This window comes from Achromobacter arsenitoxydans SY8, assembly GCF_000236785.1.
Taxonomy (GTDB): Bacteria; Pseudomonadota; Gammaproteobacteria; order Burkholderiales; family Burkholderiaceae_B; genus Achromobacter; species Achromobacter arsenitoxydans.
Genome location: NZ_AGUF01000033.1, coordinates 1 through 54,006, shown reverse-complemented (window position 1 = coordinate 54,006; position 54,006 = coordinate 1). Strand labels below are relative to the sequence as shown.

Genomic DNA, 54,006 nt, shown 5'->3' with positions numbered 1-54,006 from the left:
TTTCATCATGGCGAGCTCCTGTGTGACAAACGGCTGGATGCGTATCACGATACGGACAGTAACTTGCCCATGCTGAAACTGGATGTAAGGCTAGCGAGCCGCACAGGGGTATCTGCCCGGGCCGGCCGTGCGTTAAGCTCGGCGTTCTTTGCGCGGCGGCCGCGGCATCGGGCCACGCCCGTGGCGCCAACGGGGAATGCAGGCATGAAAGGCGAACACCACTACACCGTTACCGTGGACTGGACCGGCAATACCGGCACGGGCACCTCCAGCTATGCGGCCTATTCCCGGGATCACCTGATCCAGGCCGCCGGCAAGCCCGATGTGCCGGGCTCGTCGGACCCGGCCTTCCGGGGCGATCCGGCGCGCTGGAATCCCGAGGACATGCTGGTGGCCTCGCTGTCCGCCTGCCATAAGCTCTGGTACTTGCATTTCTGTGCAGTCGAAGGCGTGACGGTCGAGGCCTACCGGGATGAAGCCGTGGGCGTCATGGTCGAAGACCGCGAGCGCGGCGGGGCGTTTGCGCAGGTTACGCTGCGCCCGCAAGTCACCATCCGGGCCGGCGATGATACGGCGCTGGCCCAGGAACTGCACGAACGCGCGCACCATTTCTGCTTCATCGCGAATTCCGTGAATTTTCCGGTGCATTGCGAGCCGCGTATTCTTACTGCGTCGTGAGTCGCGCAACCTTTCCGCGCAAAGAGAGCTATGACGACGATGTTTCCTGACTGGTCTAAAGCGCTTCCGGTCCTGGGCGTGTCCGGCATGCGTCTGCGCGCGCTGCGCGAGGACGACGGGGCGGCGTGGTATGCCTATCTGAGCCAGGAGGCCGTCATCCGGCATACAAGCTGGCGGCTGGATGGTCCTGGCGACCTGGCCGAGTTGATCCGCGCCTACGCGCAGCCTGACCTTTCGCACAGCGTGCGATGGGCAATAGTCGGCCCGGACGACCAACTGGCTGGCACGATAGGGCTGAACGAGATCGCGCCGGCTCACCGCCGCGCAGAAATCGCCTACGACATTGCGCCAGCGTTTTGGCGGCAGGGGCTCGCCTCCAAAGCTTGCGCAGCGGTGAGCGACTGGGCGTTGCTGGTGCAGGGGTTTGCGCGCATCCAGGCTACGGTGCTGGACTCCAACGCCGCGTCGGCGGCTGTGCTGGATCGCTGCCGCTACAGGCGCGAGGGCCTGTTGCACGCGTATCGCATGGTTCGCGGCGAGCCTCGCCACTTCTGGATGTATGCGCGCATCTGGCCGCCTCCCGTCGTGGGCGCAGAATGCGGCTGACGGCGGTTTGGATTGGCCATGCGGCTCGCGTTTGGCGGTAGACTCGCTGCGATCCGCCTTACGGAAACCCCATGACATCCGCCCTTATCGTGATCGACGTCCAGCGCGCGCTGTTCGAAACGTCGCCGCCGCCCTTTGAGGCCACCGAAGTCCTGGCCCGGATCAACGCGCTGGCCGATCGCGCCCGCGCGGCCGGCGCGCTGATCCGGGCGCACCACAACGCCACGCTGCCGGCGATTTCCAGCTTCGGCGTGAAGATCGCCGCCGTGCCCGCCGCCGATCTCTTTGCCGGCGGCGCGCCGCGCTGAATACGATGGATCCTGAACTGTTATCCCTTCTGGTGACGCGCGACATGCCTTTCGGCAAGTACAAGGGGCGGCTGATCGCCGACCTGCCGGGGCCCTATCTGGCGTGGTTCGCGCGCAAGGGCTTTCCGCCCGGGGAGCTAGGGCGCCTGCTGGCCCTGATGCATGAACTTGACCACAACGGCCTGTCTTCGCTGCTGGACCCCTTGCGCAAGAACCGGCGCGCGCCATAAGCCCAGGGCGCGAAACCGCAGGAAACAACTGGCGGGATTCGTGTAGCGTCTTGGCACGACGACGGGCGGCGGCTGGGGCTACGATATGGCGGCGCGCCCCGGGGCAGGCCATCGGCCCCGCTTACGGACGCAGGCTCATCGAACAGAGGTCGCCATGAACAAACGCTACATTTCCGCCATCCTGCTTGCCGCCCTGTGCGGGGCCGGCGCCGCACAGGCCCAGAACGCCGCGCCCGCCACCCAGGAAATCCAGTTCCCTTCCCGCGATGGCAGCCTGTCGCCGCCGTCGACGCTGCGCATGACGGTCACACCGGAATCTCCGCCGGTGGTGGTGCGCGATACGCCGGAAAGCCAGGCCGAATTCGCCCGCTGCCGCCAGGTGTCGGACCGCGCCGCCGTGTCCAATGCGCAGATGCAGGCCGGCCTGGATGCGTGCATGAGACAGCTCGAGCAGCGCCGCCAGCAGCAATAGGCGCGCCATCCCCCCGGGGGAATACGGGGGCGGAGTGGAAGCGGGTACACTTGTGCGCCGTTTTGCTTCCAGCCCCTGAATTCCCATGATTTCCACCGCATGCGGCGTCGACTTCGGCACCTCCAATTCCACCGTCGGCTGGAGCCGTCCCGACCAGCACGCGCTGCTGGCGCTGGAAGACGGCAAGACCACCTTGCCATCGGCCATCTTCTTCCATGACGAAGACGCCGAGGTCAGCTACGGCCGCGCGGCCATCTCCGATTACCTGGCGGGCTACGACGGACGCCTGATGCGCTCCATGAAGAGCCTGTTGGGCAGTTCGCTGATCGACGGTTCGACGGAAGTCCAGGGCCGCTCCATTCCCTTTCGCGTGCTGCTGACGCGCTTCATCGCCGAACTCAAGGCGCGCGCCGAGACCGCGGCGGGGCGCGGCTTCACGCGGGCCGTGCTGGGCCGGCCGGTGTTTTTCGTGGACGACAATAAAGCCGCCGACCAGACCGCCCAGGACACGCTGGAAGAAATCGCGCGCAGCGTAGGGTTCACGGATATCGAGTTCCAGTTTGAGCCGCTGGCCGCCGCGTTCGACTACGAATCGCAGATCGACCGCGAAGAGCTGGTGCTGGTCATCGACATCGGCGGCGGCACCTCGGACTTCTCGCTGATCCGCCTGGGCCCCGGCCGCGCCGGCCGGCCCGACCGCCGGGACGACATCCTCGCCTATGGCGGCGTGCACATCGGCGGGGTGGATTTCGACAAGCAGTTGAGCCTGGCGCACGTTATGCCCCTGCTGGGGCTGGGCAGCCAGTTGCGCAGCGGTAAGGACGTGCCTTCGACCCAGTACGGCAACCTGGCCTGCTGGCACACGATCAACCAGGCCTACACGCGCAAGGCGGCCGAACACTTCGCCTACATCCGCGCCGAGGCCGGCGACCGCGAAAAGATCGACCTGCTGCTCAATCTGGTCAAGGAACGCGCCGGCCACTGGGTGGCGGTGCAGGTCGAAGAGGCCAAGATCGCGCTGTCCGAATCGCCCGCCGCGCGCATCGACCTGTCGCGCGTTGCGCCGGACTTGGGCGTGGACGTGACGCGCCCGTCGTTCGACGCCTGCGTCGGCCGCCTGATCGAAAAGGTCGAGGCCACGGTCGGCCAGTTGCTGCGCGACGCCGGGGTGTCGACGGCGGACGTGGACACGGTGTTCTTCACCGGCGGTTCCAGCCGCGTGCCGCGCCTGCGCGAGACCGTGTCCGCGCTGGCTCCCTCCGCGCGCAGCGTGGAAGGCGACCTGTTCGGCAGCATCGGGGCCGGCCTGGCGCTGGACGCCGCGCGCAAGTTCGGCTGAGCGTATCCCGGCGGGCCGATGGTAAGCTGCCAGGCGTGCCCGGGGCGGTCCGCCGCCCCGCCGTTTTCCCAGATCCAGACGCCCTCATGACCCGCCCAACCGATACTCATCTCGTCGAAACGCTGCTGACCAGCGAAGCGTCGTACGACGGCAGTTTCCTGAAGATTCGCCGCGACACCGTCAGCCTGCCCAACGGCAACACTGGCATCCGCGAGTACGTGGTGCATCCGGGGGCGGTGGTGGTGATCCCGCTGCTGGACGACGGGCGCGTCCTGCTGGAACGCCAGTTCCGCTACCCCATCGGGCGCGTCATGACCGAGTTTCCCGCGGGCAAGCTCGATCCGGGCGAAGACCCGCTGGTTTGCGCCAAGCGCGAACTGCTTGAGGAAACGGGCTACACCGCGGACCAGTGGGCGCATGCCGGCGCCCTGCACCTGGCCATCGCCTATTCCACCGAAATCATCCACATCTACTTTGCGCGCGGCCTGCGCGCAGGGCCGCGCCAGCTCGACCAGGACGAGTTCCTGGATGTCATCAGCGCGCAGCCGGCGGAGCTGATCCAAGCCTGCAGCAAGGGCGAGGTGACCGACGCCAAGACGCTGACCTGCGTGCTGTGGATGCAGAACGTGCTGTCCGGCGCCTGGAAGCTGGATTGGCGCGACAGCGCCGCCTGAGCGGATTGCGCAGCGCATTTCGCCGGCATGGCCGCCCATCCCGTCCTCATCCAGCCGTCCGGCGTGCGCTTTGACGCGCCTGCCGGCACGCCGCTATTGCTGGCGGCGCAGGCGGCCGGCATCAAGCTGCCCAGCTCTTGCCGCAACGGCACCTGCCGCGCCTGCATGTGCCTGATGCTGGACGGCTCGGTGGTTTACGGCATCGAGTGGCCCGGCCTGTCGCGCGACGAAAAGGAAGAGGGCTGGATCCTGCCGTGCGTGGCGCAGGCGGCCTCCGCGCTGGAAATCCAGGCGCCCGGGGCCGCGCCGATCGAGGCCGAGCCGCCTGCGCCCGTGCGCCCGCTTACCGGCGCCAGGCGCTAAGCGCGCCCAAGGGCAGCAACGCGGCGGCCATGCCCGCCGCCATGCCCAGCACCATCCTGCCAAAGGGCGCTCCGCCCAGCGATTGCGCGGTCTCGATGCCAAGGCGCGCGCCCAGCACCATGCCAACCGCCATGAGCGCCGCGCACATCGCGCGCGTCGCCAGCGGCGCGGCCGCCTGCGGCTTGGGCCAGGGCAGCAGCGCCGCCAGGGTCATCGCGCCCGTGCTGGCGGGCATCAGCGCCGCGTGCCGCCACGCCATTTGCGCCAGCGTGCCTGGCGCGCCGCATTCGCTGGCCAGCAGTGCCGCGGGGATGCGCCACGTATCCACCAGCAGGCCGGCGGCCATCGCCGCCATGCAGGCCAGCCACAGGCCCGCCATGCCCCCGCCGGACGGCAGCCGCTTAAGCCTGGGCGTGGCAGGCTTTGCGCGCGGTGTCGCCGTAGCGGTCATGGTGGCGCACCCAGTCGCCCAGGTTGAAGTGCGGGCCGTGCTCGTTGCGGCCCAGCGGGGCGATATCCAGGTAGTTGTAGGCGCCCGCCAGGCGCTCCACGCCGCGCTCGAAGGTCGAATAGGTGTGGAAGATCTCGCCGTCAGGATCGCGGAAGAAGGCGCTGGCGCCCGAGCGCTCCTCGACGTCGCCGTCGGCCTTGGCCACGGACGCGCCCAGGTCGAAATTGAAGTCGCAACCCTCGGACGAGTACCAATCGAAGTCCCAGCCCATTCGCTGCTTGAACGCGGCCAGACGGGCGTAGGGTGCGCGCGATACCGCCACGACGGAGATATCGTGGTGGCGCAGGTGCATCAGGGCGCTGTCCATGTGATCGGCCAGGAACGAGCAGCCCACGCAGCCGTCCTCCCAATCGGGACTGAACATGAAGTGATAGACGATGAGCTGGCTGTTGCCCTGGAACAGGTGGTCCAGGCCATGCGCCCCGCGGGCATCCTGCACCTGGTAGGCCTTGTCCACCTTGACCCAGGGCAGGGCCATGCGGTCGCGGGCCAGGGCGTCCTGGGCGTGGGTCAGCTCTTTTTCGCGCCGCAGCAGCGCATCGCGCGCCAGATTCCATTGCGGACGGGATACGACGGGATGATCGGTTTGCATCGTACGGCTCCTTTGCGTAACGGGCCGGCGGGCCCGGGCAGCGGCGAACGGCGGAACGTCAGGCCGGGCTCGCCAGGTGGTCCGCCAGCCGGTCGAAGGCGCCCGACCAGCCATGCTCATGGCCGTCGCGGGTGGCTTGATCGACAAACGGGGTTTGCAGGAAGGCAAGCTCGGTGCCCGTACCTGCGGCGGTGAATTCAAGGGTGATCAACGAGGTTTCGTCGGGCGTGTCGCGCCATGCCCAGGTGAACACCAGCCGGCGCGGGTGCTCCACTTCCTGGTAATGGCCGCTGGCGTAGTGTTCGAGGCCGTCTTCGGTGACGAAGCCCACCTGGTAGGCGCCGCCCGTGCGCACGTCGGTCTCGGCCAGCAGCACGCGCCGCGTGCCGCCGGGGCCAAACCAGCGCATCAGCGCTTGCGGTTCCGTCCAGGCTCGCCAGACGCGTTCGACGGGGGCGTCGAAGCGCCGCTGGAGCCGGAGCTCGATGGGGGAGAGTCGGGTTGCCATGGGTCGATTTCCTCTTGGTGATAGAGATACCGCGCCAGCGAATCCAGTTGCCCGTTCCAGAATTTTTCGTAGCGGGCCAGCCAGTCGGAGGCGGCGCGCATGGGTTCGGGCGACAGGGTGCAGCTCACGACTCGCCCGTCCTTGGCGCGGGCGATCAGACCGGCGTCTTCCAGCACACGCAGGTGCTTCATGAATGCGGGCAGGGACATCGCATGGGGCTGGGCCAGCGCGCTGACGGACGCCGATCCCTGCTCCAGGTCCGCCAGCACCCGGCGCCGCGTGCTGTCCGCCAGCGCCGAAAAGATGCCATCCAGTATGTCGTCATTAAACTTAACCATGAGGTTAAGTTTTAGGCCTGCCGCAGCGCCATGTCAAGCCGGATCACTCCGGAGTTTCCCTAGGCGGCAGGGGGCGGGGCGCGGCCGGCGAAGAGCTGTCGGGAGGCGCCGAACACGCGGTCGGCGGGCGCCTACTTGCCGCGCGGCTTGATGATGTCGCAGGCCGCGGCGGTGCTGCCGGCCTGCGCGTCTTCGCCCAGCAGCGCGCGCACGCCGCAGATCGACCCGAACATGCGCTTGCTGTCGTGGCCCACGCCGCCCACTTCGAAGCTGGCGTGGCGCAGGGGGACGGATTTGGCGCCGCGGGCGGCGAGGACGTGCTCGTACTGCACGTAGCCCGTGCCGCGCGCCAGGCGGGTGGCGCCCTGGGCTTCCGCGCCGCAGGCCTTGTCCAGCAGGCGATGCTCGGGGTTGTTGTCGGCTCCGCCCAGCAGATAGACCACGTCGCGCGCAGCGTAGCGCACGAAGAGCCGGGAGTCGTCGGTTTCGCGGGCGTAGGCGGGCAGCTTGTCGGTGCCGTACTTGTACTGGTTGTAGGTGGGGCAGATGCCGCGTTCGTACGGCGCGTAGCCCTTGCCGTCGGCGCGGGGGCGCTCGTTGGTCAGGTACAGGTAGGACGACGGGTTGGCGATGACGTAGCGCAGCGTCAGACCGTCGCGGCGCAGCGCGCCGTCCGTGTTGTTCAGTACCGCGTAGCGGTGCACGAGCTGGGCGCCGGCGGAATGTCCCGCCAGCACGATGCCCGCCAGGGACGCCAGGCGCTTGCGGTCGTCCAGGCTGCGCAGAAGGTCGTCGAGCACCTGGAACGAACTGACCGGTGCGGGCCGGCCCGTCGCCTGGATGCTGTCTGCGCCGTCTTCCCAGCTAGCCTTGCGCCACGCCGCCATGCCGCCGAATCCGGAGTCGATCGACCCCGAAAAGCGGGGCGCCAGCACCAGCGTGTCGCGCGCGCGGGCGGGGTTGGCCGCGACGAGTTCGGCGGCGGTCTCGAAGTAGTGGTCGGCGTCGCGCTTGACGCCATGGATGACGACGAGCACGTGCTTGATGCCGCGCAGGTCGTCCTTGGTCAGGTCGCGGTTGGCGTAGACCGGCATCTTGTAGCGGTGGCCGGGCCTGCCCAGTTCGACTGCCTGCCAGCGCAGCGGCACCGCCCGCTTGGGCGCGGGCGTGGCTTCATCGTAATCGTAGGGATCGGGCAGGGGCGTCTGGGCGCGCGCGCCCAGGGGCGCCAACAGGGCGGCGACCAGCGACGCGGCCAAGCCGCGCGCCAGCCAGGTCCGGGACGCAGAGGTTGCAGGCGCGCGACGCATGGCGCGGCGTAGGCTCAGCAGCCTTCGTGGCCCAGCAGTTGCTTGAGTGCCGGCAGGTCCAGGATGCGGACCTCGCGCTGGTTGATCTTGATGAGGCCGTCACGGGCGAAGCGCGAAAACAGCCGGCTGACCGTTTCCAGCGTCAGGCCCAGGTAGTTCCCGATTTCCTCGCGGCTCATGCGCAGCACGAATTCGGTGGACGAGTAACCCAGCGAGGCATAGCGCTGCGACAGGTTCAGCAGGAAGGCCGCCAGGCGCTGCTCGGAGCGCATCGAGCCCAGCGAGGCCAGCATCTGGTGCGAACGCGTGATTTCGCGGCTCATGAGGCGGCGAAATTGCTGCTGCAGCGACGGCAGGTGCGAGGCGACGCGGTCGACTTCGTTCAGGCGGATGACGCAGACCTCGGAGTCTTCGAGCGCCACGGCAGCGGACACGTGCTTGCCATCGAGCATGCCGTCCATGCCGACGATTTCGCCAGGCAGGTGAAAACCGGTGATCTGGATCTGGCCGGTAGCGTCTTCAAGTTGCGTCTTGAGGCTGCCGAAGCGCACGCCATACACGGCGTCCAGCGGGTGGTCCAGCGAGTACAGCGTCTTGCCCTTTTCAAGGCGGACACGCTCTTTCACCAGCTCGTCCAGCTTTTCGACTTCGGCGGCTGCCATGCCCACGGGAACGCAGACGTGGCCCAGCATACACGTGGAGCAGTGGGCGGCATCAGGGGCAATGGGTACCCGTTTTTGCATACGATGACCTTTAGAGGTGCCCGTCGCGCGGCGGACGCCGGAACGGGTGTGAAGCATGAGACTCGCGTCTATTGTAGTCCGTTGTTACTACGGGTGTCTTACGGGCAGTCCGATGTTGTCCGGGAACCCGGATTCCGGGCCATCCGGTAGGCGATCCAGTCGTCTCCGGCGATGTCGACGGCGGCTGCCCGCAAGGCGGGATTTATGGGGTAGTACTGGCAATCCAGCGCGCCGGTTTGGCCCGGCGCCTCCAGCCGCGCGCGGACGGTCCGGCGCACGAAACAGCAGGGCTTGCCGGGCTGGTATTCCTCGATTTCGTCCATCAGCGCGATCAGGGCGGGTTCCACCTGGAAAACGTCGCCCCGCACGCGCCGCCCGTCGTCCACCGGGATCAGCCCGGGCCAGTCGCCGAAGTCCACCAGCATGCCCGGCACGCTGGCCGGCCCGACATGGCGCGCCGGAGGCAGCCCCCGCGCGGCGGCGGCCCGGGCCAGGTCATTGATTTCGCCGGCCCGTAGGGTTCCGTATACAAAAACGTATATGCTCATTGCTCAGTTTGCTGCTGCACGTCGAAGAAGACCATGAGGGCGGCCGGGTGTTGAAATTGTCTCATCCGGCCACATATTCAGGTTATCGAGCCAGCCGGCACGTATCGGTCAGGCTCCCCACAAGCCACTACGACCATTATGCGATTCGACAAACTCACGACCAAGTTCCAACAAGCCCTGGCCGACGCGCAAAGTCTGGCCGCCCGCAACGACCACCCCTACATCGAACCCGTGCACGTGCTGTCCGCGTTGCTGTCCGACGCCGACAGCGGCGCCGGCAGCCTTCTGGCGCGCGCCGGCGTAGCGGTCAACCGCCTGGGGCCGGCCCTGGAAACCGCCATGAAGTCCCTGCCTCAGGTTCAGGGCGAAGACAACGTCCAGGTGGGCCGCGACCTGCAGGGCGTGCTGACCCGCACCGACAAGGAAGCCGCGCGCCGCGGCGACACCTACATCGCCAGTGAACTCTTCCTGCTTGCGCTGGCCGACGACAAGGGTGAAGCCGGCCGCATCCTGCGCGACGCGGGCCTGCAGAAGAAGGCCCTGGAAGCCGCCATCGACGCCGTGCGCGGGGGCGAGAACGTCTCCGGAGCGGAAGGCGAGGCCAACCGCGAAGCCCTGTCCAAGTACACGCTGGATCTGACCGAGCGCGCCCGCCAGGGCAAGCTGGATCCGGTCATCGGCCGCGACGACGAAATCCGCCGCACCATCCAGATCCTGCAGCGCCGCACCAAGAACAACCCCGTGCTGATCGGCGAACCTGGCGTGGGCAAGACCGCCATCGTCGAAGGCCTGGCGCAGCGCATCGTCAACGACGAAGTGCCCGAGACCTTGCGCGGCAAGCGCGTGCTCTCCCTGGACCTGGCGGCCCTGCTGGCCGGCGCCAAGTTCCGCGGCGAATTCGAAGAACGCCTGAAGGCCGTGCTCAAAGAGCTGGGCCAGGACGACGGCCGCAACATCGTGTTCATCGACGAGCTGCACACCATGGTGGGCGCGGGCAAGGCCGAGGGCGCGATGGACGCCGGCAACATGCTCAAGCCGGCGCTGGCGCGCGGCGAACTGCATTGCATCGGCGCGACCACGCTGGATGAATACCGCAAGTACATCGAAAAGGACGCGGCGCTGGAGCGGCGTTTCCAGAAGGTGCTGGTCGACGAACCCGATGTGGAATCCACCATCGCCATCCTGCGCGGCCTGCAGGAACGCTATGAAATCCACCACGGCGTCGAAATCACCGACCCCGCCATTGTGGCCGCGGCGGAACTGTCGCACCGCTACATCACCGACCGCTTCCTGCCCGACAAGGCGATCGACCTCATCGACGAGGCCGGCGCCCGCATCCGCATGGAAATCGACTCCAAGCCGGAAGTGATGGACAAGCTGGACCGCCGCATCATCCAGCTCAAGATCGAGCGCGAGGCCGTCAAGAAGGAAACCGACGACGCGTCCAAGCGCCGCCTGGCCGTCATTGAAGAAGAGCTGGAAAAGCTGCAGCGCGAATACAACGACTACGAGGAAATCTGGAAGGCCGAGAAGGCCGCGGTGCAGGGCACCCAGGCCATCAAGGAAGAGATCGACAGCGTGCGCGCCGAAATGGCGGAACTGCAGCGCAAGGGCCAGTTCGACAAGCTGGCTGAACTGCAATACGGCAAGCTGCCCGATCTGGAAGCGCGCCTGAAGGCCGCCGAAGTGGGCGCCGCCGAGGCCGCGGAAAACGCGGAAGGCGACGAAAGCCGTCCGCGTCTGTTGCGCACCCGCGTGGGCGCCGAGGAAATCGCCGAGGTCGTGTCGCGCGCCACCGGCATTCCGGTGTCCAAGATGATGCAGGGCGAACGCGAAAAGCTGCTCAACATGGAAGAGTTCCTGCACCGCCGCGTGGTGGGGCAGGACGAGGCCGTGCGCCTGGTGTCCGACGCCATCCGCCGCTCCCGCGCTGGCTTGGCGGACCCGTCGCGCCCGTATGGGTCGTTCCTGTTCCTGGGCCCGACCGGCGTGGGCAAGACCGAACTGACGCGCGCGCTGGCCGAGTTCCTGTTCGATTCCGAAGAGCACATGATCCGCATCGACATGAGCGAATTCATGGAGAAGCATTCGGTGGCCCGCCTGATCGGCGCGCCGCCGGGATACGTGGGCTACGAAGAAGGCGGCTACCTGACCGAGGCCGTGCGGCGCAAGCCCTACAGCGTCGTGCTGCTCGATGAAGTGGAAAAGGCGCACCCGGATGTCTTCAACGTGCTGCTGCAGGTGCTGGACGACGGCCGTCTGACCGACGGCCAGGGCCGCACCGTGGACTTCCGCAACACGGTCATCGTCATGACGTCCAACCTGGGGTCGCACCATATCCAGTCGCTTGCCGGCCAGCCGTACGACGTGGTCAAGGAAGTGGTCTGGGACGAGCTCAAGCAGACGCTGCGGCCCGAGTTCCTGAACCGCATCGACGAAGTGGTCGTGTTCCATGGGCTGGAAGCGCAGCACATCGAGTCCATTGCCCGCATCCAGCTTCGCCGCCTGGGCGAGCGCCTGGAACGGCAGGAAATGCGGCTGGAAGTCACGGAACCGGCCCTGGCGGAACTGGCCCGCTCCGGCTTCGATCCGGTGTTCGGTGCGCGCCCCTTGAAGCGCGCGATCCAGCAGCAGATCGAAAACCCGGTGGCGCGCCTGATCCTGGAAGGCAGGTTCGGTCCGCGCGACGTGGTGCCGGTGGACTGGCAGGACGGCCAGTTCGTCTTCACCCGCACGCTGCAGTAAGCGAGAAGGCAGATAGCCCGGCGCAAGCCGGGCTTTTTTTGTGTCGTCGGAATGCGGCGCGCCGGAACCGGCGCGCCGCCGGCGCTTAGTTCGCCACCGTCACGAACACCGGGTTCGAATAGAACCACAGGTCGTTGTAGTTGCGGGCGTTGATCGCGTTAAAGCGCGCCGCATTGTCGGCGAAGTCGACCTTCGCGTCGGGCAGCGGTTCGCCCGCGGCGGTTTCGCCGGCCACATCCACGCCCAGGTTGGTGCCGCGCAGGCGCAGGTACTGGCTCTTGTCGGCGGTGATGGTGGTCTTGATGACGTTGTAGCCTTCGTCGTCCACCGTCCAGTCGGCGCTGGTGTAGCGGGCCAGCACGCGCGTCGTGGGGTTGGTGTCGCTGTCGTACGCCGCGGTGCCGGCGGCGGCGCGTGCGCCCACGTCGCCCACGATCAGGTCCACGTGGTTCACGGTGGGCTTGACGTAGGTGGGGTTGCCGCTTTCGATCGGGTACTCATAGTTGTTGCGCTCGGGGCTGCGGAAGCGGATGGTGACTTCCACCTTTTCGCCCTTGGCCGCCTTGAGCTCGCCGCCCATGTGCACGGCGCCGGCCGCGCCTTGCGCCTGGAAGTCCAGCGCGTCGATCAGATCGCCGAACACGCCGAACACGCGCCCGCTCTTCAGGCCCGCCACCACTGCCGCCATGTCGTCGCCGTCCTTCCAGACGTGCGTCTTGGCGTATTCGCCGGGCGCGTAGCCGCTGCTATACAGGCCCGAGGCGGTGCGGAAGTGGTAGTCCGAATCGGCCACGGTCCAGATGCGGCGTCCTTCTCCCAGCAGCGCGTCCCACGTGCCGCCCAGGTTAGCGACCAGGTAGTCGACGCCGCCGTAGGTGCGGTTGGGCAGGAACGCAGTGGTGTAGGCCGTGGCATAGCCGCCGCGGTCCGGTTCCATCTGGTTGCCCACCATGCCTTCGATGGCGAAGAAGACGCCCGGCGCCAGGTCGTGCATCTCGCGCAGCTGCGCGGCCGTGTACTTGGCGGCGTAGCGCGACGGGTGGTTCAGCAGCATGTAGCTGTCGGGGTGCTTGTCGCGCAGCCACTGCAGCGCAGCCAGCGAATCGGCGTGCGTGGTGTAGGCGCGCGTTTCGCCCGACAGGCGCGACACCAGCAGCGGGTCGAACAGGTTGGGGTCGCGGTTGGTGAACAGGTATTCGAACTCGGCCACGGCCTCCATCGACTTGGCCGACAGCGGATCGTCCACGCCGATGCCGATGTTGACGTGGTCATGCGTGGGCATGTCCCATTCGAACGACGAGAAGATGATCTTGCCGGGGTAGCGGCCCGCGGCCTGCTGCTGCTTGATGAAGGGCACTTCGTACTGCGCTATGCCCTGCGAGAACGGGATCGAGCCGCCCGCCAGCGTCGCGCCGGTGTGGTCGCGCGCCGACAGCCGCAGGTGGTTCGAAATCGCGGCCCAGTCCAGCTTGTAGCGGTCGAAGGCCTGATCCAGGGCGCTTTCCAGGCTGACCTGGGCGTCGTCCGACTGGTAGGTGTGCACGTGCAGGTCGCCCGTGGTCCACGCGCCGGTCTCGACCGGCTTGGGCTGCTCGGCAGGCGGCGTGGGGTCGGTCACGACCGGCGGCGTGGGCTGCGGGGCGGTTTCGTCATCGTCGTCGCTGCCGCAGGCGGCGAGGAGGGTGACGCAAGCCAGCGACAGGGGCATGATGGCCCGCCGCAGGCGGGATACTTCGAACTGCATTGAAAAGCACTCCAACGTCATGACGGCATGCGGAAGGCATTGCCGCGGAGCGCCGAACTATGCGGGCCGGGAATGACGTGGGGATGACACCTGCGCGTCAGCCGCTGCGGATGGCTTATTTTTTCTCTGACGCGGCCTCGGCCATCGCTTGATTGATGATGGCGTTGGCTGTCCAGCGCACCACGCCGGTGATTTCGTTCAGGTCCAGTTTCCAGATGTCCTTGAGCACCAGGAACACCTCGGTGCCGTAGACCAGCGACAGGGCCTGCGCTACGCGGTCCTGTTGCGCCGGCGTCAGGTCCGCCGCCAGCGGCGCGATGGCTCGCTTCAGGATGTCGACCCGGTGTCCGCGCACCAGCCGGGGTTCAGCGCCGGCCTTGCCGGCGCTGGCTTCGGCGTGTTGCTGCAGGGACACCTGGATGGCGGCGCGCAGCGGGGCTTCATGGGCTTCCAGCCGGGGATAGGCGAATCGCAGTAGTTCGTCGACGCGCTGGGCGGCGTCCGGCGCGGCGGAGTCCCAGGCCAGGATGGGGCCGAGGCTTTCGTCCACCACGGCGGCGATCAGCGCGCTCTGGCTGGGGAAGTACCGATAGGCCGTCGCCCGCGACACCTGCGCGTGTTCGGCCAGTTCCGCGACCGATGGCGTGACGCCTTGCGCCATCAGGCGCTGGGCGGCTTCCAGCAGCGTTTTGCGCATGCGGGCGCGTGGCCCGTGCGGCGGCTCGCCGCTGGCTGCCGCCTGGCGGCTGGCGGGGGCGATCAGGCGGGTTCCGGCGGCCGGGGAGGCCGCCTTTTTTGCGGAGGGCGGGGTTTGACGTGAGACAGGTGTCTCAGTATGATTCTTTCGTCTCATTTCTAGATTCTACAGGCCTTTGGCCTCACATATCGAGGCGCGCACGGAGTGTAGCCGCCCGCGGAGGAGTCATGACGCATACGAAGCAGCGGGTCTTTGTCGCCGCCACCTACGACACCAAGGGCCACGAGGCCGAATACGTGGCGGACCTGCTCAGGCGCGACGGGCTGGACGTGGTGTCGGTGGACGTGTCGACCTCGGGCGCGCCCAGCGCCGCCCAGGTGTCGGCGCAGGAGATCGCCCGCAGCCACCCCGAGGGCGCCGGCGCGGTCTTCACCGGGGACCGCGGCACCGCTATCGCGGCCATGGCCCTGGCGTTTGAACGCTATGCCGCCGGCAATGCTGAAATCGGCGCGCTGCTGGGCCTGGGCGGGTCGGGCGGCACCGCCCTCATCACGCCGGCCATGCGCGCGCTGCCGATCGGCACGCCCAAGGTGATGGTGTCGACGATGGCCTCGGGCAACGTTGCTCCTTATGTGGGCCCGTCGGACATCGCCATGATGTACTCCGTGACGGACGTGGCGGGCCTGAACCGCATCTCGCGCCGCGTGCTGGCCAATGCGGCCGGCGCCATCGGCGGGGCGTTCCGCCAGGCCGCCAGCGCCACCGCCGACGACGGCCAGCCCGCCGTGGGCATCACCATGTTCGGCGTCACCACGCCCTGCGTGCAGCAGGTCGTTCCGCTGCTCGAATCCCGCTACGACTGCCTGGTGTTCCACGCCACGGGCACGGGCGGGCAGTCCATGGAAAAGCTGCTCGACAGCCGCCTCTTGGCGGGCGTGCTGGACCTGACCACGACCGAGGTCTGCGATCTGCTCTTCGGCGGCGTGCTGGCGTGCACCGAAGACCGCTTCGGCGCCGTGGCGCGCAGCGGCGCGCCCTATGTAGGTTCGTGCGGCGCGCTGGATATGGTGAATTTCGGCGCCATGGACACCGTCCCCGAACGCTACCGCGGCCGCAAGTTCTATCCGCACAATCCGCAGGTGACGCTGATGCGCACCACGGCCGAAGAAAACACCCGGCAGGGCGAATGGATCGCCAGCCGCCTGAATCTGTGCAACGGCCCGGTGCGCTTTCTGATTCCCGAAGGCGGCGTGTCGGCGCTGGACGCGCCGGGCCAGGCGTTCTGGGATCCCGAGGCCGACGCAGCGCTGTTCGCCGCGCTGGAAACCAACCTGCACCAGACTGCGGACCGCCGCCTGGTGCGCGTTTCCTGCCATATCAACGATCCGCTGTTCGCCAAGACGGCGGTGGAACACTTTCTTGAAATTGCCGCACACTGAGGATTGCCGCCATGCCGCGTTTTGACCGTAACGAACTGCTGGACAAGTTTCGCGCCATGGTGCGCGCCCGTACGCCTATCGTGGGCGGCGGCGCGGGCACCGGGCTGTCCGCCAAGTGCGAGGAAGCGGGCGGCATCGACCTGATCGTGATCTACAACTCGGGCCGCTACCGCATGGCGGGCCGCGGATCGCTCGCTGGCCTGCTGGCCTACGGCAACGCGAACGAGATTGTCGTGGACATGGGCCGCGAAGTCCTGCCTGTGGTCAAGAAGACGCCGGTGCTGGCCGGCGTGAACGGCACCGATCCGTTCTGCGACTTCGACGTGTTCCTGGACGACCTGAAGCGTCAGGGTTTTGCCGGCGTGCAGAACTTCCCCACCGTTGGGCTGATCGACGGCAACTTCCGCGCCAATCTGGAAGAAACCGGCATGGGCTACGCGCTTGAAGTGGACATGGTCCGCCTGGCGCACAAGAAGGGCATGCTGACGACGCCGTACGTCTTCAACGAGGACGACGCCGTGGCCATGACCCGCGCGGGCGCGGATATCATCGTTGCGCACATGGGGCTGACCACCGGCGGGTCCATCGGCGCGGAAACCGCGCTGACGCTGGACGACTGCGTGGCCGCCATCGACCGCATCGCCGAGGCGGCGCTGGCGGTGCGCTCCGACGTCATCGTGCTGTGCCACGGCGGCCCGATCGCCACGCCCGAAGACGCTGCCCACGTGTTGCGCGCGTGCAAGCACTGCCATGGCTTCTACGGCGCCAGCTCGATGGAGCGCCTGCCCACTGAACAGGCCCTCACGGCCGCCACGCGCGAGTTCAAGAACCTGACTTTTTGAGCCGCCTTTCCCGCAACTGCCGCTAGCAGTTTTCCTTGATCCGACGCGTCCCGCGTCCGCCGGAGCCCGCAATGCCGCATACCGTACACATCACTGCCGTCGTCAACGCCCCGCTGGACAAGGTCTGGCCCATGTTCCGCGATTTCAACGGCCTGGGCGGCTGGCATCCGGGCGTTGCGCAGAGCAGGCTGGAAGAGGGCGGGCGTCATGACGCGGTGGGTTCCGTGCGGCATCTGACGCTCAAGCCGTCGGGCTTCGTGCGCGAGCAACTGTTGATGCTGGATGATCCCAACAAGGCGCTGCGCTATTCCATCATCGAAACCGACCTGCCCATGCGCGACTACGTCGCGGGCGTGTCGCTGCATCCCATTACGGAAGGCGGCGGAACCCTGGTGCAGTGGTGGGCCGATTTCCGCGTCGAAGGCGCGGAGCTGGGCGATGTGGCGGCGGCAGTTGGCCAGGGCGTTTTCGCGGCCGGGTTGGCCGCGCTGGACGCGAAGCTGCGCGCGGGCTGAGTTCCGGCGCCTCAGATCTTCGGCCTTGCGCGCTTTGGCACGCGCCGGCAGCCCGCCGGCAGTTCCGCCGTCCGCAGGTATTCGTGAATGGCGCCGATCAGCGCCAGCGCGGCGGGGCTCAGGGGATATTCCTTGTGGCGGATGATGCACACCGTGCGCACGACCGTCGGCCGCGCCAGCAGGGCAAAGGCCAGGCCGGGCTCCAGCACCCGCTGCGCGGCCAGCGCGGGCAACAGCGCTACTCCCATGCCCGCCTTGACCAGCGCGGCCTGCGAGGTGGTGCTGGACGCTTCATAAAACGGCGCGGCGGCCTCGATCGGCAGGTCGGCGCGGGCGCGCAGCAGCGCCATGATGCCGGTCTCGTCCACCACCCCCACCAGCTTGCGCCCGGACAGCTCGGTCCAGCGCAGCGCGCCGTCGAGCCCTGGGCGCAAGCTGGCGTCGTCCTGGCGGTACAGCACGCCGAAGCGGTCTTCCAGCAGGGCGTCGAACTGCAGGCTGGGGGCGTCGGCCCAACGGCTGGTCAGGCCAAAATCCACTTCCCGCGCGGCCACTTTGCGCTGGATGCGGCCGGAGTTGTCGTCGCTGAGATACAGGCGCACCGCCGGGTACTGCGCCGAGAACGCGGCGGCGGCCGGCGCGATGATCTGCGTGATCGCCGACGGCGCCGCCGCCACGCCCACGCGTCCGCGCTCCAGCGCGCCAAAGCGCACCACGTCCTCGATCACGCCATCGAAATCCGCCAGCAGCCGCATGACCCGCGGCAGGAATTCCTCGCCAGCCGGCGTCAGCAGCACGCGCCGGCTGGTGCGCGCAAAGAGCTGCGTGCCCAGCGCGTCTTCCAGCTGGCGCACCAGGCTGGTCACCGACGATTGCGTCTGGAACAGGCGTTTGGCCGCATGCGTGAAGCTGGATTCCTGGGCCACCGCGACGAAGGCGGTCAGGTGTTTCAGGGTGACGTGCTTGGGCAGGCGATTCATTTCAAAACGAGATTGATGGATCAATAAAAACAATTTTTCCAGATTGATCCGCCGGACGATACTACGGCCTTCAACAAGGCGGAAGCATCATGCGGCAGGGCGATCTGGATCTCATCATCGAAGGCGGCTGGCTCATCGACGGCCTGGGCGGCCCGCGGCGGCGCGCCGACGTGGGCGTGGCGGGCGAGCGCATCGCGGCCATCGGCGACCTATCGGCGGTTCCCGCCCGGCGCCGCGTGGACACCGCCGGCAGGATCGTGGCGCCCGGCTTCATCGACGTGCACGGCCACGATGACCTGATGTTCGTGGAAAAGCCCGATCTGGCCTGGAAGACCAGCCAGGGCATTACCTCGGTCGTGGTTGGAAACTGTGGCGTGAGCGGCGCGCCTGCGCCGCAGGCGGGCAACACCGCGGCGGCGCTGGCGCTGCTGGGCGAGACCCCGCTGTTCGACAGCATGGGCGACTACTTTGACGAGCTGCGCGTGCGCCAGCCTGTCATCAACGTGGCGGCCCTGGTGGGCCACGCCAACCTGCGCCTGGCCGCCATGCGCGATCCGACGGCGCAGCCCACGGCCGAGGAACAATCCCTGATGCAGCGCATGCTGGCGGACGCCCTGGAAGCGGGCGCCGTGGGCTTCAGCACCGGCCTGGCCTACCAGCCGGGCGGCATGGCGCGGCAGGCCGAACTGGAAGGCCTGGCGCACGTCGCGGCGGCGCATGGCGCAATGCACACCAGCCATATCCGCAATGAAGGCGACGAGGTGGAGGCCGCGGTGGACGAAGTGCTGGCTATCGGCCGCAGCACCGGCTGCGCCACGGTGCTGTCGCACCACAAGTGCATGATGCCCCGCAACTGGGGCAAGAGCCGCGCCACGCTGGCCAACATCGACCGCGCGCGCGCCGAAGGCGTGGACGTCGCGCTGGACATCTATCCCTATCCGGGCAGCTCCACCATCCTGATCCCGGAGCGCGCCGAGACCATCGACGACATCCGCATCACGTGGTCCACGCCGCACCCCGAGTGCAGCGGCGAATACCTCAGCGATATCGCGGCGCGCTGGGGCTGCGACAAGACCACGGCGGCCGAGCGCCTGTGCCCGGCCGGCGCGATCTACTTCGCGATGGACGAGGACGAGGTGCGCCGCATCTTCCAGCATGAGTGCTGCATGGTCGGCTCCGACGGGCTGCCGAACGACGCGCACCCGCATCCCCGGTTGTGGGGCAGCTTCACGCGGGTGCTGGGCCGCTATGTGCGCGAGGCGCAGCTTGTGACGCTGGAGGCCGCGGTGGCCAAGATGACGTCCTTGCCCGCCCGCGTCTTCGGCCTGGCGGGGCGGGGCCAGCTCAGCGTGGGCGCGTGGGCGGACATCGTGGTGTTTGATGCCGACACCGTCGTGGACCGCGCCACCTGGGAAGAGCCCACCCTGGCTTCCATCGGCGTGGAGCAGGTCCTGGTCAATGGCCGGCAGGTGTTTCCGGCCGCAGCCGGCATGCCGCGCCCCGGCAAGATCCTGCGCCGCGTCCCGGACGCCGCACAATCCCTTCCATAACAACAGCAGCTTCCCCACAGGAGACAAACCATCATGTTCCGCAAGACTTGCGCCGCACTGGCGCTGGCGGCCGCGCTGCCCGCGGCCCACGCCGCCTTTCCCGACCGTCCCATCACGCTGATCGTGCCGTTCCCGGCCGGCGGGCCCACCGATATCGTCGGCCGGGTGGCCGCGGCCAAGGCGGGCGAGATCCTGGGCCAGCAGATCGTGGTCGAAAACCGGACGGGCGCGTCCGGCACGATCGGCATGACTGCGACGGCGCGCGCCAAGCCGGACGGCTATACGGTGGGTCTGGCCACCGTCAGCACGCACGGCACCGCGCCGCATCTGTTCCCCAACCTGGCCTATGACCCGGTCAAGGATTTCACGCCGGTCAGCAACCTGGTGACCAGCCCCAACATCCTTAGCGTGAATCCGAAGTTCCCGGCCAAGACGCTGGCCGAATTCGTGACGTACGTGCGCGCCAATCCCGGCAAGGACGGCTATGCGAATGCGGGCGCGGGCGGTGTGAACGACCTGGGCATGATCTGGTTCCTGCAGATCATCGGCGGCAAGATGAACAGCATCTCGTACCGCGGCTCCGCGCCCGCGCTGACCGACACCGTGGGCGGCGTGGTGCCGGTGATCTTCGACAACTTCCCGTCATCGCTGCCGTACCTGAAGAGCAATCACCTGCAGGCGCTGGCGATCACCGGCACGGCGCGCAATCCGCGCCTGCCGGACGTGCCGACGTTCGCGGAACAGGGCTACAAGGATTACGACGTGACGGCCTGGTACGGCGTGGTGGGGCCGGCCGGCATGCCGGCCGACGTGCGCGACAAGCTGGCCGACGCCTTTGCCCGCGCGGTTCGCGATCCCGCCACCGCGGCCAAGATGGAAGAGACGGGGGCGTTCCCGCTGGGCAATACGCCCGCGGAATTCGGCGAGCAGATCCGCACCGAGCGCGACCGCTGGAAGACGGTGATCGAGCGCGCGCAGATCAAGTTGCAGTAAGCGTCGCGGCGCGGTCCGCGGATTGCGCCGGAGCCCGGCCCTTGCGGGCCGGGCTTTGCGTTTTCAGTACACGTCGCGCCGGTAGCGGCCGGTGTGCTGCAGGGCCTGCAGGCGCTCCGCGCCCAGGATGTCCTGCAGCGCGGCATCCACGCCGCCGGCCATGCCTTGCAGGCTGCCGCACACATAGATGGCGGCGCCGGCATCCAGCCAGGCGCGCACCTCGTCCGCCTGTTCACGCAGGCGGTGCTGCACGTAGCGGCGTTCGCCCTGGTCGCGGGAGAACACGGCGTCCACGCGTTCCAGCGTGCCGTCTTCCCGCCATCCGTTGATCTCTTCCCGGCAGAACCAGTCGTTTGCGGCATTGCGTTCGCCAAAGACCAGCCAGTTGCGGCGGTGGCCGGCGGCGCGGCGCGACTTGATCAGGGCGCGCAGCCCGGCCAGGCCGGTGCCGTTGCCCACCAGGATCATCGGACGCGCGTCCGCAGGGGCATGGAAATTGCGGTTGGCGCGCACGCGCAGGGCGATCTCGTCGCCGGCCTGGGCAACATGCGTGAGCCAGCCGCTACCCAGCCCCAGCTCGCCGTCCGCGCCGCGCATCTGGCGCACCAGCAGCTGGACCGCGCCATCTTCCGGCAGCGAGGCGATGGAGTATTCCCGATGCGGCTGCAAGGGGCCGCCGCGTTCAAGCCTGGGGCCGATCTCGGCGATGTCGCCGGCCTGCCACGGGCGCGGGCCTTCGGCGGGCGGCGTCAGGGTGAGCAGGTAGCACGGGCCGCCCTGGCTGTGCGGATTGAGCAGCGTCCGGTCCGCCAGGCGCCAGGATTCGTAGACCGGCGCTTCCCAGTCGGGCAGGTCGCTGCGGCCCGCCAGCAGGCCCAGGTGGTGCTGCCAATGCCGCAGCGCGGCCGCGTCGTCGTTGTCGACCTCGACCAGGTCGAACAGCGGCGCCGCGCCCTGGGCGTGCAGCCAGTCGTTCAACCGGTGGCCGAAGCCGCAGAACTGCGCATATTCGCTGTCGCCCAGCGCCAGCACGGCGTACTGCGCGCCCTTCAGCGCGCCGGCGCCGGGGGCCTGCTGCATCTGTCCGGCGAAGGCCGCCGCCGCGTCGGGCGGATCGCCTTCGCCGTAGGTGCTGACCACGAACAGCATGCGGCGGTACGCGGCCAGGCGCGCCAGGTCCAGCTGGTCCATCGAAGCCACGCGCACGTTCAGCCCGCCCGCGCGCAGCGAGTCCGCGGTCTGCGCGGCCAGGGATTCGGCGTAGCCGGTCTGGCTGGCGTAGGCGACCAGCAGGGTGTCTTCCGGGGCGGGGGCGTTCAGGGCCTGCAGCGCCAGCGCCTGCTGCGCCTCGTGCCGCCGGGCGCGGCGCCAGGCCCACAGGCATAGCAGCAGCCAAGCCAGCACCACGCACGCCGCCGCGATCAACCGGGTCTGGGTCATGGAGGTTCAGCGGGACTCGGCCAGGGCCTGGAACGCCGGCGTGGCGGCGACGCGCCAGGCGGCGGGTTCGCGCAGGATGAAGAGGGCCGCAAGATCATGGCGGCGGGCGTAGGCCAGGCCATCGGTCTCGCCCAGCACTGTCAGCACGGTGGCCAGCGCGTCGGCCTGCATGCAGCCGCGATGCAGCACCGTCACCGAAGCCACCTGGTTGCGCACCGGCTGGCCGGTGCGCGGGTCTATCGTGTGGGCATAGCGCGCATCGCCCGCGCCCGCATGACGCCGGTAATCGCCGGACGTGGCGATGCTGTAATCGTTCAAGGGCAGGGCCAGCGCGTGGTCGTCGCTGGCGTCGGGGACTTCGATGGCCACGCGCCAGGCGTGTCCGTCCGGACGTTTTCCGCGCGCACGCAGCTCGCCGCCCACTTCAACCAGGTAATTGGCGACGCCCAGGGCGTCCAGCGCCATCGCGGCGCGATCCACGCCATAGCCCTTGGCGATGGACGACAGGTCCAGATAGACGCCGCCTGGCTGGTGGACCGCTTGCCCGGCTTCGTCCAGCGCTACGCGCTGCCAGCCGCAGCGGGCGCGTGCGGCCTCGATGGCGGCGGGCGAGGGCGGCTCGAAGGCGCGCTGGTGCGGCCCGAAACCCCAGGCGTTCACCAGCGGCCCCACCGTGGGGTCGTACGCGCCGCCGCTATCGTCGGCCAGCAGCAGCGCATGGCGCAGCACATGGAAGAATTCGGCGGGAATGGCCTGCCAGCCCGGGCCGGCCTGGTTATAGCGCGTGATGTCGGAATCGGCTTCCCAGGTGCTCATCTGCGCCACCACCTCGTCCAGCGCGGCCTGGACCGCCTGGCGCGCCGACGCTTCGGCAAGCCCGGCGGGCAGCGCCATGCGCGCGGACCAGGTGGTGCCCATGGTGGCGCCGGCCAGCGCGGCGGGGCGCGCCGGCATGGCGCCATAGGCGACGCGCATGGCCGGGGCCGGCGCGCCGCGCTGGGCGTAGGAAGGGGCGTCCGTCAAGCGCGAGGCCAATGCTTACGGCTGCAGCACTTCGACGGTGCCGGCGTACGACAGGCGGCGCTTCTTGGCCTGCGGCACGCTGACCTTGGCGTCTTCCATGCCGGCTTCGATCCAGTACAGACCGGGCTGCGGCCATTTCACCGAGAACTTGCCGTCCTTGTCGGTCTTGATCTGGATTTCGCCGACCTTGTCGCGATAGCGGCTGCCGCCGGGCACGACATTCACTTCCAGGTCGGCGGCGGGCTTGCCGTCCAGCAGCATCTGGAACGTGGCGGCCTCGTCGGTGAACAGGTCGTTCGGGTGCGTCACGGGGGCCAGCTCCAGGCCGCGGCCCACGGGCTTGACGGCGGACGGCTTGCCAGCGGTCACGAAGGTTTCCACGCGCCCCAGGCTTTGCGAGACTTCAAGCTCGTCGGCCTTGGCGGGCACGGCCTGCGCCAGGCCTTCGGCCTTGCCGAAGTAGCGCTTGTTCTTGCCGTCTTCCTTCCAGCGCGCGAACACGCCGTCGTTGACCACGGCCACGCGATAGGTGCCGCTCTGCTTGAGCTGCAGGTCGAAGGTGCTGCGCAGCTTACCGCGGTTGACGTTCTCGGCCTCGGCGGCGCTGCCGTCCGGCGCGGTGACGGCAAGGCCGTCCAGGCGCAGCGGCGCGTGGTTGAAGTAGAACTTGTCGTTGCCGACGGCGGCGTCCACGGTGACCCAGCTGTCGGTGCCCGACAGCACCGTCGAGGACGGCACGATCCAGACGTCATGCGCCTGGGCGGCAAAGGGCAGGCACAGCGCCAGGGCGGCGGCCAGTTTGGCGGCGGATTTCATCGTTGCGTTCCTTAAGGGCGGTAGGGGTTCAGGGCTTGAGGTCGAGCGCGATGGCGCCCAGTTCGTGTTCGCCGCGCGCGGCAAGCTGCTCGGCCTTCTGCGGCGGCCACTGGAAGGGGATGCGCACCAGCTCGCGGCCGCCGACTTCACGCGCGGCCTCGACCACTACGGCGTACTGGCCGGGCTTGAGCTGGGACAGGGGCTTGCTGGCCGCGTTGAAACTCAGCGCGTGTTTGCCCACGGGCTTGGTCGCGCCGCTGACGCCGTCCACCGGGAACTGCTGGTTGCGGCCGCTGCGGCGCCACCATTGGCGCATGTCCTTGAGCCACTCGGTGCCTTCGTTGTTCTTCTTGGCCACGTCGTACCAGACCGCCAGGTCGGTGGCGACGCTCTGGTCGGGGTTCTCGATCCAGATTGCCACGTAAGGACGGTGGTACTCGGCCACGTCCAGGCGCGGCACCTCGATGGACAGGCCGATGTCGGCCGCTTGGGCCGTTCGGGCGATCATGCCGGCCAACAGGGCCGACAACAGCAACTTGCGCATGGAAATCTCCAGGGCGGATCGGTGGAATCAGTGAATGAACAGCAGGGCCAGCACCAGCGGAATCACCAGGCCCAGCCCGACCATGGGCCAGGTCGCGCTGCGGTTGCCGGCGTGCATCTTGAGCAGGACCAGTCCAGTGAGCGAAAACACCAGACAGGCGACGGCGAAGATGTCCAGGAACCAGCTCCAGGCCAGGCCGGTGTTGCGGCCCTTGTGCAGGTCGTTCAGGTAGGAAATCCAGCCGCGGTCGGTGCGTTCGTATTCCACGTCGCCGCTGGCCCGGTCGATCGACAGCCAGGCGTCGCCGCCGGCGCGCGGCAGCGACAGGTAGACCTCATCGGCCGACCACTCGGCGGGCTTGCCGGCCGTGGACGCGTCCAGCGCGTCGTCCAGCCATTGGGCCACGGGGGCGGGCAGCGGGGCTTTCTTGAGTTCGGGGGAAACGGACAGCTGTTTCAGCACGGCGTCAGGCAGATGCGCCTCGCGGCTGGTCACCACGGCCTTGGATTCGATGTGCGACGCGTTGTTCAGCGTCAGTCCCGTAATTGCGAACAACAGCATTCCCAGCAGGCAGAGCGCAGAGCTGATCCAGTGCCACTGGTGCAGTGTCTTGAGCCAGTAGGCCCGGCGGCGGGGGGAAGGCTGGGTGTCCATGGAATCACGTTCAGGAAGCCGCGGATTCTAACATTTAATGAGAATTACTCTTATAAAAGCGGGGCCTGCGCGCACATGGAAATTTCAGTCGATTTCGGCCCCGGCGTTGCGGTCCAGCCAGGTGCGGCGCAGAAGGCCGCGTGCGCCTGCCGCCCGGCGGGGATAAGATAGGCCACCCTTTGCAAACAACGGAGGTCGTCATGCTGCAACAGCAAGTCGTGGATCAAATCGGCCGTCATTGGGGATGGGTGGCGCTGCGCGGCGTCGTCGCCATCCTGTTCGGTTTCATGGCCATGTTCATGCCGGCCATCACGTTGTCGGCGCTGGTGCTGGTGTGGGGCGCTTTCGCGCTGGTGGACGGCGTGCTGGCGCTCATTGCCGGGTTCCGCATCCGTGACCAAGGCAAGCCGCTTTGGGCCCTGATCATCGTGGGCCTGTTGGGCGTGGCGGCGGGTATCGTGACTTTTCTCTGGCCCGGGCTGACCGCGCTGATCCTGCTCTACATCATCGCGATCTGGGCGGTGGTGGCCGGCGTGTTCCAGATCATCGCCGCCGTGCGCTTCCGCAAGGCCATCCGCAACGAATGGCTGCTGGGCCTGGCAGGGCTGGTGTCGGTCATTTTCGGCGCCATGCTGATCATGCAGCCGGGCGCCGGCGCACTGGCGCTGGTGTGGGTGATCGGCATCTACGCCGTATTTTTCGGCATACTGCTGCTGGTTTTTTCCTTCCGCCTCAAGCAACACGCCGATTCCTGATCTTCATGTCCGCCTATCAAACGCTGGTTCCCCTGAATTTCCTGGCCGTGGGTGTGGGCGCCGTCCTGGGCGCCTGGACCCGCTGGCTGGTCAGCCTGTGGCTGAACGCCGCGTCGTGGCCCTGGGGCACCCTGGCGGTGAATCTGGCCGGCGGCTACTTCGTGGGCCTGGCGCTGGCGCTGGTGTCCGGCCATCCCGAATGGCCGGCGTGGGTGCGGCTGGGGGTCATCACGGGTTTCATGGGCGGCTTGACCACGTTTTCGACGTTCTCGGCGGAGACCGTGGCGATGCTGGAGCGGGGCGCCTACACCAGCGCCCTGAGCTATGCGGGCTTCAGCCTGGCCGGTTCGCTGGCGCTGACCGCAGCCGGCATCGCCACCGTCAGCCTGCTGCGCTAGGCGCAGGCGGCCTTTCGCGCCGGGGCCGGGCAGGTCCGGGCGCGGCGCGCATCAAGCGCAGTCGGGCGGCGCAACGGCCGCCGGCAGCCAGTCCGGCTGGCCGGGCAGGTCGCGCGCCTGCATGTTCATCCGATATTCATACCGGTCGGGCCGGTACAGGGCGTGCAGCCATTCGACGGGGCGGCCCGACTCGTCGCGCACCACGCGATGCAGGCTGAGCAGCGCCGATCCCACCGGTACGTCCAGCAGCTCGGCTACGTCCGGTTCGGCCAGCACGGCGGATATTGATTGCCCGGCATCCGCTACCCGTACGCCCAGGTCGCGGAAGATGGCCAGCAGCGGCTTGGACCCCAGGTCCTTGCGGCGGATGCGGCGGCCGATGTCGTCGGGCACGAACGTGGTCAGGTGCGAGAACGGCTGGCCTTCGTGGCTGCGCACTCGCACCGCGCGCTGCACCGGCGAGCCTTCCGGCAGTTCCAGGCGCGCCGCTACCAGGGGCGTCGCCGGCGCGGTGGCAAGCTCCAGCAGGCGCACCTGGGTATGCATGCCCATGCGGGCCAGATGCGCCATCAAGGCGTCGATGCCGGCCTCGTGCGGCGGGGCCGGCTGCTGCGCGGGCCGGGCGGGGAACGTGCCGCGTCCCTGGCGCCGCTCGATCAGTCCATCGGACTGCAGCGCATCCAGCGAGCGCCTGATGGTCAGGCGCGACACGCCGTATTCGGCCGCCAGGGCGTTTTCGCCGGGCATGGCGGCATCCATGCCGAACCCGCCCGCCAGCAGGCGCTGCTTCAGCAACAGGTAGACCTTGTGATAAAGCGGCAGCGGGCTGGCGGACATGGGCGGGGCTCCTGGGGTAGGACGTTCAGTCGGCCGTGGCGCCGGTGAACCTGACGATTTCGGCGTAGCGTTCGATGTCCTGGCGCACGAAGGCGCCCAGCTCGTCCGGGCTGCTGCTGACGGCGCTGGCGGCCTCGCGTTCGAGCAGTTCGCGGAATTCGGGCGTATCGACCGCCTTGCGCGCCGCGGCGTTCAGAGCCGCCAGTTTGTCGGCCGGCAGTTTGGCGGGGCCGAACAGCGCGAACCAGGCATTGGATTCAAAGCCCTTGATGGTGTCGCCGATGGGCGGCACGCCGGGGAACTGCGGCAGCGCCTGCGGGCTGGTGACGCCCAGCGCCCTGAGCGCGCCGCTCTTGATGTGCGGCAACGCATTGAGCGAACTGGCGAACATCATGTCCACCTGGCCGCCCAGCAGGTCCGTGATGGCGGGCGCCGTGCCCTTGTACGGCACGTTCAGGATGTCCAGGCCAGCCATCATCTTCATGCGCTCGCCGGCCATGTGCAGCGACGATCCGATCGCGCCCAGCGCCATCGTGTGCTTGCCGGGGCTGGCCTTCACCAGCGATACGAACTCCGGCATGGTGCGGGCGGGGAAGTCCTTGCGCACGACCAGCACGCTGGGCACGTTGGCGAGCATGCTGATGGGCGTGAAGTCGGCAACCGGATCGAACGGCAGCTTGCGGTACAGCGTGGCGTTGATGGAGAAGCTGGTGAAGGTGACCAGCAGCGTGTTGCCGTCGGGATTGCTCTTGGCGACGTAGTCCGCGGCGATGTTGCCGCCGGCGCCCGGCTTGTTCTCGACCACGACGGGGCGCTTCAGGTCCAGCGTCATATGTTGCGCGATGCTGCGCGCCACCGTGTCGGTGGTGCCGCCCGGCGGGGCGCCCACCACCAGCCTGATGGCGTCGCCCTGCGCAAGGGCGGGGGCAAGCGGTAAAGCGAGTGCGCCCACCAGCGCGCAACCCGCGGCGAAACGATGCAGTCCCGGCATGATTTGTCTCCTGATATGTTGTATTGAGGACAATACAAGTATAGGGGGAGAGACGGGCGGATGGACGGGTCCGCTCCGCCGTTTCAGTTCGCCCGGGGATTCAGCACGCGCGCCGCCTGCAGGCCGCTGCGCACGGCGCCTTCCAGCACGCCGGGGTAGCCGGTGTCGGTCCAGTCGCCGGCCAGCGCCAGCGTCGGCCAGGGGGTGGAATTGAGCGGCCGGTGCAGGCCGGGGACGGCTGCGAAGGTGGCGCGCTTTTCGATGAACAGCTCCGCCGCCGACACTTCGGGCATGGGCGGCAGCCGCTGCGGATGGCTGGCGGCCTGTTCGGCGACCTGGTCGATCATCGCCTCGATGGCCTGGCGGCGATTGCGTTCGCCGATGCCGTTGGCCGCGCTGGCCACCACGGCCAGCTCTCCCGCCTTGGTGTCGCCGGCCAGCTGGGCGCGGTCGAACAGCCACTGGCCAGCGTGGCCGCGGGCCGCGTCTTCGCGCAGCATCATCATGGGTTCGGGCAGGCGCCAGGGTTCGGCCAGGCGCACGTTGAGCGTGGCGATGGGCAGGTAGTCGAAGGCCTTCAGGGCATCGAGCAGGCCGGTGGCGCCGGCTTCGCGCAGCGGCGCCTCCAGCAGGCGGGCCGCGAACGTGGGCGGCACCGCCAGCACGGCGGCGTCGAAGCGTTCCTGGTTGATGTCGATGCCGTCGTCGGACGGATGCAGCTGGCGCACCGTGCTGCCGTAGCGCATGGTGACCTGGCGCGCGGCGGCGTCCGGCCACAGCGCCGACAGGTCCGTGCAGGGCAGCAGCAGGTCGCTGTCTTCGCGGCTGCCGGCCAAGGCGTCGCGCAGCACGCGCGCGAACAGCGCGGCGCTGGCGGTGGCAATGGGGGTGTTCAGCGCGGCCAGGCAAAGCGGATCCCACACCTGGCGGATCAGCGCGTCGGACTGCGCGTGATAGTGCAGCAGATGCAGCACGGTCCAGTCGCGCGGGGGCGTCCAGGACATGGCTTTCAAGCCGCGCATCAGGCGCAGCGCGGCCAGCCGGTCGGCCCACGAGAGGCCGCGCGCGCGCAGGATGGCCACGGCCATGTGCAGGGGCGCGGGCAGGCGCGGGGCGGACAGGTTGAAGCGGCCGTCCAGGCTGGCCAGCTTCAGGGGGCGGCGCATCAGCAGGGCGTCCGGGTTGCGGCCCACGCGGCGCATCAGCGCCAGGGTCTGCTTGTAGGCGCCGGACAGCAGGTGCTGGCCGTTGTCCAGCGGGGCGTCGAAGTCGCCGTGATAGACGCGCCGTGCGCGTCCGCCCGGGGTGTGGCCTGCCTCGAATACCGTGACCTTGGCGCCGGCTTCGCGCAGGGCGACGCTGGCCGCCAGGCCGGCCCAGCCCGCGCCGATGACCGCGGCCTTCACCGCGCCAACCGGCGGACCAGGCCGCGTCCGCCGCTGACCCAGGTCTTCCAGGCGAGCCAGAGTTTGCGCAGGGGCGTGAGCGATATGCGCTGGTGCAGCACCTGCCAGTTGTCGCGCTCGATCTCGTCCAGCAAGGCGTGATAGATGGCGGCCATCATCAGGCCCGGGCGCTGGGCGCGGCGGTCGGATTCGGGCAGATTGCTCATCGCCTCGCGGTAGAGCTCGCGGGCGCGGTCCGCCTGGAACTTCATCAGTGCGCTGAAGCGGTCGGAATATTCGCCGTTCAGGATGTCCGAAGCCTTGACCTCGAACTTCTGCATGTCGTTGACCGGGATGTAGATGCGGCCGCGGCGGGCGTCGTCGCCGACGTCGCGGATGATGTTGGTCAACTGGAACGCCAGGCCCAGCTTTTCCGCGTACACCAGGGTCTTGGGGTCGGAATAGCCGAATACGCCGGCGGACAGCTCGCCCACCACGCCGGCCGCATGCCAGCAATACTTGCGCAGGCCCGGCCAGTCCAGGTAGCGGGTCTGGTCCAGGTCCATTTCCATGCCGTCCACAACGGCCAGCAGACGGTCGCGGGTGATCGAACAGCTTTGCAGGTGCGGCTGCAGCGCCCGCGTGACGGGGTGGTCGGGTTTGCCGTCGAACATCTGGTCGACTTGCGTGCGCCACCAGGCCAGCTTGATGCGGGCCAGCGACGGGTCGGTGCATTCGTCGACCACGTCGTCGACTTCGCGGCAGTACGCGTACAGGGCCGTAATGGCGCGCCGCCGCTCGGGCGGCAGGAACAGAAAGGAATAGTAGAAGCTGGAACCGCTTTTGGCGGCTTTCTCCTGGCAATACTCGTCAGGGGTCATTAGGCACGGCCTGTTACTTGATGGAGCGCCACAACATGATGGCCCAGTCTTTGGCGCCCAATTCGGGGCGATTCATGAATACATCGTAGCCGCTCGCCTCGATACGCTCCAGAACGCGCAGCCCGCCTTGCACCACCATGCGCAGCTCCAGGCCGATGCGGCCCGGCAGGCGGCGCGCCAGCGGAGCGCCGAAGTGTAGCAGCGCCCGGGTCCGTTCCACTTCGAACGCCATCAACCCGCGCCACTCGGGCGTAAGGCGGCAGGCGGCCAGGTCTTCGTCCGAGACGCCGTGCCGGCGCAGGTCTTCCTGGGGCAGGTAGACCCGGTGCTTGTGCCAGTCCACCCGCACATCCTGCCAGAAGTTCACCTGCTGCAGGCCGGTGCAGATGGCGTCCGATTCGGCGATATTCTGCGGGGTGCTGGCGTCGAACAGGTGCAGCATCAGCCGTCCGACCGGGTTGGCCGACCGGGTGCAGTAGTCCGCCAGCGTGGTGTAGTCCTCGTAGCGCTTGACCGAAATGTCCTGCTCGAACGCGGACAGCAGGTCGTAGAACGGCGTGATGGGCAACTGGTGCCGGGCGATGGTCTGGGCGAGCGGCGCGAAGATGTCGGCCAGCGGCGGCAGGCCCGGGGCCGGCGGCGTGCCGGGTTCGGCGCCGATGCGGTGCAGTTCGGCGCGGAACGCAGCCAGTTGGGCCAGGCGCTCCGGGTCGGTCGCGCTGCCTTCGTCGGCGATGTCGTCCGCGGCGCGCGCAAACCGGTAGATATCGGTCACGGCGCCGCGCAGCCTGCGCGGCAGCAGCAGCGAGGCGACGGGAAAGTTTTCGTAGTGATCGATGGACATGGACGGGGCCCGTTGAACTGCGCGTGATGTACGGATGCGGCGCCGGGCGCCGCGTCGGCCCATTTTAGAGTAGTCGTTTGGCCCCGGTTTGGCGCAATGCCGCGGGCGCGGGGATCAGTTAGACTTGGACGCCACAGGATCTCACATCATGCCGCGCCCCATATCCGCCACCGTTTCCGTTTCCGCCCTTGCGCACAACCTTGCCGCCGTGCGCCGCCACCTCGACCAGACCGCCGCCGCCGCCTCCGGGCTGCCCCCGTCCATCTGGGCGGTCATCAAGGCCAACGCCTACGGCCACGGCATCGAACAGGCCGTGGCGGGTTTCTCGAAGGCGCAGGGCCTGGCCATGCTGGACCTGGACGAGGCCGTGCGCTGCCGCGAGGCCGGCTGGGGCGGGCCAATCCTGCTGCTCGAGGGCTTTTTCAGCCCGGCCGACCTGGACATCATCGACCGCTACCACCTCAGCACCACGGTGCATCACCGGGAACAGCTGGACATGCTGGCCCGCGCCCGCGTCACGCGGCGCGTGGACATCATGCTCAAGCTCAATAGCGGCATGAACCGGCTGGGCTTCAGCCCGGCCGCCTATCCCGCCGCCCATGAACGCGCCATGCTGCTGCAACAGCAGGGCACGCTGGGCTCGGTGGGCAAGATGACCCATTTCGCGTGCGCCGACGGCCCGCAGGGCGTCAACGAACAACTCAGCGTATTCAATTCGGTGACGCATAAGCTGCCGGGCGCCATCAGTGTCTGCAATTCCGCCGCCGCACTGCGCTTCGCCGATATCGCCGTCGGTTCCGAAAGCCAGATGCACTGGGTCCGGCCCGGCATCTGCCTGTACGGCGCTTCGCCCTTCGCGGACGCCGAAGCGTCCGCCTTCGGCCTGAAGCCGGCCATGTCGCTCAGTTCCGAGATCATTGCGGTGCAGGAGATCAAGGCAGGCGATTCGGTCGGCTACGGGGCGATCTTCCGCGCCGAGCGCGCCATGCGCATCGGTATCGTGGCCTGCGGCTACGCCGACGGCTACCCGCGCCACGCCACGACCGGCACGCCGGTGGTGGTGGCCGGCATCCGCACCCAGCTGCTGGGCCGCGTGTCGATGGACATGCTGGTCGTCGACCTGGGGCCCGTGCCCGCCGCGGGCGTCGGGTCGCCCGTGTCGCTCTGGGGCGAAGACGGCCCCTCCGTCGACGAAGTGGCCCGCGCGGCGGGCACCATCGGCTACGAGCTGCTCTGCGCCCTGGCGCCGCGCGTGCCCGTCACCCGGGACGCCTGAGGCGGGGGCGTCCAGAGTGCAATAATTGCTGCGCAATAAACAAGACAGGCGGCGCCGGATGGTGTCTACTGGGGAAACCGGGCGCTCAAGCGCCCGTTTTTGACCAAGATTACAGACTGCGAGGTTTAATCCATGAAGGACAAATGCGTGCTCATTACGGGCGCCACCAAAGGCATAGGCTGGGCGCTTACTCAGCGGTTGTCCGACATGGGCTGTCATGTGGTTGGCATTGCGCGCAACACGACGGACGTCGATTTCCCGGGCTACCTGTACGCCTGTGACCTGGCGGACGCCGGCCGCACCGAAGAGGTCCTGCGCGAAATCCGCGAGAAATTCCCCGTCGACGCCGTGGTCAACAATGTCGGCATCGTATCGCCACAGCCGCTGGGCGAAATCGACCTGGCCACCCTGTACAACGTGCTGGACCTGAACGTGCGCGTGGCGGTGCAGGTTACCCAGGCATTCATCGAATCCATGAAAGTGCGCCGCGCCGGCCGCATCGTCAACGTCGTCAGCCGCGCCATCCATGGCGGGCTCGAACGCACCGCTTATTCGGCCGCCAAGAGCGCGCTGGTAGGCTGCACCCGCACCTGGGCGCTGGAACTGGCCGAATACGGCGTCACGGCCAACGCGGTCGCGCCCGGCCCGATCGAAACCGAAATGTTCCGCGCCACCCGCCCGGCAGGCAGCGAAAACGAAAAGCGCGCCCTGGCGTCGGTGCCCATGAAACGCCTGGGCACCCCGGCCGAAGTGGCCGCGGCCATTGCCTTCCTGTTGTCGGACGACGCCGGCTTCATCACGGGCCAGGTGCTGGGCGTGGACGGCGGCGGAAGCATCGCCGGGCGCTCCTAGACAGAACGCGCCACCCGGCCGCAAACGCACCTTCGGGTGCGTTTTTCATTCCACGCTGTCCTGCAGCGCGCTGGCCTCGCCGCGCAGGGCATCCAGGAAGCGCGCCAGCGCGGGGGCGGGCTCCACGTGCGCGCGCTGCACCACGCCCACGGCCGGCAAACTCCAGTCCGGCTTGAACTTCAGGATGGCCAACACGCCCAGGTCGGCGTAGTGATGGGCGACCGCGCGCGGCATCGCCGCCAGCATGTCGGCCCCGCGCAGCAGGACTTCATTGGCCAGCAGCGACACGGATTCCGCGACCGGCGCCTGCAGGGCCAGGCCCTGCTGTGCGAAATAGGCGTCGATGCGCTGGCGCAGCGGCGCGTCCGGCGGCGGCAGGATCCAGTCCTGGCGGGCGAGGGCGGCGGCGGTGATGCGGGTGGAGCGCGCAAGGGGATGGCCCGTGCGCGCCACTACGCAGATCGGCTCGTCGTACAGCACCTCTGTCCGGAACATGGCCTGGGCCGCGCCCAGCATCAGCCGTCCCAGCACGCAATCCAGTTCGCCGCGGGCCAGGCTGGCCAGCAGGGCGTCGTGCGCGCCTTCCTGCAGCATGACGGTGACGCCGGGATGATCCAGCCGCATGCGCTGAATGGCGCGCGGCACCAGCACCGGCAGCGCCACCGGTTGCACCCCCACGCGGATGCGGCCGCGGGCGCCGGCGGCCAGCGCGGCGATCTCGTTCCTGGCCCCGGCCAGGTCGGCCAGCAACACGTCCGTCTTGCTCGCCAGCGCCTGCCCGAAGGCCGTGGGCGTGATGCCCCGCCGCGAGCGCACGAAGAGGGCCACGCCGAACATGTCTTCGAGCTCCAGCAGCAGCTTGCTGGCGGCGGGCTGCGTCATGCCCAGGCGGGCCGCGGCCTTGTGCACGCTTCCTAGCGTGTGCAGGGCCTGCAGCAAGTCCAGGTGACGCAGGCGCAGGCGTCCGCTGATGTGGCGCAGATCCGGAATGCGGGGGCTGGCGGGCATGGTTTCTGTGATTCCAATAGGTTTTCACAGCATTCTAATAATTGATCATTGGGTTCGCACTGCCTTCCTATACTGGCCTGGTGCTTCAAACCGATAGTCCGTTCCTGACCAAAGAGGGTTGCCGATGAAGATCACCATGCTGGGTACCGGAGCCGCCTTGCCGGATCCCGACCGTGCGCAGTCAGCCATTCTGCTGACGCTGGACGAGGACAGGCACTACCTGTTCGATTGCGGGGAGGGCGCCACGCGGCAGATGGTCCGCGCCAACGTCGACCCCGCCAAGGTGGGCTTCGTGTTCCTGACCCACTTGCACCACGACCACATCTGCGATTACCCCTATTTCGTCATTTCCAGCTGGATCCTCAACAAGGAAGGTTCGCCGCTGGTGCTGGGCCCGAAAGGCACGAAGCACTTCGTCGACCACCTGTTCGAGAACGGGGCCTACCACACCGACTTCCAGGCGCGCGCCGCCTATCCGGTGCGCCAGCGCAACCTGGAGGCGATGCGGCCCGAGGTGCGCGAGGTCAAGCCGGGCGTTGTGTTCGAGGACGACAAGGTTCGCATCTCGGTGGACTGGGTGGAGCACATTCCGCGCGATGTCTGCGAGTGCTTCGGCGTGCGCGTGGAGGCCGAGGGCAAGGTCATCGCCTTCAGCGGCGACACGGCGCCCTGTGAGGCGATGGTGCGGCTGGCCAAGGACGCCGACCTGCTTATCCACGAGTGCACCTTCCCGGAATCGTTCATCGCGCATCGCGCCAAGACCGGCGTGGGCACGTACGCCCACACCAGCCCGACCGACCTGGGCAAGATCGCGCGCGAGGCCAATGTGAAGAGCCTGGTGGCCACGCATTTCGGCCACTTCGATTCCACCAGCCCGGTGCTCAAGCGCGCGGCGGCCAAGCATCTGCCAGTCGACCTGATGGGCCCGCACCTGATGGACGAGATCGTGGCCGATATCCGCAAGAACTATTCGGGGCCGCTCCGCCTGGCGCACGACCTGATGCGCATCGACCTGTAGTTTCCGCGAAGACGCATGGCCGGCCGCCGGGCGCCGAAGCCCGCGCGGCCAGGGAGAATACGATGCCGTACCGATCTAGTGCCGTATCTGTCCTGCTTTTCATGGCCGCCGCCGCGACGGCGCCGGCAGCGTGGGCGCAGTATCCCGAACATCCCATCCGCGTGGTGCTGCCTTATGCGCCCGGCGCGGCAGGCGACATCGCCTTGCGGCAGATCCAGCCGCTGCTGGAAAAGCGCCTGGGGCAACCCGTGGTGGTGGATTACAAGACCGGCGCCGGGGGCAACATCGGCGCGCAGGACGTGGTGCGCGCCAAACCCGACGGCTACACGCTGGTGCTGGGCGCCACCAACAATTTCGTCATCAATCAGTTCCTGTACCGGAAGCTGGGCTTCGATCCGCTGGCCGACCTGGAGCCGGTGGGAAAGCTGGCGGATGTGCCGGCTTTCATCTACATCGGTGCGCAGGTGCCGGCGTCCGATTACGCGCAGTTCGTACGCTACGCGCGCGGCCAGGCCGGCAGGCTGAACTACGGATCGCCCGGCATGGGCACCACCCCGCATCTGTCGGGCTACCGCCTGTCCAAGGCCATGGGCGCAGACATGACGCACATCGCCTACCGGGGTTCGGCGCCCGGCGTGCAGGCCTTGCTCGCCAACGAAATCCAGCTCTATATCGGCGGCTACAGCATCGCGGCGGCCTACATGCCGCAGGGCAAGGTGCGCGCGCTGGCCGTCGCGGCGCCAGAACGGTTCGCCGCCTTGCCCGACGTGCCCACCGCGGCCCAGGCCGGCATGCCGGACGCCGTGCAGGGCAACTGGTGGGGCTTCGCCGCGCCCAAGGGCACGCCGCCTGACCGCATCGCGCGCTTTGCCGCCGTGCTGCACGACGTGCTGGGCCTGCCGGAGGTGCGGCAGGCCTACCTGGCCAACGGCTTTGTGCCGGGGCGGGATACCCCGGCCGAGTTCGGCGCAGCGTGGCAGCGGGAAGCAAGCGAGTGGCAATCCGTGGTGCGCGATTCCGGCGTGATCCTGGACAACTAGGAGGCGGGCCATGGAGTTCACACGGCGCGGATCCGGACGGCCCTTGTTCCTGCTGCACGGCTTCTGTTCTTCGTCGGCCATCTGGTGGAATTTGAGCGCCGCGCTGGCAGACGAGCACGACGTCATCGCACTTGATTGGCCGGGCTTTGGCCGCGGCGCGGCGGCTCCGGCGTTGCAGGGCCTGTCCGCTTACGCGCGGGCGGTACTGGCGCTGGCAGACCGCCTGGGCATCCACCGCTTCGACGTGCTGGGGCATTCGTTCAGCGGGTTCGTGGCGCAGCAACTGCTGTGCGACGCGCCGGCGCGGATCGGGCGCGCGGTGCTGTATGGCGCGGGGGCGCGCCTGGACCCTGCCGCCCGCTTCGAGCCCATCGACGCCACGCTGTCGCGCCTGAATGCGGAAGGGCCGCAGGCCACCGCGCAGCGCGTGCTGGCGACCTGGTTTCGGCAAGGGGAAGGGCACCCGGCGTACGCGGGCTGCCTGCGGGACGGCATGACCATGAGCTCGGCGGGCGCGGAGTCGATGATGACGGCGGTGCGGGACGTGGATTTCACCAAGGCGCTGGCAAGGGTGCGAGCGCCGGCGCTGGTGATCCTGGGCGAATACGAACGCAGCCATCCCTTGCCGTCGGCGCTGGCCTTGCGGTCGGCGTTGCCGCAGGGCAGCCTCTGCGTGCTGCCCGACAGCGGCCACGCCGCACATCTGGAATGTCCGTCCCTGTTCGAAGCCGCCGTACGCGCATTCTTGCGCGAATAGGGGCCTGGAAAGGCGGGCGCCGGCGACCCTTACGGCTTAGTACGGGCCCTTGCCCGCGGCGACCGTGGTCAGTTCCTTGAACTGTCCGGCCAGCGCTTCGGCCGCGCGCGCCAGCAGCACCGCGTCCACGCCTACCGCGACGAATGTCGCTCCCAGCGACAGGTAGTGTTTCGCCTGCGTCACGCCGCTGTGCAGGATGCCGGCCGCCTTGCCCGATCGAACGATGCGCGTGATGGCGTCGTCGATGGTCTTTTCGACCTCGGGGTGTTCCGGCTGGCCCAGGTAGCCCATGCTGGCCGACAGGTCGGCCGGGCCGATAAAGGCGCCGTCCACGCCGTCCACCGCCAGGATCTCGTCCAGCGCCTGGATGCCGCGCGGCGTTTCGATCTGCACCAGCACGCACATTTCGCCGTTGGCGCGTTCCAGATAGTTCGGGATGCGGTTCCAGCGCGACGAACGGGCCAGCGCGCTGCCCACGCCGCGGATGCCTTCGGGCGGATAGCGCACGGCCGCCACCGCGGCGGCGGCTTCCTCTGCCGACTGGACCATGGGCACCAGCAGCGTCTGCGCGCCGGTGTCCAGGATCTGCTTGATCTGGACGGGATCGTTCCAGGCCGGCCGCACCACCGGCGCCACAGGGTAGGCCGCCACAGACTGCAGTTGGGCGAGCGTCGAGTCCAGCGTGTTGGGGGCGTGCTCGCCGTCGATCAGCAGCCAGTCAAAACCGGCGCCCGCAAGGATTTCAGAGGTGTAGGCGCTGGCCAGGCCAGCCCACAGGCCAATCTGGGGCTTGCCGTCGCGCAATGCTTGCTTGAAGGTATTGGTCAGGATGTCCATGGACTCTACGGATCGCTCAGGGGTGGGGAATTCGGGTTCGCCGCCTGGCGCCCGCCGGAGCCGGCCGGGGCCGGACCAGCGCGATGCCGCCTGGGGCCGCGGGGGGGGTCACGGCTTGCCGGAATCGCGCGGTTCGGACGTGTCGCGCCGGATCAGGTCGACCATGGCGTCCACGTCGCGGTACAGGCGGTCCAGCAAGTCCTTGCCGATTTTTTCTTCGATTTCCTGGTACTTGGCATCCACCTGCGGGCGCATGCGGTCGATGAGCTTGTTGCTCTTGGCCGTCAGGGAAATTTCCTGACGGCGCTGGTCGGCGCTGGAGCGTGTGCGTTTGATCAGGCCTTGCTCTTCCATGCCGGCCAGCATGCGGGTCAGGCTGGGGCTGAGGATCTGGCAGCTGCGGGCGATCTGGTTGGGTTCCATCGAGCCCACGTCGCTCAGGGTGCGCAGTACCCGCCATTGCTGTTCCGTGACGCCGGCCGCCTGCAGGATGGGGCGGAAATGCGCCATCAGCGTCTCTCGCGCGTAGAGCAGCAAATGGGGAAGATTGCGGTGATGGAAGCTGGGGCTCATGGCGGCTATGTTAGCAAGAAGCCGCCGCGCCGATGGATGATTCCGGGGCCGCGAAGATGCGCGGGCAGGGCGGCCGGCCCCGGGGGGCCGGCCAGCCGTCAGGCCGGGTTCTGCCGGGACAGTTCCTGCAGATCGTCCGGCAGGGCCAGATCGGGGGCGCCACGCTGCAATTCGCGCAGCGCCTGCACGGCTTCCTCTTCGCGGTCGTTCACGATCAGGTTGCGGATCTGCGCCACGCGGGCCTCGATATCCTGCTCGGTGAACGCCACGACGGTTTGCGCCTGAGCGGCTTCGCCCTGCGCGCTTTCCGGAGCAGCCTCTTGCGTGGCGGCTTCAGGCGCGGCTTCGGTGGAAGCCTGGACGGCTGGCTCCTGGTTGGCCGCGGGCTCGGGTTGCAGCGCGACGACGCGGCGCAGGGTGACGGGTTGCGCATCCGATGCGACCGCTTGCGGCGCGGGGGGCGTGTCAGCGCCAGGCACGACTTCCGGGGGCGGGATCAACTGCGCGCTCAGGTCGGGGAGATCGGCGGCCTCGCGCATGTCGGTCCAGGCGAACAGGCCCGCGACCATCACGGCGCAGGCCAGCGCGCCCCAGCCGGGATGCCAGCTGTGGCCCGGGTGCCATCTGCGGCGCACGGCTGCGTCCAGTTCGGGATTGGCGCCGGGGCCGGGTTTGCGATACAGGGCGCGCAGATCCCGCTCATCGTCTTCGTCAAAAGGGGGGCGATAGGTAATGCTCATGCGCGTACTCCTCGCGCCTACGCCGGGTGGTTCGACGTATCCGCGTTTGACCTCTGCGTGCGCCGCGCCGGTGGTCCGGCGATCTCGTCGTGGCTCGGGTCTAGTTCCGGTTTAGGCGGCCTGGTGAAAGGCCGCGGGGTGATTGCGCCGCGATTCCCCACGTTACGCGCCTGGCCGGCGTTTGGCGTGGAGTATGCCGTCCTGGACTGGGCGGTTCGACAATGCGTTGCACTTCCCGATTATGCGCGATTTGTCCGGATCCAGCAGGAAATTTCTTGTGATTGCATCATGTAACTGGGCGATGTCCCTTTTTATGAAAGCAAAATGAAAGACTCGCGCGCCGGGCCGGCGCGCCAGGGACCGAAAACGAGCGCGGACGCGTACTGCGCTATCGCGTTGCCGGTAAACTTTCGCGCATGGCCAAATCCCGAACCGTATATGTGTGCGCCGACTGCGGCGGCACCACCCCGAAGTGGCAGGGTAAATGCCCGCATTGCAACGCCTGGAACACGCTTGAAGAAACGGTCGAGTCCTCGGCGGCGGCTGCGTCCAACCATCGCTACGCGCCGCTCGCGTCATCCAGCCCCGTGCGCAGCCTGTCCGAGATCGAGGCGCGCGAAACGCCCCGCCAGCCTACCGGCCTGGAAGAATTCGACCGCGTACTGGGCGGCGGCCTGGTGGCCGGCGCCGTGGTGCTGATCGGCGGCGATCCGGGTATCGGCAAATCGACGCTGCTGCTGCAGGCCCTGGCCTCGCTGTCCGAAACCACCAACGTGCTGTATGTCACCGGCGAGGAATCCGCCGAACAGGTCGCGCTGCGCGCGCGGCGGCTCGGCTTGCAGACGGGCAATGTCAATCTGCTGGCCGAGATCCGCCTGGAAGCCATTCAGGCTGCGGTCTCCGAGCAAAAACCCACGGTCGCGGTGATCGACTCCATCCAGACGCTCTATAGCGGCGAGCTCAGCGCCGCGCCGGGCTCGGTGTCGCAGGTGCGCGAATGCGCGGCGCAGCTCACCCGGCTGGCCAAGCAGACCGGCATCGCCATCGTCATGATCGGCCACGTCACGAAAGACGGCGCGCTGGCCGGCCCGCGCGTGCTCGAGCACATCGTGGACACGGTGCTGTACTTCGAAGGCGACACGCATTCGTCGTTCCGGCTGGTGCGCGCCTTCAAGAACCGTTTCGGCGCGGTCAATGAACTTGGCGTCTTCGCCATGACGGACCGCGGCCTGCGCGGCGTGGCCAACCCTTCCGCGCTGTTCCTGTCGCAACATGAACAGCAGGTCGCGGGTTCGTGCGTGATGGCCACGCAAGAGGGCACGCGCCCGCTCCTGGTCGAAATCCAGGCGCTGGTGGACAGCTCGCACGCGCCCAATCCACGGCGCCTGACGGTGGGCCTGGAAGGCAACCGCCTGGCCATGCTGCTGGCGGTGCTGCACCGGCATGCGGGCGTGTCCACCTTCGACCAGGACGTCTTCGTCAATGCCGTGGGGGGCGTGCGCATCACGGAACCGGCGGCGGATCTGCCGGTGCTGCTTGCCATCATGTCTTCGCTGCGCGACCGGCCCTTGCCGCGCGGCCTCATCGCATTCGGCGAGGTCGGCCTGGCCGGCGAGATCCGGCCCGCGCCGCGCGGCCAGGAACGCCTGCGCGAAGCCGCCAAGCTTGGATTCTCGATTGCCCTGATCCCCAAGGCCAATGCGCCGCGTCAGCCCATTGAAGGGCTGGAGATCTGGGCCGTGGACCGGCTGGACGGAGCGCTCGACAAGCTGCGCTGACCGCTTGCGGCGTCCCGGCCATTACGCGCCGGTCGCGTCGCCCAAGGACCGCTTTGCCAGGACCGGCCGCGGGCGTAACATGCCTGCCTTTCAACGACTGATCGCCCCGGCCCCGGCTGGCGGGGCCTGCTGGAGCAAGACGTGAGTCTGTTTGTTATCGCCGCATGCCTGGCCGCCGGCGGCCTGATCGGCTTCATGGGCGGCGTGCTGGGTATCGGAGGCGGGCTGATCGCCATTCCCGCGCTGGTGCTCCTGATGGGAATGTCGCAGCAGCTTGCGCAGGGCACGGCGCTCATCATGGTCCTGCCGACCATCATGATGGCGGTGCGCAAGTACAACCAGCAGACACGCATCGACAAGCGCGTGGCCCTTGCGGGCGCGGCGGGAGCCGTGGTGTTCACGTGGGTGGGCGCGCAGATGGCGCTGGGCATCGACTCCAGCCTGCTGCGCCGCAGCTTCGCGGTGTTCCTGTTTTTCATCGCGCTGTTCTATGTATGGCAGACGTGGCGCGAGTCGCGTCCCGCCGCCCGCCGCGCGCAGGCCCCCAAGCGCGAAGCGCCCGTCTTCACGCCGCGCCGCGCAAGCGTGCTGGGCATGCTGTGCGGCACGCTGGGGGGCTTCTTCGGCGTGGGCGGCGCGGTGCTGGCCGTGCCCATCATCACGTCTGTCTTCCGGTTGCCGCAGACCACCGCGCAGGCCCTTGCGCTGAGCATGGTGATCCCGGGCTCCACGATCGCGCTGATCACCTACACCTGGGCGGGACAGGCCAACTGGATGGTGGGCGCGCCGCTTGCCATCGGCAGCCTGGTGTTCGTGCCCATCGGCGTAAAGCTTGCGTACCGCCTGCCTGAACGCAAGCTGAGAGCCTGCTTCGCGGCGATGCTGTTCGCAACCGTTGCGCTGCTGGTGTTCGAAAGCTGAACCGCTGGCTGACAGGCGGCTGACGTTCGCAACGCGTTGCGATGGCATCGCCCGACGTCCGACATTTCTCCAACTGTTAGCGGCAGAAAATTTATGGTTCCGCGTTGAACCTTCTGAACGTCGTGGCTTCAAACGGGGTACGGGCCCAGCGGCGATGTTGCCGCCCCGTATCGGCAAAAGGCCTTTGGCCTTCACCATTCAGGAGTTCACGAAATGACGACTCACTCCCGCATTGCAGCGTTTCTTTCCACCTCGGCCCTGTGCCTCGGCCTTGCCGCCGCGCCTGCGGCGTTCGCGGCCGGCGCCGCCAAGTCCGGCGAAACCAAGACCCAGGCGCAGCACAAGCACCATAAATCGGACAAGACCTCCGCCAAGCATGCGGCGGACAAGTCCGGAGCCAAGATGGACAAGTCCGGCGCCACGACGCCAGCGAAATAATCGCGACGGGCGGCGACGCCCAAGTTCCTTTGCGCAAAGCAGACTGCCGGATCACGCGGGGGCCGGAAAGTCGAAAGCCTCTCGGTATGGGCGCCGAGAGGCTTTTTTATTTCCGCGGCGCGGCTGTGCGCGGCCGCGGATGAGCCAGCCTTGCGGCTCAGGCGTTACTCGACAGGCGTGATCACGCGGCCGGTCGCAAAGAACGATTCCAGGTTTTCCAGCATCATGTTTTCCATGGCGAGGCGCGTTTCCTCGGTGGCGCTGCCGATGTGCGGCAGCAGCACGGCCTTGTCGCTCTTGATCAGGGCTTCGGGCACCTTGGGTTCGTGCTCGAACACGTCGAGGGCGGCGCAGCCCAGCTTGCCGGCTTCCAGCGCGGCTACCAGCGCAGCCTCGTCGATGACCGGGCCGCGCGCGATGTTGACGATGATGCCCTTGGGGCCCAGGGCCTCAAGCACCTCGCGGTTCACCAAGTGGCGCGTGCTGGGGCCGCCGACCGTGGCCACGATGAGGAAGTCGGCCCACTTGGCCAGATCCGTCAGCGAGGCCTCGTAGCCGTACGTGACGTCGTCGCGCTTTCTGCGGTTGTGATAGCGCACGTCCATGTCAAAGCCCGTGCCGCGCTTGGCGATGGCTTCGCCGATGCGCCCCAGGCCCACAATGCCCAGCTTCTTGCCGCTGACGCGCAGGCCCAGCGGAATGCTGCCATGCACCTGGCCCCACTGGCCGGCGCGCACGAAACGTTCGCCCTGACCCATGCGGCGTGCGCCGGCGATCAGAAGGCCCCAGGCCAGGTCCGCAACGCAATCCGTCAGCACGTCCGGCGTATTGCTGACCAGCACGCCGCGCTTGCGGGCGGCCTCGACGTCGATGGTTTCGTAGCCCACGCCCCAACTGCAGATGGCCTTCAGGTCGGGCAGGGCGTTGATCAATTCCGCGTTGGCGCCGAAGTTGGCCGACGTGACGACGGCGGTGACGCCCTTGCCGTGCTCGGCCAGCGCGGCCTTGCGGTCCGGGTGCTTCCACAGTTCGATGACGTCGTAGCCGTCGGCCAGCCGCTGGTTGGCGGAAGGAGAGCCGGCCAGCGAGCCGACCTGGATGATGCGTTGCTTGGTGGTCATGTTGTCGTACGGTTGGGTGGCGAAGGCTTCATGCTACTTGATTCAGGCTTCAAGAAAGGGGATGCCCGAGGCCGGGCATCCCCATCCGCTTACTCAAGCTGGATGTTCGCTTTCTGGATGACGTCCTTCCAGCGCTTGACCTCGGCCTGCTGGAATTCGGCGAATTGCTGCGGCGTGTTGGCCACCACTTCGAAGCCCAGGCCTTGAAGCGTCTTTTGGGTCTGCGGGTCGCGCAGGGTGGTGCGCAGGGCGTCGGCCAACTTTTCCACGACGGCCGGCGGCGTGCCCTTGGGCACGGCGAAACCCTGCCACGAATACACCACCATGTCCTTGATGCCGGCTTCGGCCAGCGTGGGCACGTCGGGCAGGTCCGGCGCACGCGCGTCGCCCGTGATGGCCAGCGCCTTGAGCTTGCCCGCCTTGATGTGGTTTTGCACCGCGCCCAGGTTCTGGAAGGACACATTGACCTGTCCGCCGATCAGGTCGGCGATCGCCGCGCCGCCGCCCTTGTACGGAACGTCTACGCCCGTGCTCTGCGTGCGCTGGCGGAACAGCACCGCTGACAGGTGGTCGGAGGAACCCGTGCCCGATGACGCGTACGAGACCCTGCCGGGATTCTTCTTCGCGTAGTCGACCAGTTCGGCGACGTTGTTGGCGGGAAAGGACGTGGCCGCGACCAGCACGTTGGGGTTGCGGACCGCCTGCGTCAGATAAGCAAAATCCTTGCTGGGGTTGTAGGCCAGGTTCTTGTACAGGGCCTCGTTGATGGCGAAGGTGCCGATCGAGCCGACCATCATCGTGTAGCCGTCGGGCGTGGAGCGGGCCAGCGCCTGCGCGCCGATGGCGCTGTTGGCCCCGGGCTTGTTCTCGACCACGAAGGTCTGCCCCAGGATCTTGGACAGCCCGGGCGTGACCGAGCGCGCGGTGATGTCGGACGACCCGCCTGGCACGAAGGGAACGATCATGGTGACGGGCTTTTCGGGGTAACCGGCGGCCTGGGCCGCCGGCGCTCCAAGCACGATGGCGCCCGCCGCGACTACGGCGCTGATCAGTTTGTTCATGGTGTCTCCTGGTTCGCGTGATGATGAAGAGCCCGCCGTCCACGCGTTGCGGACGGGCCCGGATCAACGCCGGGTCAATCGACCTTGGCGCCGGATTTCTTCACAACGTCGGCCCATTTGACGGTTTCCTGGGCCATGAACTGCTTGAACTGAGCGGGGGTGTTGCCGGACGGCGTGGCGCCCTGCGCCTGAAGCTGGGCGCGCACCGACTCCTGCTGCAGGGCGGCGGCGACATCGCGCTGGATCTTCTGGACGATGTCCGCGGGCGTGCCGGCAGGGGCCAGCAGCCCGAACCAGCTGGACGCCTCATAGCCCTGGACACCGGCCTCGGCCATCGTGGGCACGTCGGGCAGGGCGGGCGAGCGGCTGGCGGTGGTCACGGCCAAGGGACGCAGCTTGCCGCCCTTGATGAAGCCCATGGACGAAGGGAGGTTGTCGAAGATCAGGTCGGCCGATCCGGCCATCACGTCGGTCAGCGCCGGACTGCTGCCCTTGTAGGGCACATGGGTCATGCGCGTGCCCGTCATGGTCTGGAACAGTTCGCCCGACAGATGCGTGGAGGTGCCGTTGCCGGTGGACGCCATGTTGACGCTGGCGGGGTTGGCCTTCAGGTATTTGATCAGGTCCGCCACCGTGCGGATGCCGTGCTTGTCGGCGAAGGCCGGATTCAGTTCCAGGATGTTCGGCACGGGGATCACCAGCGTGACGGGCACGAAATCCTTGACCGGGTCGTACGGCAGCTTGGCGTATACGGATTGGTTGATGGCGTGCGTGCTGACCGTGCCCATCAGCAGCGTGTAGCCGTCCGGCGTGGCGCGCGCGGCTTCCGCGGAGCCCACGTTGCCGCCGGCGCCGGCCTTGTTGTCCACCACCACGGACTTCTTCCAGCTCTTGCCCAGTTCGGCCGCCACCACGCGCGCGGCGATGTCGGCGGTGCCGCCGGCAGGGAAGGGCACGATGATCTTCACGTCGCGATCGGGATAGTCCGCCAGGGCCGGCGCGGCCGGCAGGATAAAGGCGGTGGCCGTCAGCAGGGCGGCCGCGATGAACCGGCCTCGCGCAGGGGCTGCATGCATGGAATTCGTCTCCTCGGTGTGCGCGTGGCCGCGCATCGTTTCTGGGGGTATTCCGCTCCCGGCGTGCCGGAAGCCTTGACGCCGCAGAACGCCGCGGGCGCCCTGCGAATGTGCTGCCGATCTACTTGTAAAACAAATATAGGTATTGAGCTATAGCTTGTCAACCAAGTATACTTTTTGGACCCTACTTATCTGACAACCGCACCAGCCAGGAGCCCGCCCATGAAAACCACCCCGGTCACCGCCCAGGACCTGCAGCGTTCGGTCATTGCCGTGCCGCCCCTGGCCCGCAATGCCGACCTGTCCCTGAACGAGGCCGCCAACAAGGCGCTGCTCGGGCACCTGGAAGCGGGCGGCGTGCGCAACGTCATGTACGGCGGCAATGCCAACTTCTACAACGTGGGCGTGAGCGAATACGCGCGCATCGTGGACATGCTGGCGGGATTGGCCGGCGCGGACACGTGGATCCTGCCGTCCGTGGGCCCCGACTACGGCAAGATGATGGACCAGGCCGAGATCCTGCGTTCGCGTCCGTTCCCCACGGCGATGCTGCTGCCCATGTCCTTTCCGTACACCGACGCCGGCCTTGCCGACGGCGTGCGCCGCTTCACGGACGCGCTGGGCAAGCCCGCCGTGGTCTACATCAAGTCGGCCGACTACCTTGCGCCGGGAACCGCGGCGCTTCTGATCGAAGAAGGCCGCATCGCCGGCTTCAAGTACGCGGTCGTGCGCGACGACCCCAGCCAGGACGCCTATCTGTCGGCCCTGTTGCAGGCCGTGGACTCGCGCTGGATCGTCAGCGGCATCGGCGAACGCCCGGCCATCGTGCACTACCGCGACTTCGGCCTCAAGAGCTTCACGTCGGGCTCGGTGTGCGTGGCGCCGCGCGGTTCGATGCGCTTGCTGCATCTGCTGCGCGACGGCCGCTACGACGAAGCCGAGGCCGTGCGCCAACACTATCTGGGCCTGGAAGACTGCCGCGACGGCATAAGCCCCATCCGCGTGCTGCACGACGCGGTGACCCTGGCGGGCGTGGCCGACATGGGACCGATGCTGCCGCTGCTGACCGGCATCTCCAGCGCCGAGCGCGAGCGCGTCGCGCCCGTCGCCCGTGCACTGGCGGCCTGGGACCGCGAAGCCGTAGCGGCTTGAGCGCCCGCGCCGCGCCGGCTGCGCAATGACGGTACGATGAGCGCTGTCCGCGCATCGCCGGCAGCGTCTCGGGGCCTGTCCCGCCGCCCGGACAGGCCCTATTTCGAGGAGGTTACGTGGCCCGACCCAAACCATTGCCCCAGCCCGCGCCGCAGGCGCCCGCCGAGCCGGATGCGCCCGGCGCGCTGGTGCTCGAGCGCGGACACCGGGTTCGGCTAGCGGATCAGCTCTACGGACAGATCTTCGAACAGATCGTGTCCGGCGCGCTCAATGTCGGCGACAAACTGCCGTCCGAAAACGAAATATCCGAACGCTCCGGCGTGTCGCGGCCCGTGGTGCGCGAAGCGCTGCTGCGCCTGCGCGCCGACGGGCTCATCACCGCGCACCAGGGCCTGGGCACCTTCGTCAGCCATCAGCCCGCGCCGCGCCTGAAGACCTTCAACGACGTGCAGAACGTCAGCGCCTATCTGCGGGCGCAAGAAGTCCGGGTGGCGCTCGAGGGCGACGCCGCGAGGCTGGCGGCCCTGCGCCGCACCGACGAGCAGCTTGCCAGGATTGCCGATGCGCACGCGGCCTTTGCCGACACCCTGGCGCGCGGACAGGTGTCCGCCGAGGCGGACCTGGCGTTCCACGCCAGCATCGCCGAGGCCAGCGGCAACGACTTCTATTTGGGCGTGCTGGAAAGCATCCACGAATCCATCAGCGGCTTCATGCGCCTCACGCTGAACCTGACGCGCACGGGCTCCCGGCAGCGCGCGCAGCGCGTCGTGGACGAGCACGCCACCATCCTGGACGCCATCCGCGAACAGGACGGCGAACGCGCCCGCGTCGCCATGCAATTTCATCTGGGCCAGGCCCGGCACCGGCTGGTCGACCGCGATCGCGACTGACGCCCGTTCCCGGCACGCCAAGACAAACCAAGGACAACAGGAGAGAGACAGTGCAAGGGAAAGGAGCGAGCGCCGTGGCTGTGCCGGTGGAACAGGTGCGCGAACAGATTCTGCAGGTGCTGATGGCCTGGGGCATGGCCGAGGACCTCGCGCACACGACGGCGGGCCTGATGGCGCGCACCGATCTGCTGGGCATAGATTCGCACGGCATTTCCATGCTGCCCTCGTACGAGGAAAAGTGGCGGGCGGGATCGCTGCGGCTCGACGCGCGCGCCCGGATCGTGCGCGACGGCGGCGCCAGCGCGCTGATCGACGGCATGGGCGGCCTGGGCTATCCGGTCGCCGCGCTGGCCATGAACCTGGCGGTGGACAAGGCCCTGGAGCATGGCGTGGGCGCGGTGTCGGTCTGCAACTCGCATCACTTCGGCGCGGCGGGCGTGTACGCGCGCATCGCCGTGGAGCGCGGCGTGGTCGGGCTGGTCACCAGCAGCGCCAACGGCGTCATCATGGTGCCCACGCGCGGCGCGATGCCCATGCTGGGCACCAATCCCATCGCCTTCGGCGCGCCCGCCGCCTACAACGAGCCTTTCCTGTTCGACATGGCGACGACGACCGTCGCCGCCAACAAGGTCAAGGTCTATGACTTCCTGGGCAAACCGCTGCCGCCGGGATGGGCGGTGGACGGGCAGGGCGCTGCGGTCACGGATGCCGATGCCGCCATGCAGTTCATCTTCAAGCGTCCGGAAGGCGGCCTGACGCCGCTGGGCGGCACGCCCGCCATGAGCAGTCACAAAGGCTACGGGCTGGCGATGATGGCGCAGATCCTGGGCGGCACGCTCAGCGGCAGCGCCTTCGCCGCGCGGCGCGCGCCGACGCGCCGTCCCGGCGAGCCCGACGACGTGGGGCATTTCTTCCTGGCCTTGAATCCTGACGCCTTCCGCGCAGCCGGTTCGTTCGAATCCGACATGGACGACATGATTGACGCCCTGCACGATACGCCGCCGGCCAATCCGGAAGAACCGGTGCTGGTGGCGGGCGAGCCCGAAGCCGCCGAGCGCGCGCGCCGGCTGCGTGCTGGCATCCCCATTCCCGCCGCCCTGGCGGACCGCTTGCGCGGCATCTGCGAGCGCGCTGGCACGCCTTATCTGCTGGATCCGGCCTGACCGATTTTTTCGGATTGGACCCGCGCAGGGCTTCTTATAGTATTGATGGTCACAGACCCCGCCACAGAGCAGAGGACGCGAGACATGAGCAATTCCGACAAGCGCAGGAAGCCTGAAGATCTGCGCAGCCATCGCTGGTACGGCGTGAAAGACCTGCGGTCCTTCGGCCACCGTTCGCGCACGGCGCAGATGGGCTATCACCGCTCCGATTACGCCGGCAAGCCGGTGATCGCCATCATCAACACCTGGAGCGACATCAACCCCTGTCACAGCCATTTCAAGCAGCGCGTCGAAGAGGTCAAGCGCGGCATCTGGCAGGCGGGTGGGTTTCCGGTGGAAATGCCCGCGATGAGCCTGTCCGAACCCTTCCAGAAGCCCACGACGATGCTCTATCGCAACCTGCTGGCGATGGAAACGGAAGAACTGCTGCGCTCCTATCCCGCCGACGGCTGTGTGCTGATGGGCGGTTGCGACAAGACCACGCCGGCGCTCGTCATGGGCGCCGTGTCGATGGACCTGCCCACGATCTTCGTGCCGGCGGGCCCCATGCTGCGCGGCAACTGGAACGGCAACACGCTGGGGTCGGGTTCCGACACCTGGAAGTACTGGGCGGAGCTGCGCGCCGGCAATATCACCGAGGAAGACTGGCAGGGCGTGGAAGACGGCATCGCGCGGTCTCCCGGTCATTGCATGACGATGGGCACAGCGTCCACCATGACCAGCGCCGTCGAGGCGCTGGGCCTGTGCCTGTCGGGCGCGTCGTCCATTCCCGCGCCGGACTCGCGCCACGCGCAGATGGCCAGCCTGACCGGCAAGCGCATCGTCGAGATGGTCTGGGAAGACCTGAAGCCGTCGGACCTGCTGACCGCCGCTTCCTACGACAACGCGGTGCGCACTGTGCTGGCGCTGTCGGGGTCCACGAACGCCGTGGTGCACCTGATCGCCATGGCGCGGCGCAGCGGCTTCGGGCTGGACCTGGACCGCTTCGATCATCTGGCGCGCACCACGCCGGTCCTGGCCAACCTGCGTCCGGCGGGCAAGTACCTGATGGAAGATTTCTACTACGCGGGCGGCCTGCGCGCGCTGCTGGTGCAGTTGGGAGACCTGCTGGACACATCGCAGCGGACAGTCGACGGGCGCACATTGGGCGAGAACATCGCGGGCGCGCGCATTTTCAACGAAGACGTGATCCGGCCGCGCGCGCAGGCGCTGATCGAACGCGACGGGCTGGCGGTCCTGCGCGGCAACCTGGCGCCCGACGGCGCGGTGATCAAGCCGCCCGCCATGGAAGCGCGCCTGCAGGTCCACACAGGCCGGGCGGTCGTCTTCAAGGACTACAACGACATGGCCGCGCGCATCGACGATCCGGACCTGGACGTGGACGCCGACAGCGTCATCGTGCTGCAGAACGCCGGCCCGCAAGGCGCGCCCGGCATGCCTGAATGGGGCCAACTGCCCATTCCGCAAAAGCTGCTGAAAGAGGGCGTACGCGACATGGTGCGCATATCGGATGCGCGCATGAGCGGCACCAGCTACGGGGCCTGTGTCCTGCACGTCGCGCCCGAGGCCTATGTCGGCGGGCCGCTGGCGCTGGTGCGGGATGGCGATCTGATTGCGCTGGACGTGCCGGCGCGGCGCCTGCAACTGATGATCTCCGACGCCGAACTGGCCGGGCGGCGCGCCGCGTGGCAGACGCCGCCGCCGCGCTTCGAGCGCGGCTACGGCGTGCTGTATCTCAAGCACATCGGCCAGGCGGACACCGGCTGCGATTTCGATTTTCTTCAGAGCGAGACGCGGGTCGAATCCGCGGGCGAGCCTGAAATCCACTGACCGGCAGTGCCGCGCGTCGCGCCCGGCACTGCTTCTGTTTTCCCAGACAAGAAGGCGGCAATGAACTCACCTCTACCCAACCGTTTCCGGCAACGCATCCTGGCTCGCGAACGGCTCATCGGATTCTGGATGTGCATGTCCAGCCACATCACCGCAGAACTCGTCGGGCTTGCGGATTTCGACTGGCTGCTTCTGGACGGCGAACATTCGCCCAACGAGGTGCCGATGTTCCTGCAGCAGCTCCAGGCCCTGCAGGGCAGCGCCAGCGCCGCCGTGGGCCGTCCGTCGTGGAACGACCCTGTCCAGATCAAGCGCCTGCTGGATATCGGCTTCTACAACCTGTTGATCCCCTTCATCGAATCCGAAGAGGACGCGCGCCGCGCGGTGGCCGCCACGCGCTATCCGCCGCAAGGCATGCGAGGCGTGGCGGGCGCGCAGCGCAGCAACCGCTACGGCACGGTGCCCGACTACCTGCAGACGATCAACGACAACATCTGCGTGCTGCTGCAGATCGAAAGCCGGCCGGGAATCGAGGCGGTGGACGAGATCGCGTCCGTCGAAGGCGTGGACGGCGTGTTCATCGGCCCGTCCGATCTGGCCGCGGCCCTGGGCCACATCGGCAATCCCAACCACCCCGAGGTGCAGGAAACGATCCGCCACCTGCACCAGCGCGTGTCGGCGGCCGGCAAGGCTGTGGGCATCCTGGCGCCCGTGCACGCCGATGCGCGCCGTTACCTGGACATGGGCATGCACTTCGTGGCCGTCGGGACCGACCTGGGGGTGTTCAAACAGGCGACGTTTGCGTTGAGGGAAGCGTTCCCAACCTGACCCTTCGCGTGTCAGACACCTTGCGTGTCTGACACCGGCAAACTTGACTCAATCCTCCAACGCCAGCAGCTCCGCCACCGTCTGCCGCCGGCGAATCACCCGCGCCTCGCCCTTGTCCAGCAACACCTCCGGCGCGAGCGGGCGGCTGTTGTAGTTCGAGGACATCGACGAGCCATAGGCGCCCGCGTTATGCAAGACCAGGAAGTCGCCGATGCGCGGCTGCGGCAGCATCTGGTCGGACATGACGCCGCCTTCATTCTGGGTGAACACGTCGCCCGATTCGCACAGCGGGCCGGCCACGGCAATGCGCGTCTGCGCGCCTTGCGGCTCGCTGCCATCCGGCGCGTGCACCGAGATCCTGTGATAGCTGCCGTACATGGCGGGGCGCATCAGATCATTGAAGCCCGCGTCGACCAGCGCAAAATCGCGCTCGGGACGCCGGTTGATGGAATGGACTTCCGACACCAGGACGCCGGACTCGGCAACCAGGAACCGGCCGGGTTCGATCTCCAGCCGGATGTCGTGGCCCAGGTGCGCGGCGATGCGCTTGCGGGCCGCGTCCCATTGCTCGAAGTAATGGTCGCAGTCGATGCGCGGTTCGCCGTCGCGGTAGGGAATGGACAAGCCGCCGCCGGCCGAGATGGCCTCGATGTCGTGGTCCAGGGACTTCACCACGTCCACCATCGCGTCGCACACGCTGGACAGGTGGCCGTAGTCGACGCCAGAGCCGATGTGCATGTGGATGCCCACCAGCTTGAGGCCGTGGCGGCGCACGATGGAGACGGCTTCGGCCACGTCGTCGATCCAGATGCCGTGCTTGCTTTGGGGGCCGCCGGTATTGGTCTTGTTGCTGTGGCCATGCCCGAAGCCCGGATTGATGCGCAGCCACACGCGATGGCCCGGCGAAGCCTGGCCCACGCGGGCCAGCATGTCCAGCGATCCGGCATTGACCGTGATGCCGTGCTTGAGCACGGTGGCGAGCGTGGCGTGGTCGATCAGGTCCGCGGTGAAGACGATGCCTTCGGGTTCGCTGCGCGGCTGGAAGCCGGCGGCCAGGCTGCGTTCGATCTCGCCCAGGGATACCGCATCGACAACCACGCCTTCCGATCGCATGAGGCGCAGGATATGCAGGTTGGAGCACGCCTTCTGGGCGTAGCGGATCGTGTCGAAGCGGCGAAGTTGCGCGATGCGGTCGCGGATGACGGCGGCGTCGTACACCCAGAGCGGCGTGCCGTGCTGGGCGGCGAGTTGGGTGAGCTGGCGCGGATCGAAGGCCATGGCGTGTTGAACCTTGTTGGAATGAGGCAAAGGCGGCATGATGCCCCAGCGTTGTCATCCAGTAAAATGCTTAGATGTCCGGGATCAATTCATTTCTGATATGGGATAAGCGATGCTGACACACCGGCACATCGAAGTCTTCCGCGCCATCATGATCGCCGGCAGCGTGACCAAGGCGGCCGATCTGCTCAGCACGTCCCAGCCGACGGTAAGCCGCGAGCTTGCCCGCATGGAGCAAACGATAGGCTTTGCCCTGTTCGAGCGTGTCGCGGGCCGCTTGCGGCCCACCATGCCGGCGCTGGCGCTGTTCGAAGAGGTCCGGCAGTCCTATGCCGGCCTGGAGCGCGTGGCGTCCGCCGCCGCCCGTTTACGGGCTTTCCGCGAGGGGCAGCTATCGGTGATCGCCTTGCCGGCGTTCTCGCATTCCATCCTGCCGGACGCGTTCCAGCGCTTTCATGGCCGCCATCCCGGCGTGAGCCTGTCGGTGGAAACGCAGGAATCGCCCATGCTGGAAGAGTGGCTGACCGCGCAGCGTTATGACCTGGGCCTGACCGAACACGATGCTGCGCCCGCCGGTACGCGGGTTGAACTGCTGCTGCAGGTGGACGAAGTGTGCGTCCTGCCGGAAGGTCACCCGCTCTTGGCCCGCGTGGCCATCGGTCTGGCCGACTTCGAAGGGCAGGCCTTTGTCAGCCTGTCCGCCAGCGATCCCTACCGCATCCAGATCGACGAGGCGTTCGCCGAGGCGGGCGTGCTGCGGCGGTCCATCGTGGAAACGCCTACCGCCGTGTCCGTCTGCACCTTCGTGCGCCAGGGCTTGGGGCTGGCGATCGTCAACCCGCTTACCGCGCTGGATTTTGCGGGGCGCGGGTTGCATATCCGGCCATTGACGCGATCGTTCCCGTTTCGAGTCAATGTCGTATTTCCGGAGCACCGGCCTGGCAACCCGCTGGTCGGCGCGTTCATGACGTCTCTGCGCGACGCCGCCCGCGCCATCCAGGACCGGCTTGCAGCGGGGCAGGGATAGGCCGGGTAGTCTCCGAGCAACAAGTTCCAGACAACAAAAAAGGATGCCC

Annotated in this window: 59 protein-coding genes (1 of these 59 only partly in view); 30 read left to right on the top strand and 29 right to left on the bottom strand. The window is 67.9% G+C overall.

Annotated features, from left to right (window positions below; all coding sequences use genetic code 11):
* On the bottom strand, positions 1 to 9 hold the 5' portion of the coding sequence (locus tag KYC_RS07725; protein ID WP_008160669.1) for a copper resistance protein NlpE. The gene continues 417 nt to the left of window position 1, outside the view; 9 of the gene's 426 nt are visible here — the first part of the coding sequence; it begins with the start codon at positions 7 to 9; its stop codon lies off the left edge, out of view.
* Between the two features lie 195 nt (positions 10 to 204).
* Between KYC_RS07725 and KYC_RS07720 the strand changes: the two genes are divergently transcribed.
* The 8 genes from KYC_RS07720 (at position 205) to KYC_RS07685 (ending at position 4,670) form a co-directional block, all read left to right on the top strand.
* Positions 205 to 678 carry an OsmC family protein gene (locus KYC_RS07720; RefSeq protein WP_008160667.1) on the top strand — a complete coding sequence of 158 codons (474 nt, stop codon included), beginning with the start codon at positions 205 to 207 and terminating at the stop codon, positions 676 to 678.
* Positions 679 to 708: 30 nt separating this feature from the next.
* Positions 709 to 1,284 (top strand): GNAT family N-acetyltransferase, encoded by a 576-nt coding sequence (locus KYC_RS07715; protein ID WP_008160664.1) that lies wholly within the window; start codon positions 709 to 711, stop codon positions 1,282 to 1,284.
* Between the two features lie 71 nt (positions 1,285 to 1,355).
* Positions 1,356 to 1,592, top strand: a complete 237-nt coding sequence (locus tag KYC_RS07710) for a cysteine hydrolase family protein (RefSeq protein ID WP_008160661.1) — start codon at positions 1,356 to 1,358, stop codon at positions 1,590 to 1,592.
* A gap of 5 nt (positions 1,593 to 1,597) precedes the next feature.
* Positions 1,598 to 1,822: a DUF3820 family protein gene (locus KYC_RS07705; protein WP_008160660.1), complete on the top strand. Its 225-nt coding sequence runs from the start codon at positions 1,598 to 1,600 to the stop codon at positions 1,820 to 1,822.
* A gap of 154 nt (positions 1,823 to 1,976) precedes the next feature.
* Positions 1,977 to 2,294 carry a hypothetical protein gene (locus KYC_RS07700; RefSeq protein WP_008160657.1) on the top strand — a complete coding sequence of 106 codons (318 nt, stop codon included), beginning with the start codon at positions 1,977 to 1,979 and terminating at the stop codon, positions 2,292 to 2,294.
* A gap of 85 nt (positions 2,295 to 2,379) precedes the next feature.
* Positions 2,380 to 3,633 (top strand): Hsp70 family protein, encoded by a 1,254-nt coding sequence (locus KYC_RS07695; RefSeq protein WP_008160654.1) that lies wholly within the window; start codon positions 2,380 to 2,382, stop codon positions 3,631 to 3,633.
* Positions 3,634 to 3,719: 86 nt separating this feature from the next.
* Positions 3,720 to 4,307, top strand: a complete 588-nt coding sequence (locus KYC_RS07690) for an NUDIX domain-containing protein (protein WP_008160652.1) — start codon at positions 3,720 to 3,722, stop codon at positions 4,305 to 4,307.
* 27 nt (positions 4,308 to 4,334) lie between these two features.
* Positions 4,335 to 4,670: a 2Fe-2S iron-sulfur cluster-binding protein gene (locus KYC_RS07685; protein ID WP_008160650.1), complete on the top strand. Its 336-nt coding sequence runs from the start codon at positions 4,335 to 4,337 to the stop codon at positions 4,668 to 4,670.
* Here the strand turns inward: KYC_RS07685 and KYC_RS07680 are convergent.
* From KYC_RS07680 to KYC_RS07650, 7 genes are all read right to left on the bottom strand, one after another.
* On the bottom strand, positions 4,651 to 5,049 hold the full coding sequence (locus tag KYC_RS07680; RefSeq protein ID WP_008160648.1) for a hypothetical protein: 399 nt from the start codon (positions 5,047 to 5,049) through the stop codon (positions 4,651 to 4,653). The genes KYC_RS07685 and KYC_RS07680 overlap by 20 nt on opposite strands.
* 22 nt (positions 5,050 to 5,071) lie before the next feature.
* Entirely contained in the window at positions 5,072 to 5,773 is a 702-nt protein-coding gene (locus KYC_RS07675) for a DUF899 domain-containing protein (protein ID WP_008160645.1), read from the bottom strand.
* A gap of 58 nt (positions 5,774 to 5,831) precedes the next feature.
* Positions 5,832 to 6,281 (bottom strand): SRPBCC family protein, encoded by a 450-nt coding sequence (locus KYC_RS07670; RefSeq protein WP_043517844.1) that lies wholly within the window; start codon positions 6,279 to 6,281, stop codon positions 5,832 to 5,834.
* Positions 6,182 to 6,619: an ArsR/SmtB family transcription factor gene (locus tag KYC_RS07665; protein WP_008160640.1), complete on the bottom strand. Its 438-nt coding sequence runs from the start codon at positions 6,617 to 6,619 to the stop codon at positions 6,182 to 6,184. The genes KYC_RS07670 and KYC_RS07665 overlap by 100 nt, the downstream gene beginning before the upstream one ends.
* 131 nt (positions 6,620 to 6,750) lie before the next feature.
* Positions 6,751 to 7,929, bottom strand: coding sequence for a hypothetical protein (locus KYC_RS07660; protein WP_043517842.1), 1,179 nt, complete (start codon positions 7,927 to 7,929; stop codon positions 6,751 to 6,753).
* A gap of 14 nt (positions 7,930 to 7,943) precedes the next feature.
* Positions 7,944 to 8,672, bottom strand: coding sequence for a helix-turn-helix domain-containing protein (locus tag KYC_RS07655; protein ID WP_008160637.1), 729 nt, complete (start codon positions 8,670 to 8,672; stop codon positions 7,944 to 7,946).
* A gap of 98 nt (positions 8,673 to 8,770) precedes the next feature.
* Positions 8,771 to 9,220: a gamma-glutamylcyclotransferase family protein gene (locus tag KYC_RS07650; protein WP_008160634.1), complete on the bottom strand. Its 450-nt coding sequence runs from the start codon at positions 9,218 to 9,220 to the stop codon at positions 8,771 to 8,773.
* 138 nt (positions 9,221 to 9,358) lie between these two features.
* Here KYC_RS07650 and clpB point away from each other — a divergent pair, with 138 nt between their 5' ends.
* On the top strand, positions 9,359 to 11,965 hold the full coding sequence (gene clpB / locus KYC_RS07645; RefSeq protein WP_008160632.1) for an ATP-dependent chaperone ClpB: 2,607 nt from the start codon (positions 9,359 to 9,361) through the stop codon (positions 11,963 to 11,965).
* Between the two features lie 85 nt (positions 11,966 to 12,050).
* Here clpB and KYC_RS07640 read toward each other — a convergent pair whose 3' ends face one another.
* Together KYC_RS07640 and KYC_RS07635 are read right to left on the bottom strand one after the other, a co-directional pair.
* Complete coding sequence (locus tag KYC_RS07640) at positions 12,051 to 13,709, bottom strand: CehA/McbA family metallohydrolase domain-containing protein (RefSeq protein ID WP_008160630.1); 1,659 nt, start codon at positions 13,707 to 13,709, stop codon at positions 12,051 to 12,053.
* Between the two features lie 115 nt (positions 13,710 to 13,824).
* Positions 13,825 to 14,472: a TetR/AcrR family transcriptional regulator gene (locus KYC_RS07635; RefSeq protein ID WP_043517856.1), complete on the bottom strand. Its 648-nt coding sequence runs from the start codon at positions 14,470 to 14,472 to the stop codon at positions 13,825 to 13,827.
* 161 nt (positions 14,473 to 14,633) lie between these two features.
* Here KYC_RS07635 and KYC_RS07630 point away from each other — a divergent pair, with 161 nt between their 5' ends.
* The 3 genes from KYC_RS07630 (at position 14,634) to KYC_RS07620 (ending at position 17,202) form a co-directional block, all read left to right on the top strand.
* The gene (locus KYC_RS07630) at positions 14,634 to 15,845 is read left to right on the top strand and encodes a Tm-1-like ATP-binding domain-containing protein (protein WP_008160625.1); all 1,212 of its coding nucleotides are present in this window, start codon (positions 14,634 to 14,636) and stop codon (positions 15,843 to 15,845) included.
* 11 nt (positions 15,846 to 15,856) lie between these two features.
* Positions 15,857 to 16,687, top strand: coding sequence for a phosphoenolpyruvate hydrolase family protein (locus KYC_RS07625; RefSeq protein ID WP_008160622.1), 831 nt, complete (start codon positions 15,857 to 15,859; stop codon positions 16,685 to 16,687).
* Between the two features lie 71 nt (positions 16,688 to 16,758).
* A complete protein-coding gene (locus KYC_RS07620; protein ID WP_008160620.1) occupies positions 16,759 to 17,202 on the top strand; it encodes an SRPBCC family protein in 444 nt (147 codons plus the stop codon).
* 11 nt (positions 17,203 to 17,213) lie between these two features.
* On the opposite strand, the gene KYC_RS07615 is transcribed toward KYC_RS07620, so the two are convergent.
* Positions 17,214 to 18,182 (bottom strand): LysR family transcriptional regulator, encoded by a 969-nt coding sequence (locus KYC_RS07615; protein WP_008160617.1) that lies wholly within the window; start codon positions 18,180 to 18,182, stop codon positions 17,214 to 17,216.
* A gap of 89 nt (positions 18,183 to 18,271) precedes the next feature.
* On the opposite strand from KYC_RS07615, the gene KYC_RS07610 reads away from it, so the two are divergent.
* Both KYC_RS07610 and KYC_RS07605 read left to right on the top strand, forming a co-directional pair.
* Positions 18,272 to 19,732: an N-acyl-D-amino-acid deacylase family protein gene (locus KYC_RS07610; RefSeq protein ID WP_008160614.1), complete on the top strand. Its 1,461-nt coding sequence runs from the start codon at positions 18,272 to 18,274 to the stop codon at positions 19,730 to 19,732.
* A gap of 33 nt (positions 19,733 to 19,765) precedes the next feature.
* On the top strand, positions 19,766 to 20,725 hold the full coding sequence (locus KYC_RS07605; RefSeq protein ID WP_008160612.1) for a tripartite tricarboxylate transporter substrate binding protein BugE: 960 nt from the start codon (positions 19,766 to 19,768) through the stop codon (positions 20,723 to 20,725).
* A 63-nt stretch (positions 20,726 to 20,788) separates the two neighbouring features.
* Here KYC_RS07605 and KYC_RS07600 read toward each other — a convergent pair whose 3' ends face one another.
* The 5 genes from KYC_RS07600 to KYC_RS07580 all read right to left on the bottom strand — a co-directional run bounded on the left by KYC_RS07600 (position 20,789) and on the right by KYC_RS07580 (position 25,202).
* A complete protein-coding gene (locus KYC_RS07600; protein ID WP_008160610.1) occupies positions 20,789 to 22,165 on the bottom strand; it encodes a sulfite reductase subunit alpha in 1,377 nt (458 codons plus the stop codon).
* Positions 22,166 to 22,171: 6 nt separating this feature from the next.
* A complete protein-coding gene (locus tag KYC_RS07595) occupies positions 22,172 to 23,140 on the bottom strand; it encodes an FAD:protein FMN transferase (RefSeq protein ID WP_043517854.1) in 969 nt (322 codons plus the stop codon).
* Positions 23,141 to 23,203: 63 nt separating this feature from the next.
* The gene (locus KYC_RS07590) at positions 23,204 to 24,004 is read right to left on the bottom strand and encodes a DUF4198 domain-containing protein (RefSeq protein ID WP_008160604.1); all 801 of its coding nucleotides are present in this window, start codon (positions 24,002 to 24,004) and stop codon (positions 23,204 to 23,206) included.
* Between the two features lie 28 nt (positions 24,005 to 24,032).
* Positions 24,033 to 24,548: a DUF2271 domain-containing protein gene (locus tag KYC_RS07585; protein ID WP_008160602.1), complete on the bottom strand. Its 516-nt coding sequence runs from the start codon at positions 24,546 to 24,548 to the stop codon at positions 24,033 to 24,035.
* 27 nt (positions 24,549 to 24,575) lie between these two features.
* Positions 24,576 to 25,202 (bottom strand): PepSY-associated TM helix domain-containing protein, encoded by a 627-nt coding sequence (locus KYC_RS07580; RefSeq protein WP_008160600.1) that lies wholly within the window; start codon positions 25,200 to 25,202, stop codon positions 24,576 to 24,578.
* A 200-nt stretch (positions 25,203 to 25,402) separates the two neighbouring features.
* On the opposite strand from KYC_RS07580, the gene KYC_RS07575 reads away from it, so the two are divergent.
* Both KYC_RS07575 and crcB read left to right on the top strand, forming a co-directional pair.
* The gene (locus KYC_RS07575; protein ID WP_008160597.1) at positions 25,403 to 25,957 is read left to right on the top strand and encodes an HdeD family acid-resistance protein; all 555 of its coding nucleotides are present in this window, start codon (positions 25,403 to 25,405) and stop codon (positions 25,955 to 25,957) included.
* A gap of 5 nt (positions 25,958 to 25,962) precedes the next feature.
* Entirely contained in the window at positions 25,963 to 26,355 is a 393-nt protein-coding gene (crcB, locus tag KYC_RS07570; protein WP_008160595.1) for a fluoride efflux transporter CrcB, read from the top strand.
* 51 nt (positions 26,356 to 26,406) lie between these two features.
* Here crcB and KYC_RS07565 read toward each other — a convergent pair whose 3' ends face one another.
* The 5 genes from KYC_RS07565 to hpnC form a co-directional block, all read right to left on the bottom strand.
* Complete coding sequence (locus KYC_RS07565; protein WP_008160593.1) at positions 26,407 to 27,192, bottom strand: GntR family transcriptional regulator; 786 nt, start codon at positions 27,190 to 27,192, stop codon at positions 26,407 to 26,409.
* 25 nt (positions 27,193 to 27,217) lie between these two features.
* Entirely contained in the window at positions 27,218 to 28,183 is a 966-nt protein-coding gene (locus KYC_RS07560; protein WP_008160591.1) for a tripartite tricarboxylate transporter substrate binding protein, read from the bottom strand.
* 83 nt (positions 28,184 to 28,266) lie between these two features.
* Entirely contained in the window at positions 28,267 to 29,589 is a 1,323-nt protein-coding gene (gene hpnE, locus KYC_RS07555) for a hydroxysqualene dehydroxylase HpnE (protein ID WP_008160590.1), read from the bottom strand.
* A complete protein-coding gene (gene hpnD / locus KYC_RS07550; protein WP_008160588.1) occupies positions 29,586 to 30,449 on the bottom strand; it encodes a presqualene diphosphate synthase HpnD in 864 nt (287 codons plus the stop codon). Before hpnD ends, hpnE begins: the two co-directional genes overlap by 4 nt.
* Before the next feature lie 13 nt (positions 30,450 to 30,462).
* A complete protein-coding gene (gene hpnC / locus KYC_RS07545) occupies positions 30,463 to 31,293 on the bottom strand; it encodes a squalene synthase HpnC (protein WP_008160586.1) in 831 nt (276 codons plus the stop codon).
* Positions 31,294 to 31,441: 148 nt separating this feature from the next.
* Here hpnC and alr point away from each other — a divergent pair, with 148 nt between their 5' ends.
* Both alr and KYC_RS07535 read left to right on the top strand, forming a co-directional pair.
* Positions 31,442 to 32,569, top strand: coding sequence for an alanine racemase (gene alr, locus KYC_RS07540; protein WP_008160584.1), 1,128 nt, complete (start codon positions 31,442 to 31,444; stop codon positions 32,567 to 32,569).
* A 132-nt stretch (positions 32,570 to 32,701) separates the two neighbouring features.
* Positions 32,702 to 33,421: an SDR family oxidoreductase gene (locus tag KYC_RS07535; RefSeq protein ID WP_008160582.1), complete on the top strand. Its 720-nt coding sequence runs from the start codon at positions 32,702 to 32,704 to the stop codon at positions 33,419 to 33,421.
* A gap of 45 nt (positions 33,422 to 33,466) precedes the next feature.
* On the opposite strand, the gene KYC_RS07530 is transcribed toward KYC_RS07535, so the two are convergent.
* A complete protein-coding gene (locus KYC_RS07530) occupies positions 33,467 to 34,429 on the bottom strand; it encodes a LysR family transcriptional regulator (RefSeq protein WP_008160579.1) in 963 nt (320 codons plus the stop codon).
* Between the two features lie 124 nt (positions 34,430 to 34,553).
* On the opposite strand from KYC_RS07530, the gene KYC_RS07525 reads away from it, so the two are divergent.
* The 3 genes from KYC_RS07525 (at position 34,554) to KYC_RS07515 (ending at position 37,244) form a co-directional block, all read left to right on the top strand.
* Complete coding sequence (locus KYC_RS07525; RefSeq protein ID WP_008160577.1) at positions 34,554 to 35,447, top strand: MBL fold metallo-hydrolase; 894 nt, start codon at positions 34,554 to 34,556, stop codon at positions 35,445 to 35,447.
* 62 nt (positions 35,448 to 35,509) lie between these two features.
* Entirely contained in the window at positions 35,510 to 36,487 is a 978-nt protein-coding gene (locus KYC_RS07520; protein ID WP_043517839.1) for a Bug family tripartite tricarboxylate transporter substrate binding protein, read from the top strand.
* A gap of 10 nt (positions 36,488 to 36,497) precedes the next feature.
* On the top strand, positions 36,498 to 37,244 hold the full coding sequence (locus KYC_RS07515; RefSeq protein ID WP_008160572.1) for an alpha/beta fold hydrolase: 747 nt from the start codon (positions 36,498 to 36,500) through the stop codon (positions 37,242 to 37,244).
* A 36-nt stretch (positions 37,245 to 37,280) separates the two neighbouring features.
* Here the strand turns inward: KYC_RS07515 and hpaI are convergent, their stop codons facing one another.
* The 3 genes from hpaI to KYC_RS07500 all read right to left on the bottom strand — a co-directional run bounded on the left by hpaI (position 37,281) and on the right by KYC_RS07500 (position 39,394).
* Positions 37,281 to 38,081, bottom strand: a complete 801-nt coding sequence (hpaI, locus tag KYC_RS07510) for a 4-hydroxy-2-oxoheptanedioate aldolase (RefSeq protein WP_008160570.1) — start codon at positions 38,079 to 38,081, stop codon at positions 37,281 to 37,283.
* 108 nt (positions 38,082 to 38,189) lie between these two features.
* Positions 38,190 to 38,654, bottom strand: a complete 465-nt coding sequence (gene hpaR, locus KYC_RS07505) for a homoprotocatechuate degradation operon regulator HpaR (protein ID WP_008160568.1) — start codon at positions 38,652 to 38,654, stop codon at positions 38,190 to 38,192.
* A gap of 98 nt (positions 38,655 to 38,752) precedes the next feature.
* The gene (locus tag KYC_RS07500; protein ID WP_008160566.1) at positions 38,753 to 39,394 is read right to left on the bottom strand and encodes a flagellar biosynthesis protein FlhF; all 642 of its coding nucleotides are present in this window, start codon (positions 39,392 to 39,394) and stop codon (positions 38,753 to 38,755) included.
* 416 nt (positions 39,395 to 39,810) lie between these two features.
* Here KYC_RS07500 and radA point away from each other — a divergent pair, with 416 nt between their 5' ends.
* From radA to KYC_RS07485, 3 genes are all read left to right on the top strand, one after another.
* On the top strand, positions 39,811 to 41,172 hold the full coding sequence (radA, locus tag KYC_RS07495) for a DNA repair protein RadA (RefSeq protein ID WP_008160564.1): 1,362 nt from the start codon (positions 39,811 to 39,813) through the stop codon (positions 41,170 to 41,172).
* A gap of 141 nt (positions 41,173 to 41,313) precedes the next feature.
* Positions 41,314 to 42,093 carry a sulfite exporter TauE/SafE family protein gene (locus KYC_RS07490; protein ID WP_008160561.1) on the top strand — a complete coding sequence of 260 codons (780 nt, stop codon included), beginning with the start codon at positions 41,314 to 41,316 and terminating at the stop codon, positions 42,091 to 42,093.
* Positions 42,094 to 42,306: 213 nt separating this feature from the next.
* Positions 42,307 to 42,531: a hypothetical protein gene (locus tag KYC_RS07485; RefSeq protein WP_008160558.1), complete on the top strand. Its 225-nt coding sequence runs from the start codon at positions 42,307 to 42,309 to the stop codon at positions 42,529 to 42,531.
* Between the two features lie 164 nt (positions 42,532 to 42,695).
* Here KYC_RS07485 and KYC_RS07480 read toward each other — a convergent pair whose 3' ends face one another.
* From KYC_RS07480 to KYC_RS07470, 3 genes are all read right to left on the bottom strand, one after another.
* The gene (locus tag KYC_RS07480) at positions 42,696 to 43,652 is read right to left on the bottom strand and encodes a 2-hydroxyacid dehydrogenase (protein ID WP_008160556.1); all 957 of its coding nucleotides are present in this window, start codon (positions 43,650 to 43,652) and stop codon (positions 42,696 to 42,698) included.
* 89 nt (positions 43,653 to 43,741) lie between these two features.
* Positions 43,742 to 44,713, bottom strand: coding sequence for a Bug family tripartite tricarboxylate transporter substrate binding protein (locus tag KYC_RS07475; protein WP_008160555.1), 972 nt, complete (start codon positions 44,711 to 44,713; stop codon positions 43,742 to 43,744).
* Between the two features lie 74 nt (positions 44,714 to 44,787).
* On the bottom strand, positions 44,788 to 45,789 hold the full coding sequence (locus KYC_RS07470) for a Bug family tripartite tricarboxylate transporter substrate binding protein (RefSeq protein WP_043517852.1): 1,002 nt from the start codon (positions 45,787 to 45,789) through the stop codon (positions 44,788 to 44,790).
* A 222-nt stretch (positions 45,790 to 46,011) separates the two neighbouring features.
* On the opposite strand from KYC_RS07470, the gene KYC_RS07465 reads away from it, so the two are divergent.
* The 5 genes from KYC_RS07465 (at position 46,012) to garL (ending at position 51,652) form a co-directional block, all read left to right on the top strand.
* Positions 46,012 to 46,941, top strand: a complete 930-nt coding sequence (locus KYC_RS07465) for a dihydrodipicolinate synthase family protein (RefSeq protein ID WP_008160553.1) — start codon at positions 46,012 to 46,014, stop codon at positions 46,939 to 46,941.
* A gap of 134 nt (positions 46,942 to 47,075) precedes the next feature.
* Positions 47,076 to 47,831 (top strand): FadR/GntR family transcriptional regulator, encoded by a 756-nt coding sequence (locus KYC_RS07460; protein WP_008160551.1) that lies wholly within the window; start codon positions 47,076 to 47,078, stop codon positions 47,829 to 47,831.
* 74 nt (positions 47,832 to 47,905) lie between these two features.
* Entirely contained in the window at positions 47,906 to 48,994 is a 1,089-nt protein-coding gene (locus KYC_RS07455) for an Ldh family oxidoreductase (RefSeq protein WP_008160549.1), read from the top strand.
* A gap of 84 nt (positions 48,995 to 49,078) precedes the next feature.
* Complete coding sequence (gene araD / locus KYC_RS07450) at positions 49,079 to 50,824, top strand: L-arabinonate dehydratase (protein WP_008160547.1); 1,746 nt, start codon at positions 49,079 to 49,081, stop codon at positions 50,822 to 50,824.
* A gap of 60 nt (positions 50,825 to 50,884) precedes the next feature.
* Entirely contained in the window at positions 50,885 to 51,652 is a 768-nt protein-coding gene (garL, locus tag KYC_RS07445) for a 2-dehydro-3-deoxyglucarate aldolase (protein ID WP_043517833.1), read from the top strand.
* Positions 51,653 to 51,700: 48 nt separating this feature from the next.
* Here garL and lysA read toward each other — a convergent pair whose 3' ends face one another.
* A complete protein-coding gene (lysA, locus tag KYC_RS07440; protein WP_008160543.1) occupies positions 51,701 to 52,930 on the bottom strand; it encodes a diaminopimelate decarboxylase in 1,230 nt (409 codons plus the stop codon).
* A gap of 112 nt (positions 52,931 to 53,042) precedes the next feature.
* Between lysA and KYC_RS07435 the strand changes: the two genes are divergently transcribed.
* Complete coding sequence (locus KYC_RS07435; RefSeq protein WP_008160540.1) at positions 53,043 to 53,957, top strand: LysR family transcriptional regulator; 915 nt, start codon at positions 53,043 to 53,045, stop codon at positions 53,955 to 53,957.
* Positions 53,958 to 54,006: the final 49 nt, after the last annotated feature.

Excerpts from the sequence above, each read along its gene's own strand:
- KYC_RS07530 (WP_008160579.1), bottom strand. The coding sequence starts at position 34,429 with ATGCCCGCCAGCCCCCGCATTCCGGATCTGCGCCACATCAGCGGACGC.
- KYC_RS07625 (WP_008160622.1), top strand. The coding sequence starts at position 15,857 with ATGCCGCGTTTTGACCGTAACGAACTGCTGGACAAGTTTCGCGCCATG.
- KYC_RS07600 (WP_008160610.1), bottom strand. The coding sequence starts at position 22,165 with ATGACCCAGACCCGGTTGATCGCGGCGGCGTGCGTGGTGCTGGCTTGG.
- KYC_RS07700 (WP_008160657.1), top strand. The coding sequence starts at position 1,977 with ATGAACAAACGCTACATTTCCGCCATCCTGCTTGCCGCCCTGTGCGGG.
- KYC_RS07580 (WP_008160600.1), bottom strand. The coding sequence starts at position 25,202 with ATGGACACCCAGCCTTCCCCCCGCCGCCGGGCCTACTGGCTCAAGACA.
- hpaR (WP_008160568.1), bottom strand. The coding sequence starts at position 38,654 with ATGAGCCCCAGCTTCCATCACCGCAATCTTCCCCATTTGCTGCTCTAC.
- KYC_RS07685 (WP_008160650.1), top strand. The coding sequence starts at position 4,335 with ATGGCCGCCCATCCCGTCCTCATCCAGCCGTCCGGCGTGCGCTTTGAC.
- KYC_RS07620 (WP_008160620.1), top strand. The coding sequence starts at position 16,759 with ATGCCGCATACCGTACACATCACTGCCGTCGTCAACGCCCCGCTGGAC.
- KYC_RS07435 (WP_008160540.1), top strand. The coding sequence starts at position 53,043 with ATGCTGACACACCGGCACATCGAAGTCTTCCGCGCCATCATGATCGCC.
- KYC_RS07475 (WP_008160555.1), bottom strand. The coding sequence starts at position 44,713 with ATGAACAAACTGATCAGCGCCGTAGTCGCGGCGGGCGCCATCGTGCTT.
- KYC_RS07605 (WP_008160612.1), top strand. The coding sequence starts at position 19,766 with ATGTTCCGCAAGACTTGCGCCGCACTGGCGCTGGCGGCCGCGCTGCCC.
- KYC_RS07615 (WP_008160617.1), bottom strand. The coding sequence starts at position 18,182 with ATGAATCGCCTGCCCAAGCACGTCACCCTGAAACACCTGACCGCCTTC.
- KYC_RS07690 (WP_008160652.1), top strand. The coding sequence starts at position 3,720 with ATGACCCGCCCAACCGATACTCATCTCGTCGAAACGCTGCTGACCAGC.
- hpnC (WP_008160586.1), bottom strand. The coding sequence starts at position 31,293 with ATGTCCATCGATCACTACGAAAACTTTCCCGTCGCCTCGCTGCTGCTG.
- crcB (WP_008160595.1), top strand. The coding sequence starts at position 25,963 with ATGTCCGCCTATCAAACGCTGGTTCCCCTGAATTTCCTGGCCGTGGGT.
- KYC_RS07640 (WP_008160630.1), bottom strand. The coding sequence starts at position 13,709 with ATGCAGTTCGAAGTATCCCGCCTGCGGCGGGCCATCATGCCCCTGTCG.
- KYC_RS07585 (WP_008160602.1), bottom strand. The coding sequence starts at position 24,548 with ATGCGCAAGTTGCTGTTGTCGGCCCTGTTGGCCGGCATGATCGCCCGA.
- KYC_RS07470 (WP_043517852.1), bottom strand. The coding sequence starts at position 45,789 with ATGCATGCAGCCCCTGCGCGAGGCCGGTTCATCGCGGCCGCCCTGCTG.
- garL (WP_043517833.1), top strand. The coding sequence starts at position 50,885 with ATGAACTCACCTCTACCCAACCGTTTCCGGCAACGCATCCTGGCTCGC.
- KYC_RS07655 (WP_008160637.1), bottom strand. The coding sequence starts at position 8,672 with ATGCAAAAACGGGTACCCATTGCCCCTGATGCCGCCCACTGCTCCACG.
- KYC_RS07650 (WP_008160634.1), bottom strand. The coding sequence starts at position 9,220 with ATGAGCATATACGTTTTTGTATACGGAACCCTACGGGCCGGCGAAATC.
- KYC_RS07525 (WP_008160577.1), top strand. The coding sequence starts at position 34,554 with ATGAAGATCACCATGCTGGGTACCGGAGCCGCCTTGCCGGATCCCGAC.
- KYC_RS07465 (WP_008160553.1), top strand. The coding sequence starts at position 46,012 with ATGAAAACCACCCCGGTCACCGCCCAGGACCTGCAGCGTTCGGTCATT.
- KYC_RS07500 (WP_008160566.1), bottom strand. The coding sequence starts at position 39,394 with ATGAGCATTACCTATCGCCCCCCTTTTGACGAAGACGATGAGCGGGAT.
- KYC_RS07705 (WP_008160660.1), top strand. The coding sequence starts at position 1,598 with ATGGATCCTGAACTGTTATCCCTTCTGGTGACGCGCGACATGCCTTTC.
- KYC_RS07675 (WP_008160645.1), bottom strand. The coding sequence starts at position 5,773 with ATGCAAACCGATCATCCCGTCGTATCCCGTCCGCAATGGAATCTGGCG.
- araD (WP_008160547.1), top strand. The coding sequence starts at position 49,079 with ATGAGCAATTCCGACAAGCGCAGGAAGCCTGAAGATCTGCGCAGCCAT.
- KYC_RS07535 (WP_008160582.1), top strand. The coding sequence starts at position 32,702 with ATGAAGGACAAATGCGTGCTCATTACGGGCGCCACCAAAGGCATAGGC.
- KYC_RS07575 (WP_008160597.1), top strand. The coding sequence starts at position 25,403 with ATGCTGCAACAGCAAGTCGTGGATCAAATCGGCCGTCATTGGGGATGG.
- KYC_RS07695 (WP_008160654.1), top strand. The coding sequence starts at position 2,380 with ATGATTTCCACCGCATGCGGCGTCGACTTCGGCACCTCCAATTCCACC.
- KYC_RS07665 (WP_008160640.1), bottom strand. The coding sequence starts at position 6,619 with ATGGTTAAGTTTAATGACGACATACTGGATGGCATCTTTTCGGCGCTG.
- KYC_RS07520 (WP_043517839.1), top strand. The coding sequence starts at position 35,510 with ATGCCGTACCGATCTAGTGCCGTATCTGTCCTGCTTTTCATGGCCGCC.
- KYC_RS07480 (WP_008160556.1), bottom strand. The coding sequence starts at position 43,652 with ATGACCACCAAGCAACGCATCATCCAGGTCGGCTCGCTGGCCGGCTCT.
- clpB (WP_008160632.1), top strand. The coding sequence starts at position 9,359 with ATGCGATTCGACAAACTCACGACCAAGTTCCAACAAGCCCTGGCCGAC.
- hpaI (WP_008160570.1), bottom strand. The coding sequence starts at position 38,081 with ATGGACATCCTGACCAATACCTTCAAGCAAGCATTGCGCGACGGCAAG.
- hpnD (WP_008160588.1), bottom strand. The coding sequence starts at position 30,449 with ATGACCCCTGACGAGTATTGCCAGGAGAAAGCCGCCAAAAGCGGTTCC.
- KYC_RS07560 (WP_008160591.1), bottom strand. The coding sequence starts at position 28,183 with ATGCCGGGACTGCATCGTTTCGCCGCGGGTTGCGCGCTGGTGGGCGCA.
- KYC_RS07610 (WP_008160614.1), top strand. The coding sequence starts at position 18,272 with ATGCGGCAGGGCGATCTGGATCTCATCATCGAAGGCGGCTGGCTCATC.
- KYC_RS07565 (WP_008160593.1), bottom strand. The coding sequence starts at position 27,192 with ATGTCCGCCAGCCCGCTGCCGCTTTATCACAAGGTCTACCTGTTGCTG.
- KYC_RS07485 (WP_008160558.1), top strand. The coding sequence starts at position 42,307 with ATGACGACTCACTCCCGCATTGCAGCGTTTCTTTCCACCTCGGCCCTG.
- radA (WP_008160564.1), top strand. The coding sequence starts at position 39,811 with ATGGCCAAATCCCGAACCGTATATGTGTGCGCCGACTGCGGCGGCACC.
- lysA (WP_008160543.1), bottom strand. The coding sequence starts at position 52,930 with ATGGCCTTCGATCCGCGCCAGCTCACCCAACTCGCCGCCCAGCACGGC.
- KYC_RS07590 (WP_008160604.1), bottom strand. The coding sequence starts at position 24,004 with ATGAAATCCGCCGCCAAACTGGCCGCCGCCCTGGCGCTGTGCCTGCCC.
- KYC_RS07630 (WP_008160625.1), top strand. The coding sequence starts at position 14,634 with ATGACGCATACGAAGCAGCGGGTCTTTGTCGCCGCCACCTACGACACC.
- KYC_RS07670 (WP_043517844.1), bottom strand. The coding sequence starts at position 6,281 with ATGGCAACCCGACTCTCCCCCATCGAGCTCCGGCTCCAGCGGCGCTTC.
- KYC_RS07660 (WP_043517842.1), bottom strand. The coding sequence starts at position 7,929 with ATGCGTCGCGCGCCTGCAACCTCTGCGTCCCGGACCTGGCTGGCGCGC.
- KYC_RS07715 (WP_008160664.1), top strand. The coding sequence starts at position 709 with ATGACGACGATGTTTCCTGACTGGTCTAAAGCGCTTCCGGTCCTGGGC.
- KYC_RS07515 (WP_008160572.1), top strand. The coding sequence starts at position 36,498 with ATGGAGTTCACACGGCGCGGATCCGGACGGCCCTTGTTCCTGCTGCAC.
- alr (WP_008160584.1), top strand. The coding sequence starts at position 31,442 with ATGCCGCGCCCCATATCCGCCACCGTTTCCGTTTCCGCCCTTGCGCAC.
- KYC_RS07595 (WP_043517854.1), bottom strand. The coding sequence starts at position 23,140 with ATGCGCGTCGCCTATGGCGCCATGCCGGCGCGCCCCGCCGCGCTGGCC.
- KYC_RS07680 (WP_008160648.1), bottom strand. The coding sequence starts at position 5,049 with ATGGCGGGCCTGTGGCTGGCCTGCATGGCGGCGATGGCCGCCGGCCTG.
- KYC_RS07710 (WP_008160661.1), top strand. The coding sequence starts at position 1,356 with ATGACATCCGCCCTTATCGTGATCGACGTCCAGCGCGCGCTGTTCGAA.
- KYC_RS07720 (WP_008160667.1), top strand. The coding sequence starts at position 205 with ATGAAAGGCGAACACCACTACACCGTTACCGTGGACTGGACCGGCAAT.